Origin of the sequence: Pseudoalteromonas sp. OANN1, assembly GCF_024124685.1 — a bacterium.
In the GTDB taxonomy this organism is placed as follows: Bacteria; Pseudomonadota; Gammaproteobacteria; order Enterobacterales; family Alteromonadaceae; genus Pseudoalteromonas; species Pseudoalteromonas piscicida.
The window spans coordinates 1-51,652 of record NZ_JAMXSE010000036.1; the positions used below are offsets into that span (position 1 = coordinate 1).

Genomic DNA, 51,652 nt, shown 5'->3' on the forward strand with positions numbered 1-51,652 from the left:
CTTTATTTAGCTGTTTATTCTCTTGCTAACCGAGTTACCTACCAAAGTAAGTGGCGTCCCCTAGGGGATTCGAACCCCTGTTACCGCCGTGAAAGGGCGGTGTCCTAGGCCTCTAGACGAAGGGGACACAATAACAAACAACTTCGCACTCGAGGCGTTGCCATTTGAATTATGTACTAGGACATATGCACTAACGATAAATTGGTGGAGCTAGACGGGATCGAACCGTCGACCTCTTGCATGCCATGCAAGCGCTCTCCCAGCTGAGCTATAGCCCCATAATAGTCAGACCTGAACTGCTAGCCTGTATCGCTGAGTGCGGGGCGCATTCTATGCAGGAGCAAAAATAAAGTCAACAACTTTTATGAAAGTTTTTTCTAACTGATTCATTTTAAATCAAGAAGCGTAGAATATAACCAAATGACTCCCCTTTGCAAGCCTAACACCTTGAATTGGATTATTTATTACACAATTTAAAACGCATAGTTACCGCATCTCTGCCTTTTTGTTTTAAATCCAATTAGGCCAGAGTGATTTACGGCTCTTTTCTTTTTCCGAATGGTATCCAACCCTGCTTAATTTCGCGCTATAACATGCAAAGCACAGCAACTTATTTCCCCCAAAATAAGATGGTTCTAGGACAAAAATATAAGCCCCCTCACCTCTTCTATAATGAAGAGCTTAAAGCATTGAGCATAAAAACATCACACAGCATAGTTTTTTAAAGTTAAGTGTTGACTCTTTTCAAACTAAACCTATAATACCGCCCCACAACGGCAGACGTTGTAATACAATTTGGGTTGTTAGCTCAGTTGGGAGAGCATCGCCCTTACAAGGCGAGGGTCACTGGTTCAAGTCCAGTACAACCCACCACTTCTACTCTTAGATTAGAATTGGACATTAAACTCTATTCGAGAGTATAAATTGAAACACAATTTGGGTTGTTAGCTCAGTTGGGAGAGCATCGCCCTTACAAGGCGAGGGTCACTGGTTCAAGTCCAGTACAACCCACCACTTCTACTCTTAGATTAGAATTGGACATTAAACTCTATTCGAGAGTATAAATTGAAACACAATTTGGGTTGTTAGCTCAGTTGGGAGAGCATCGCCCTTACAAGGCGAGGGTCACTGGTTCAAGTCCAGTACAACCCACCACTTTATTCTTTATTAGATAGAGTGGTCGATGCAAAGCATCGCACTAAGCCTGATCAAGGCAAGGGTCACTGGTTAAGTCCAGTACAACCCACCATAACTCCATTCAAGAGTATAAATTGAAACACAATTTGGGTTGTTAGCTCAGTTGGGAGAGCATCGCCCTTACAAGGCGAGGGTCACTGGTTCAAGTCCAGTACAACCCACCATAACTCTATTCAAGAGTATAAATTGAAACACAATTTGGGTTGTTAGCTCAGTTGGGAGAGCATCGCCCTTACAAGGCGAGGGTCACTGGTTCAAGTCCAGTACAACCCACCACTTTATTCTTTATTAGATAGAGTGGTCGATGCAAAGCATCGCACTAAGCCTGATCAAGGCAAGGGTCACTGGTTAAGTCCAGTACAACCCACCATAACTCCATTCAAGAGTATAAATTGAAACACAATTTGGGTTGTTAGCTCAGTTGGGAGAGCATCGCCCTTACAAGGCGAGGGTCACTGGTTCAAGTCCAGTACAACCCACCACTTTATTTTCTAGATATAGTGGTCGATTCAAAACATCGCACTAAGCCTAAGCAAGGCTAAAACCACAACTTTAAATTCAGTATACCACTTCACTTTCCGTACTGTCGTTGTTACTTATCACATACTCAAACAGCACATCAAAATGAATAAGTTTAAACCTGCCATTAAGTCCATAGAAACAACCCGTTTTTCTCATTGATTAACTAATTAATTACTCTACTAAGCCTCCCAAATTTTTGTTATACCCTTAACTATTTTGCCGCTAACCTCAGTAAATAGTTGGGATAAGCTAAATAGACTAACCTACTAAAAATGAGTTAATTTTTGTTTTCAAAACTACACCTAAGTACTAGACTAGAAGCAAAGCCATTGTCTAAAAATTGTTTCTATGTCAGCTCCATCTATTCAAAATGCCAAAATGTTAATCGTTGAAGATCAACCATTAGCATTGAGCTATATGAAACAATCTTTAGAACAGTTAGATTTCAGAAATTTAAAATTTGCAGAAAGTGCAGACAGTGCAAAAGAGCTTTGTACCATCAATAAGTTTGATCTCATCGTATGCTCTTTTGGTTTAGCAAAAAAGCAAAATGGCTATCAATTTTATGAAGAGTTGCGCTCCAAACAGTTAATTCGCTCAAGTACCGCTTTTATTTTTATTTCTTCTGAAACTAGCCCCGAGTTAGTCCATAGTATTATTGAACTCCAACCTGATGACTTTTTAGTTAAGCCCTTTTCAATAAAAGAACTACAAAACCGTATAGAACGAGTTTTAAAGCGTAAACAGGCTTTAAGGCATATAAACTTGCTTGTAGACGATAAGAACTACTCAAAGGCCTTGAAAGCGCTAGATCTAGAACTAGATAACAAAGATCATAACTACACTTCCCTACTCCTAAAGCTAAAAGGAGAACTTCTACTCAGGCTCAATCAATTAGAAGAAGCTAAGTCTTTTTACAAGTCGGTTTTGGCTCTACAAAAGTTTACATGGGCAAAGCTAGGCTTGGTCGAGGCGCTCATTACCAACAATGAAGATGTTATCGCTCAAAAGATGTTGAAAACCTTAATAGAGCGACCAGAAACTCGTCTTCCTGCGCTCGATTTATTGAGCAAACTCGAAATAAAGCTAAATCAATATGAGAATGCCCAACAATTGTTAGAGCAAGCAATTGAGATGGCACCAAGAAATATAAATAGGCAACAGTCACTTGGTCGAGTTGCGCAAATTAATCACGACTATGAAGCCAGCTATAAAGCACATAAAGATATAGCAAGTTTCGCGCGCTACTCTATCCATGACAAACCAGAAGTGTATTTGAACGCCGCACGAGCAGGAATAGATTTTGCTCTGAGTACCGATCAATCAGACCAAGTCACTCGTCTCACAAGACAAACGCAACAATACCTGAGTGATTTAAAACAACAATTTCCAAACGCACAAACCCAAGCGCAAATCGATGTCCTCAACGCCCGCGTCCATTATCTAAAAGATGAGCATAAAAAAGCGAAACAACTGCTAGAACAGTTAGAAGATGAACCCGTTATTCGCTCGGTAGATTCCACTTTAGACAAAGCAAAAGCACTACATGAGGTGGGATTAAACCACAAAGCTCAGGAGCTATTTAGTCAAGTTATTGCCCACTGTGAGCGCCACAACTCAAGCGCAGATCCCATCACAATGCACTATCTATATCAGCAGCAGCAAGAGAAAAAAGAGATCACCATGGGTCCTAGAGAGCTGAATAACCATGCGGTCACACAGTTTAACAAAGGACAATATGAAACCGCTTTGGAGGCATTCACTCAAGCCTTTAGAATTATGCCTAAAAACTCAGGAATAGCGCTAAATTTACTGCAATGTATGAGTGATAGTTGTGCTAAGTCAGGAAGTACTTTTAATTCCAATTTAGCAAAGCGTTGTACTACCTTGCTAAATCAGTCTGAGTTGGATAGTGAACAGCAGATCCGCTACGGTAAACTCAAAGCTAAACTAAATGAAATGAAACTCGACTTTGAGTAATCACTTGTTTTATCGCAATTGAGTTATTTCTTTTCCATTGCAAGGGCATTAACACAATAACGCAGTCCACTTGGTTCAGGGCCATCAGGGAATACGTGACCTAAGTGGCTATCACACACATTACAAGTGATTTCGACGCGCATCATTCCATGGCTCTTATCGCCATGATATGCCACCGCTTCCACTGCTGCAGGCTGTGTAAACGAGGGCCAACCAGAGCCACTATCAAACTTTTCTTCGGCATCGAATAACAGCTCGCCACAGCATACACAGTAGTATTTACCAGGTTCAAAAAGCTGACAACTTTGTGAGCTAAACGGGCGTTCAGTCCCCTTTTTCCTGGTGATCATGTAAGTTTCTGGAGCAAGCTCTGATTGCCATTGCTGGTCCGATTTATCAACTCTGCGAGGAGCAACAGGATTACCATTTCTGGCAAAGTTTAGTATATCTAACCACTTTAACATCTCAATTCTCTCTCTTGTTTACTTCTGTTTTTTGCTCTTCAACAGGAAGTGGCCAATCGCCAAAAAAGCAGCTTAGATAGCGACTTTTAATTAAATATAAAAGTACCCAACTCACCAATACAATTTGTACGGCAATATAAGGAGAAAAACTATAATGGGTTTTCCCAGCTTGCAGGGTTAACCACGCCAAATCGAGTACCGCTGTTAATATAAGTGGCAAACGCATATAACGCCAGACGACTGCGAGCTTTGGAGAGCTTGTTGGCCGCCTAAGAGAAAACACAACGGTTGGTATGAGCGCGATACAAGCGATCCCTGTCGCGACAAAAAAGTGAAACTTAGACTCAAAGAATAGCGACATCAAATCCAAGTCTGGGCGTCTCGCTAGTGCAGAAAACACCCAAATAAGCAACGGGCGGAGCAACACGACCAGCGCTAAATTAAAAGCGATTGGCGTACGATAAACGCCATATTTATCCCAGTATTCAGGGCCGTATCGTGTTACTGATTTCATTTTACTACTCGTATTTGTTTAACAGTGCGATCAGCGCCTCTTCATCGAACACCTCAACACCTAGCTCTTGTGCCTTAGTGAGCTTAGAGCCTGCTTTTTCGCCGGCATAAACTGCATCCGTATTTTTCGACACACTACCCGCGACCTTAGCGCCAAGCGCTTGCAATCTCGCTTTAGCATCGTTGCGGTTCAGTTGGCTCAAGGTTCCAGTCAACACATAAGTTAGCCCTGCTAAAGGCTGTGCATCCTCTGACGGTGCTGCCACATCTTGCCAAGTTACACCCACTTCAATCAATGCAGTTACCACTTCTTGATTGTGCTGCTCGGCAAAAAAGCTATGAATGTGCTGCGCAACAACAACACCAACATCACTTACTTGCTGTAGAGTATCAATGGAGGCGACCATCACTTTTTCAAGCGTCAGGAAGTGATTTGCCAAGTTTTGTGCTGTCGCTTCACCAACTTCTCTGATCCCAAGGGAATACAAAAATTTGGCTAACGTTGTTTGCTTTGCTTCCTCAAGCGCCGCAACCAAGTTTTTAGCAGACTTTGGTCCCATACGTTCAAGAGACTCAAAATGCCCTTGTCTTAAGATAAACAGATCGGCAGGGGTTTTGATTAGCTCGCGCTCAACTAACTGCTCAACTATTTTGTCGCCAAGGCCATCTATGTCGAGGGCCTTTCTCGATGCAAAGTGCTTAATTGCTTCTTTACGTTGTGCACGGCACACTAAACCGCCAGTACAACGCGCAACCGCTTCTCCTTCAACACGTTCAACATGAGAATCACACACCGGACAAGTATCTGGAAACTCAATCTCTTTGGCATCATCAGGACGCCTATCTAACACGACCTGAGTTACCTGAGGGATCACATCCCCAGCTCGGCGTACAATAACGGTATCACCAATCTTTACACCTAAACGCGCAATTTCATCACCATTATGAAGCGTGGCATTCGATACCGTAACACCACCAACAAAAACAGGCTCTAAGCGTGCAACGGGCGTGATCGCACCAGTACGACCGACCTGAAACTCAACATCAAGCAGCTGAGTGATCTCTTCTTGTGCTGGAAACTTAAATGCAATCGCCCAGCGCGGCGCGCGAGCAACAAAGCCAAGCTGCTCTTGCTGCGCTTTATCATTCACTTTGATCACTACGCCGTCGATTTCATAGGGAAGCTCAGCACGGCGCGTCATGATATCTTGATAATAAGCCAAAGCTTGCTGTGCATTATCGACAAGCTTTGTCTCAGGGCTCATTGGCAAGCCCCAACCTTGTAATTGCTGTAGTTGCGCATAATGCTCGTTGGCCAGCTCACCGCCTTCAACCAAGCCCATAGAATAAGCATAAAACATCAACGGACGCTTAGCGGTGATTTTTGAGTCTAATTGGCGCAGACTTCCCGCAGCCGCATTTCTTGGGTTTGCAAAGGTCTTATCACCTTTTGCTTGCGCCGTTTCATTTAGCTTAATGAAACCCGCAGTATCCATAAAGACTTCACCACGCACTTCTACTTCATGCGGAATATGTTCTCCACGCAGTTTCAGCGGAATATTGCGAATGGTTTTGACGTTCTCCGTAATGTTTTCCCCAACTTGACCGTCTCCCCTTGTCGCCGCTTGAACGAGCACACCATCACGATACAAAATAGACACCGCCAAGCCATCGAGCTTTGGTTCACAGCAAAAAGTAACATCTTTACTTGTCAGTAGGCGCTCTTTTAGACGGCGATTAAATGCCGTAAATTCACTCTCGTCGAAGGCATTATCAAGCGACAACATAGGTACTCTGTGTGTTACTTGCTCAAACTTGCTAAGCGCTTCACCACCCACTTTCTGCGATGGGGAATCAGGACTTTGTAACTCAGGATGCTGCTGCTCAAGCGCCATCAACTGGCGCATTACACGATCATATTCCGCATCAGGCACACTTGGGTTATCTAGAACATAATATTGGTAATTGTAATCTTCGAGTTGCTGCCTAAGAGCTGCAACTTGGCTTTCAATGTTGTCTGACATTTAAACCTCTAAACGTAAAAAGCCACCAGCAGATGCCAGTGGCTTAAAAATGATTCTAAGTAGCGATTAAGCGGCGAATTCACGCACTTTTTCAACATAACCGCGCACGGCTTCAACCGTTAACGGTTCGCGGTCTTTATCAAGTACCGTTGCGCCAAACTCTTCAGCTAGTTTTTTCGATGCACTGTGAAGCATATTAAATGCAGCCAAGTTATCGCCTTCACAAGGTAAGGTCATAAATAGGCTAATGCCAGCTGTGCTAAATTGTTCCATGTTATCGATGTCAAACGTACCTGGGTTGTACATGTTTACCAATCTAAATAACACAGGACCGTTTCCGGACGGCTCTAAATGGCGATTGAAGAAGCCCTCATCAGAATATTTAAATCCAAGGCTTAACACGGTTGGTAACAACCTTGAACCTGCCATTTTCAGGCCTTCAGGCATATCAACGTGAAGAATAATAAAGTCTTGTGGCTCTATTGCACTCTCTTCAAGCTCAGCCTCTTCAGATCCACTGTTCTCGGTTTGCACCTCAGTTTCAGGCTCTTCCGTCGCTAAAATGCCCTCAGTCGCAGGCTCGTCATCCACCGCACTAAAGGTCATCTCTCCAATTTCAGGTTCGTCAGGCTCTTTATCGTGACTCGGCGTTTGCTCTTTGAGTTCATTGGGCTCCTTTTTTGAAGCTTTATCGCTGTTCTTCTTACGAACAGACCAAAGTCCATGTATGAGTAACCCGCCTATGACCAACGCACTGATCACGATTAATGCCCATCTTAACTCTGTGGCCATTGCTCACCTTTTTTGTTGTTATGCCTGTGCCATTTGCACCGCTTGTTCTATATCTACGGCAACCATACGCGACACCCCGGGTTCTGCCATGGTTACCCCCGTCAGTCTACCCGCCATTTCCATAGCGACCTTATTATGACTGATATAAATAAATTGCACTGTTTGCGACATCTCTTCAACCAAACGACAAAATCGCCCTACGTTTGCGTCATCAAGCGGTGCATCTACTTCATCCAGCATACAGAATGGGGCTGGATTAAGCCTGAATATTGAAAACACCAATGATAATGCGGTCAGCGCTTTTTCTCCACCACTTAACAGATGAATTGTAGAGTTTTTCTTACCAGGCGGTCTTGCCATGATAGAAACACCACTTTCTAGCAGGTCATCGCTAGTTAATTCTAGATATGCATTCCCCCCACCAAACACTTTAGGAAACAGCTCAGCTAAGTCTTCATTCACTTGATTAAAGGTGGCGCTGAAGCGGGTTTTGGTCTCTTTATCAATTTTTCTGATCACCGCTTCTAACGTTTCTAACGCATTAGTGAGATCATCCAGCTGTGTATCTAAATAGGTTTTACGTGCCTTCGCTTCTTCAAACTCTTCAATTGCAGCTAAGTTCACAGCCCCTAACTTGCCAAGATCATTACTGACTCGACTCAAATTAGCTTGATACTGCCCCAAATTTGCATTCTCAGGTAATTGCGCCAGCTCCGCTTTTAGCGTCCGGCCAAGCTCCTGCAAAGGTTCAAGTGCCGCTTGCGCCTTTATCATCAAGCTTTGCTCTTCAAGTTTCACTTGTTGCAAAGACTCATTGAGTTTACCCACTTCGCCTTGCGCATCTTTTAATGCCGCTTGTTTTTGGGAAAGGTTTTCCTTGGCTTGGTTGAGCGTATCCAACATCGTTTGCTTTTGCGCCTTGGCTTCTAGATGTTGGGCGAGCAATAATTCAATGTCTTCATGCGCCTCCGCGAGCGGCTCTTCACAAAGCAAAATATCTGCTTGTGTTTGCTCGATGCGCTGGTTTATTTCATCGCGACGATGTTGCAAGTGTTCCAATTTAGAATTGCTGAGCTGTAGTTCACTTTCAGCCTGCTGTGATGCAAGTTTAGTGGTATGAACTAATTGCTGTGCTTCTTGTAATGCGGCGCGTCGAGATTGACTATGTTGTTTAAACTCGGCCAACTTAGCCTCGGCCAGTTGTTGTGTTTGTTGTGCTTGCGCTAGCAACTCATCACGTTGTAATTGCTGTTCAGTATAAAGTTCAAGTTGTTCGATGACCTCAGCTCGTTCTTGAGCAATGGCATCAAGTTGTTCTTGAATTTTCTGTCCTTGCTCACGCCAAATGCTCAGATTCTCATCCAGCATTTCAATTTTGGTTTTATGGCTGGCGATTGCTTGGGCCTTTTCGTGAACGCATTGCTGTGTTTCCAATAAGCCAGCTTGCGTGTCTTCAAGGGCAATACGTTTTTGTGCTACAGCCTGCTCGGCCTCTTCGGTGAGTTGTTGTAAATGAGGAAGCTGAGATTGGCATGACTGCAATTGGGCATAGCGTTTTAACGCGCCACTCTCTTCATTGCTTTTCGCCTTGGCCTTGAAGTTATCTCCCACAATAACGCCACCGACCGTCACGCCGAGAAGAAATTGTTCACACGATTTAAAGTCTGTAGGTTCAGCGCATAATTTTATTTTCGTTAAAAAGCTGGGGAATAGTCCTGAGCTTATTTTTGTCGCGACGGAATCAACGGGAACTTCGAGTTCGATGGGCCATAGCGTATTCATTTCGCTTTGCTCAACGACCAAATGCGTCAACCCAAGCAGTGCCGCTTCCACGCATTCTTCATACCCGGACTCGACAACAAGTTGCGATAACATAGTCGCAGATGAAGCCTCCGATGTTTCCTCTGCCCAGCGTGATAACGCTTTTATTTCAGATTGCACTTCTTGTAACACCTGGATCGATTTTTGAGCATGAGCCTGTGCCAGTAAGATTTCCTCTTTATTGGCTTGCTCTTGGTCTTGCAACTTACCAGCTTGGCTTTGTAATTTAGCCATCGCTTGAACCAGCTGATGATGTGCATCCTGAGCTTCAGCCAAGTCATTTTCCAACATAGATGCGTGATGCGCGTCTGCCTGTTCCAGCAGTTCAGCCTGACGCTTGTCTATGTGCAGTTTAGCTTGCTGTTGTTGCGCTAATTGGCTTGCCCCTTGCTGTACCTGAGCATGTATTTGTTGGTACTGCTTCTGTGCGCCACTAAACTGCGCTTCTAACTGAGCCTGCTCTGTGTCACTTTGCTCATTTGTGAGTTGAATTTCTTCCAGTTGCAATAGCGCAATTTCAAGTCGTTCAGAAACTTCAGCGACTTTTTCAGCGCTGCTCGCCACATACTCGGCTTGCTCGTCTTGCGCCTCAATCACTTCTTGCTGTTGTGATTTCAGTATTTGAGACTGCTCAATAAGCTGACGCTTTTTGTCAGTTAGATTGACTTTCTGTTGCTCAAGCGTTGCCAACTGGGTTTCAATTCGGTGCACGCTATGTTGTGCTTGCTCATAGCCATCGTTGCAATGCTTAATTTCATGTTCTAACGTCGCTAAAATGCTGTCATGACCAGTGTGAGCTTCATTAAAAAATGCTAATTTTTCATTGAGTTTGGCAATTTCTTTGGCTTTGATTGCCTGCTTTTGCTCAAGGCTTTGCCACTTTAAAATCGCTATCCAAGACTTTAAGTCACGCTCTTGCGACTTTAAAGACTTATATTCGCTCGCCTGTTGTGCTTGAAGTGCCAGTTTATCTAGCTGACTCTGTAGCTCTTGCCTAACATCGAGCAAACGCTCCATGTTTTCGCGGGTACTCTTGATCCGAGTTTGGGTTTCTCGTCTACGCTCTTTATATTTTGAAATCCCGGCGGCTTCTTCTAAAAAAACTCTTAACTCTTGCGGCTTACTCTCAATCAAGCGAGAGATCATCCCTTGCTCTATGATTGCGTAACTGCGAGGACCTAGGCCAGTACCCAAAAAGATATCCGTGATATCGCGCTTACGGCACTTACTCCCATTTAAAAAATAAAGAGATTGGCCATCTCGCGTTACTAAGCGCTTAATGGCAATTTGATTACGATCTGCAAACGTGCCGGGCAACCGGCCTTGAGTATTATCAAAAATCAGTTCTACAGAAGCTTGCGAGATAGGTTTACGTTTGGTCGAACCGTTAAAAATAACGTCCGTCATGGCATCGCCACGGAGATTTTTCGCAGAGCTTTCACCCAGTACCCAGCGAACCGCATCAATAACATTAGACTTACCACAGCCGTTTGGCCCAACCACACATGTCATCTGGTCAGGAAACGGGATCTTGGTTGGCTCTACGAAAGATTTAAAGCCGGCCAGTTTGATGCTACTCAGTCGCATAGCTTATTATTGTTGTTCGCGGTTACTTTTGAGAATAAGGCAATTCATTAGTAAGATCTATGAGTTAGCAATGACAGCGTTTAATATTATCCAAAATGATCCCAGTAGCCATCGCCACATTCAATGACTCAGCACCGCCAAACGCAGGAATAGTCACCTTTTTATTGATGTGAGCCGCTATGGTATCGCTAATACCATGGGACTCGCTGCCCATGACCAACACGGCATTACGACTAAATTGGCACTGATGCACACTTTCACCACCAAGAAATGCTCCATAGCATTCGCCTTGATATTGCTTTAAAAAGGCCTCGAGATCGGTTCTCACCACATTAACTCGCACAAATGAGCCCATGGTGGCGCTGATCACTTTAGGGTTAAATTGATCCGCGCAGTTTTCGCTTACCACAAGCTGCGTTAATCCATACCAATCGGCAAGACGAATAATGGTACCGAGATTACCCGGGTCTGAGACTCCATCTAATGCTAACACCAACCCAGCTGTATTGATTTCTTCTGCCGGCGGCATTGCAACGACCGCTATCGCCGCATTATTTGATACCAAAGTACTCACCTTGCTCAGCATTTCCTCTTCTGCTTCTACACAGGTAATATTAACGAGTTTGGATTTATACTTTGTCATGAACTCATTGGTCGCGAACAACTGTTCAACAGCCAACCCAGCATCAACTAACTCAATCACATTCTTCTCGCCTTGTACTAAATACAGGCCATGTTGTTTGCGATATTTTTTTTGCCCTAAAGCACGAAGTAGTTTTTGTTGATTCTTGGAGATCATGTGCACCTCAAAAGTTGGATTTACCATTATACCTGTTCAGTATCAGATAAAAAGCGTTTCAATGAGGCATTAAGCTAAGAAATTATGTTATCTTGTGCCGAATGATACACAAGGCATAGAGGTAATCATGTCACCTGAGCTAACGCTTATTTTACTCAACTTTATTCTACTTTTTGTGGCCTATGTATTCGTTTACCCAAAGTTAAAAGAGAAAAGCCTCGCCAGTATCAGCAAACAAGATTTATTGGTTACTGCGGTTTCTTTAGTTGTGTCTGGAAGTTTGTACTATGGCAAGGATATCGAATTTTCGTTAGTGTTTTTTAAGAGTAATTGGGTGGTGTTTACGATTGTCGCATTTAGCGTGATTGAAATCCCATTTTTACTGTGGTTTAAACGTCGCTATAACATTAAGTTTGGAGAGTAAGTATCACACTCCCCAAATTTACTTAATTTGAAGTTTAAGCTAACGGATTTTTATTTATTCACAGTCCAATTTAGCTTGAGCTTCACAACGCATTTGCGCGTCAGCTAAATCGGCACCGCCCAGGCAAAAATCAATTCTCATCAACTTTTCTTCTCGCCCAAGGTGCTGCGTATCAACAGGAGACCATTGCCAACTTTTAATAAGTTGTTTAGCGTGCTTAGCCAATTTTGTGGATGGAATGCTAGCAATTTGTACTATATCATCAGTTTTGCCATCAGCACCAATCATCACCTTGAATACGGTACATCCAGCAAGCTTGCGCTTTGCTAATGCTAGTGGATATTTAGGTGTGCTATTACCTTTCTTTTGCCAAATGGAAGTTTCTATAGATGGACTTAACTGGGTTGACTTTATATCAGCATATACTGTCTTTGCTGCAGCTCCCCAACAGCTGCCTAAAATCAGCAAACCAATCAATAATTGAATTTTCATAAATACTCCTTTTTATACTTATCAAATAGAGGTTCCACTCTACTTCTTATTCATTGAAAAACCAAAGCAATAGTTGCTTTGGCTTCCATAGGCAACTCACTCAGCTCGCTTTTCGCGACCAAGCAATGCCATCGCGGCTTCTTTCACATCTTTTTGCTCATAAAGCACTAGATAGATCTGCTCGGTGATCGGCATTTCAATACCTGTGCGTTTGGCAAGTAGATAAACTTCTTTGGTATTGCGATAGCCTTCGACCACCTGACCTATACTCGACATCGCCTCATCGACCGACTTTCCCGAGCCAAGTGCAAGACCAAAGCGGCGATTACGCGACTGGTTATCCGTACAAGTGAGAATCAGGTCACCCAGTCCTGCCATACCCATAAAGGTTTCAGAACGCGCGCCTAAAGCACATCCTAAACGACAAAGTTCAGCAAGTCCTCGGGTAATAAGCGCCGTTCTGGCATTGGCACCAAAACCAAAGCCGTCAGACATGCCCGCGCCAATTGCGATAACGTTTTTGACCGCGCCACCGAGCTGAATACCAATAAAGTCTTCATTGCTATACACCCGAAACGAGCGACCGCAATGCAACAGCTCTGCAAGCTCTTCACGAAACTTTGCACAAATCGAAGACACTGAAATAGCAGTAGGTAACCCTGCTGCCATTTCTTTTGCAAAAGTAGGTCCACTTAGCACCGCCAGCGGCACATCGTCACCTAACACGTCCAGTGCAACCTCTTGCAATAATCGCCCAGTATTCGGTTCCAGCCCCTTGGTTGCCCAAGCTACTTTTGCATTCTCAAGTAGCATAGGTTTAATCTTCTTCAAGGTGTCTGCAAACGCATGACTTGGCACAACCACCAAAATACGCTCGCTAGACTTAACAGCCGTTTCTAAATCGGCCTCAAGTTCAAGCGTGTTTGGAAACTGGGTGTCAGGAAGATAACGTTGGTTTTTACGCTCAGCTGCTAGCGCCTCAACGTGTTCGCTATTGCGTCCCCACAGTGTCACTTGGTGACCATTTCGGGCGAAACAAATAGCAAGGGCGGTGCCATAAGACCCCGCCCCTAATACAGTTACAGCTGATTTTGCTGTACTCATCAATTATGCGTCAGCAGTTTGCTCAGGCTGCGCTTGAGCCGCACGTTGCTGCATATACTGAGCGAATAATGCGTCAAAGTTAACTGGCGCAAGGTTTAACTGTGGGAAAGTACCACGGTTAACTAGGCTAGCTACCGCTTCACGCGCATATGGGAATAGAATGTTAGGGCAGAATGCGCCTAGCATGTGTGCCATTTGCATTTCTTCAAGATCTGCAATTGCAAAGATACCAGCTTGTTGGATTTCACATAGGAATGCAGTTTCTTCACCAATAGTTGCCGTTACCGTTAGCGCTAGAACAACTTCAAAAACGTTGTCATCAAGCTTTGCTGAACGTGTGTCCATGTCTAGCTTAACTTCTGGTGTCCACTCTTTTTGGAAGATACCTGGTGAGTTTGGCGTTTCAAACGATACATCTTTAGTGTAGATGCGTTGAATGTTGAACTGAGCGCCTTCTTGTTGTTGTTCTGCTGCTTGGTTTTGTTCTGCCATGATAATTTCCTAAATTCTGTTGTGATCCTGCTAGTTCCTAGCAGTCATTATAAAAAGTAAGCTGAGCTAAAGCTCAATCAATCTTATGCTTCTAATAGCTTATCGAGTTCGCCTTGCGCTTCAAGCGCCATCATATCGTCGCAACCACCAATATGGCGCTCAGCGATAAAGATTTGTGGCACGGTATAGCCACCGTTGGCTTTTTCGATCATCTCGTCACGAAGCTCAGGCTGTGCGCCAATATCATACTCAGTGTATGTGACACCTTTTGCATCTAATAGTGCTTTTGCACGATGACAAAATGGACAATAGTCTTTGGTGTAAATTACGACTTGGCTCATCATAGACCTCAGTTATTTTCCGTTAGAGATTGGTAAACCCGCACTTTGCCATGCGCCAATACCACCTGATAATACGTACACTTGCTCGAATCCAGCTTTGTGCATATTATCAGCAACAGCAGATGCCGTCATACCTGTGTTACAGACCAATATAATGGGCTTAGATTTATGTTTTTCAAGACCAGCAAAATCTTTTTGCTTGAGTTTTTCCGCATTCACCTGCTCAGAACCTGCAATGTGGCCTTGGTTAAACTCTTTTGCTGCACGCATATCGAGTACCTGACCATCTTGGCGGTTAACAAGCATAGTCAACTGCTGAGGATTAATTTGTCTAATTTTAGAAAACTGACTTTTAAACCAACTACTCACTAACATCGCGGCTAACACAACCCAAATGATGCTAAGTACCGGATGGTTACCTAAAAACGCAACGTATTGTTCCATTAATTTATCAACCAAAAATTATTAAACGATAAAGTGGCAGCAAGTATACCTGCTTTATTCTCGACAAAACAGACTTGTTCAACATGAGCAAATATCAATCTCAAAGTAGATAATTCATCGCTGTGGGGCTGAATATTCATACAAAAACAGGTATTCTACTTGTCAGCAACCAGAGCAAGCTTATCGAAGCGCTGCAGGCCAAGTTAGTTAATCTAACCTTGTAGCGTTTGCTATAAGACATCAACATCGTGCCTAATTCAGGATTTCAGGAGCGCAAATGACAGCTAAGAAAAAGCCATTGGTATTAATGATTTTAGACGGTTGGGGCTATCGCGAAGAAAGCGAGAGCAATGCTATTTTAGCAGCCAATACCCCAGTATTAGATGAACTATGGCGCTCTGCTCCACACACCTTGATTTCAGGTTCAGGCCTTGATGTTGGTCTACCGGATGGACAAATGGGGAATTCCGAAGTTGGCCACGTTAACCTCGGTGCGGGACGTGTGGTTTATCAAGACTTCACGCGGATCACTAAAGCGATTGACGATGGTGAGTTTGAGCACAATCCAGCTCTGGTTGAGAATATCGACAAAGCAGTGGCAAAGGGCAAAGCCGTTCACCTAATGGGATTATTGAGCCCAGGTGGTGTTCACAGTCATGAAGATCACATTGTTGCAGCGATTAAATTAGCGGCTGAGCGCGGTGCAACCGTCTATTTGCACGCATTTTTGGATGGCCGCGATACACCACCTCGTAGCGCACAAGCGTCAATTGAGAAAATGGAAGCCTTGATGCAGTCACTCAATTGTGGCCGCCTAGCGTCTATTATTGGTCGCTACTATGCTATGGACCGTGACAATCGCTGGGACCGTGTCGAGTTTGCTTATAACCTGATGGTAAGTGGCGACGCTGATTTTACTTATCGTAATGGCGTTGAAGCGCTACAAGCTGCTTACGCGCGTGATGAAAATGATGAGTTTGTTAAAGCATCAGTGATCACCGAAGCTGGGCAACCTGCCGCAACTATCAATGATGGTGATACGGTTATCTTTATGAACTTCCGTGCAGACCGAGCGCGCCAGATGACCCGTGCTTTTGTCGATGCTGACTTTAATGGCTTCGAAAAACGCAAAGCACCGGACCTAAGTGCGTTTGTTATGATGACTGAGTACGCTGCCGACATTAAAGCCCCTATCGCTTTCGCGCCTGAAGCACTTGTAAATGTGCTAGGTGAATGGCTAGCTAAGCACAACAAAACTCAGCTGCGTATTTCAGAAACGGAAAAATATGCCCATGTCACTTTCTTCTTTAGCGGCGGTCGCGAAGATCTCTTTGAAGGTGAAAAACGTGAGCTTATTCCTTCTCCACAAGTCGCCACTTACGACTTGCAGCCAGAGATGAACTCAGAAATGCTAACGGATAAGTTAGTTGAAGCCATTCATAGCGGTGAGTTTGACGTCATTATCTGTAACTACCCGAATGGTGATATGGTTGGACACTCTGGTGTATTCGAAGCCGCAGTAAAAGCATGTGAAGCCGTTGATAAGTGTATCGGTCGTGTGGTTGCAGCGTTAAAAGAAACCGGTGGTGAAGCTCTGATCACAGCAGACCACGGCAATGCTGAGCAAATGCAAAACCCGAAAACGGGCCAAGCTCACACAGCACACACTAGTGAGCCTGTACCATTTATTTATGTAGGTCGTGATGCAGAGCCACAAGCAGGAAAAGCACTAAGCGATGTTGCACCAACAATGCTGCATTTACTTGGTATGGAGCAGCCTAGCGAGATGACAGGCACTCCAATTATGCGTTTAAAATAACGGCCTGCCTGTATGCCGTTAAAAACGACATTTCACTATGCCGCACTTCTCGGTGCGGCATTACTCATGCCAACAGCGCCCGCTGTTGCCAACGAATCTAGAACCAAACAAGACTTAAGCGAAGTTCAGCAACAGCTTAAAGCTAGCCAACAAGCGTTAGAAAAGCAGCGCGGTGAAATTAACAGTCACGAAGCCAAGCTCAAAGCCTTCGAACTTGATATCGCCAAAAGTGCCAAAGCTATCTCACTCACAGAAGTAGGGATCAAAGAAAACCAAACCGAACAGGCCGAACTTAAAAAGCAAGAAAGCACGCTGTTAAACGACAAGAAAAAATTTGAAAAGATCCTTGCGGCTCAGCTAAAAAGTGCCTACATGACGGGCTCTCATGATTATTCCAGAATGTTACTTAATCAAGAGCATGCAACAAAGCTCGAGCGCACCATTGCCTATTATGATTACCTAAATAAAGCACGCATTAAACAACTCGAACAACTCAAATCTATCGGCCAAGAATTGGCACAGACTCAAGCTGAGTTAGCACAGACGCAAGCACGCTTAGAAGCGCTACAAAACCATCAAAATGAACGCTTGGAAGCGCTCAAAAAGGCGCAGAAAGAACGCCAAAACCAGCTTGCAAACCTAAATAACAAACTCAGTGAAACACGCTCTGCTATCGCATATTTAAAAGAAAATGAGCAAACCTTAATCCAAACTTTAGAAGAGCTTGCCAAGGCACAAAGAGAAGCCGAAGTACGCTTAGATGGACTAGCCAAACTCAAAGGCAAAATGAGTTTACCGGCCAAAGGTCGAATTAAGCATAAATTCGGCCAAAGCAAGCATGCAGGCATGAATTGGAAGGGCGTCCTCATTGGCGCAAAAGAAGGGGCTGAAATTGCGAGTGTCGCTCCCGGTCAAGTTGTGTATGCAGATTGGTTAAATGGCTTTGGCTGGGTTATTGTGCTTGATCATGGGCATGGTTTTATGAGCCTATACGGCCACGCTCAAACACTACTTCGCGATGTTGGCGATCAAGTTCGCAGTGGTGAAGTGATCGCTTTGGTAGGACAAAGCGGCGGACAAAGAGATCCTGGTCTATACTTTGAAATACGGCATAAGGGAAGCGCTGTAGATCCGATAAAATGGTGCAGATCCAGTTAACTGAATAACCCGTGCTGCACCTTGATGAGGAGCAGCACATGAATAGACAAACCCGTTTTTACGCGCTTGCAGCGCGCTATGTTGCATTATTAAGCTTCCTGCTTTTGTTAAGTTTTAGCGCTTTTAGTCACGCGTCTACACAAAAGTTTTCGGCTCAAGAAATCGATGAAATCCTGTATCATATCCACACCTATTATGTTGAAGACTTACCTCTCAGTCGCTATAACGCAGGCAACTTGTCGAGTCTCTTTGACAATTTAGATCCCTACTCTAAATACCTCAACGAGGAAGACTTGGAATCCATCTTCAGTGCAGCAAATGGGCGCTACACAGGGCTTGGTATTGAAGTCGAAGAGCAAGATAATTACGTGATTATCTTGGATACCCTGCCCAACTCACCTGCAGCTCAAGCAGGAATAGAGAGCGGTGATAAACTCCACGCAATCAATGGCGCTAATGTCGCGGGCAAATCGATAGAAGAAGTGTCTGCCCTACTCAAAGCTGCAAATAAAAACCTCATCAATTTAGTGGTATTAAGACAAGACGAGTTAGTTGCACTTGAGCTTAAACGTCAAGAGATAGTCATTGAAAGTGTCGCCAGTAAACTCTTAAACGACGGTACCGGTTTTTTGAGTGTCAACAGTTTTAACCACCACACCTATCATGATGTTGCAAGACACATAAACCGACTACAAGTACAGTTAGGCAGTCCATTGAAAAAGCTGGTTATTGATTTACGTGACAACCCCGGCGGCACACTTAATAGTGCAGTGGCAATCTCAGATCTTTTTTTAGATAGTGGCACAATCGTCACGACCAAAGGCCGCTTCTATGACGCCAATCAGGCTTACATTGCAAAGCGGGGAGATATTTTAAATGGTGCGCCTATTTTGGTATTAATCAACAATAATTCCGCTTCAGCTGCCGAGATTTTAGCGGCCGCACTCAAGGATAATAAACGTGCCTTAGTCGTTGGCTTACGTTCCTATGGTAAAGGTTCAGTGCAATCCTTGATCCCGATTGGCAATGGTACTACAGCATTAAAGTTAACGACAGCGAGATACTACACACCTGCGGGTACATCAATTGAAGGTAAAGGCATAGAGCCCGATGTATATTTTACCAAACAAGCGCTTTCCCTGTTGGATAAAAGCGCTATAATCACTGGTGAAGAATCAATCAAAACAACAGGTATTGAACAGCTAGCCTCGCATTGGCCTAAGGCGCTAGCGTTAGTTCAATCACAGTAAATTAAAAAACGGTCCTGTAGGGCTGTAAACTATAATAATAATTTGTGTGCTAAAAAAAATAATCGGGATAATACTGACCTGCATGACTTTTGCAGTGCCAGCAAAACAGTTTGCCATTGTTATAGACGACATTGGCAATCACCAACGTGACTTAGAGTTGCTGTCTTTACCGGGTGGGATCACCTTTTCGATCCTGCCCCACACCCCTTTTTCTCAACAATTTGCCTTTGCAGCCAGCCGCCAACAACGCGAGCTTTTATTACATGTGCCAATGCAGGCACAAGACACGGAAAAGGCCCTTGGCCCGGGCGCATTAACTATCGATATGGAAAAGTGGCAGTTGCAAATGACACTTGGCAATGCGCTATCGACGCTACCTCAGGTTAAAGGCGTAAATAATCACATGGGCTCAGCATTAACCGAACAAATAGAGCCAATGAAATGGACAATGGAAATACTAAAAAAGCGCGGATTATACTTTTTGGATAGCCGTACCACTAGCCACAGTCAAGCCCAATATGCTGCCAACCTTTACGGCGTAAAAAACGTCGCTCGACAGGTCTTTCTAGACAATGATGTATCCACTGAGGCGCTCAACAAGCAGTGGCAACATATGCTTAAGCTACTTGATAATCACGAGCATGTTATTATCATTGCACACCCATATAAGGAAACCGCCGCCTTTCTTGCAGCCAAGTTAGCAGAGCTTGAAAGTATTGACGCCAAACTTGTTCCCGTGTCTCAACTGGTTGAACAAAAATACGTACGACTTGCAGAAATTGCTGAGCAGCATGCTATTTCCGGGCAATTAAGACTCCAAGAATAAAGATTAACAATGATTATCATCAGACAGTTTCAAAGCGGCGAAGAAGCCGAGTTACGCAAGCTTATGTTTGACACTATACGCTCGGTAAATATACAGCATTACTCCAATAGCCAAGTTAATGCATGGGCATATAGCGACGTTGCCGATAAAGGCTGGCAAGACCGATTACGGAGCAATCAGCCCCTTGTCGCCGTACTAAATGGTAAAATTGTTGGCTTTGCCGATATCCAAGCTGACGGTCTTATTGATCACTTTTTTTGCCATGCAGAACATCAGGGCCAAGGCATAGGTAAAGCACTTATGCTCGCACTCTTAGAACACAGCAAAATAACCAACACAACGCGCTTATTTTCCCATGTTAGTAAAACGGCTAAACCTTTCTTTGAACATTTTGGTTTCCAAGTGATAAAGGAACAACAAGTGAACGTTCGCGGCGAAGTGTTAACCAATTACCTGATGGAAAAGGATATGCCCGCCTACTACTATCTCCCCTAGTCAATGGGCGCAAACTGCGTTGGTAAGGCACTAAATTGCAAAGATGGGTTTTGCTTCATCCACTTTTTCTTATTCGGGATTTGGATCTTAAACTCATCATCCGTCACAAACTTTTGAGTTTTACCCTTCTCATCCACAAACTGAATTGATGCAGGTTCGGTAAATGTAAACTCTAGTTCATCAAAGCTTGGAGCAAGCCAAGACAAGCTACCTGCCATCAACTCAACAAAAGCGTCCATATCCTCTAAAAGGATAAACAAATCGCGATACATAACCTGCTGCATAGTCAACGGCGCTATATCCGTATTGACCATAATCGCAACAGCATCTTTTTCTTGATTGATCACTAAATTAACTTTATCAGCACGTGACTGCGGGAGAATAGGTAGGTCAATATTGCCGTCTTTATCTATGATACCATCAGCAATGATCTTGCCATCTTGCTCCAGCCATAGCTTAATATCCTCTAGCGCGATATCAGGCTGCTTCACTTCCACTGTAAATTTAGACAAGATATATTGCGATTGCGCTTTGTTGGCGATTAAATCTAGAATTTGATTAATCTCACCATATTCAACACGTCGCTCAGCGGCGAAAACAGAGTTGCAAAGTAAGCTCGCAACAGCACCGAACATCAGTAACTTTTTCATTGGGTTATCCTTTCTTATTGTTATCTTCATAAGAGGAGTACTTCGAGAAATAGTTCAAAACTTGATCTCAATTCCATACATGCCAAATAGATCAGGCTAAACTCAACATAAGCATATGGAGTGAAAAGGAGTAGCAGATGACCCAAACCGTAGCTGATTTAATGACCCCAGATCCGTTCGCAGTGATTGCTGAAAATACCTTGCAAGATGCGCACAATTTAATGAAAGAAAAAAATGTTCGTCACATTCCTGTGATTGACGAAGCAGGAGCCTTGGTTGGTATGCTCACGCAAAAGATTATGATCGCCAAGGTAATGGGAATAATGGCAACCTATGGCGCAAATGCGCTTGCAAGAAAAGAAAAGCAAACAAAAGTACAAGATATTATGGCGACCGATTTTGCGAGTGTGCGCCCAAGTCAATCACTACAAGATGTGGTGCGCTTTTTTGTCGATAATCGCCATGGCTGTATGCCTGTGGTAGACGAGCAAAACAAATTGGTTGGAATACTAACATCATCGGACTTTGTGCGACTCGCTGCTGCACTTTTGTCTTAAACGTGGTAACAAGCGAGTGTATTCCACTGTCTCGCGGAATACACTCAGCTAACGGCATGATTAGGCTTTTTCTTGAAGCGTTCTCGCTACGGTTCTCATACCTAACGTCGTTGCACCTGCAGCCCATTGACCACTAGCGCTATTTTGGAAAGAAGCCGCAAGATCAATATGCACCCAGCCTTGACCTTCATTTGGTACAAAGCGAGACAGGAAACCCGCTGCATTTGATGCACCACCAAAGCCGCCACCTTTTTGGGCTCGGCTGTTAGCTGTATCCGCATAAGGCGATGGACAGTTATTTTGATGCCACTTTTCTAGAGGCAGTGGCCACGCGGCTTCAAATTCGTCACTCGCGAACTGCTGTACATCACCGACAAGCGCTTTGTCTAAACCAAATAGCGCATTGTACTCTTGGCCTACAGCAACGAGCGCAGCGCCCGTTAATGTCGCGGCATCAATAATAAGCTCTGCGCCTGTTTCACCGGCAGCCATCAAGCCATCAGCAAGCACTAAGCGACCCTCTGCATCGGTATTTACGATTTCCACTGTGGTACCATTTTTGTAGGTAAGAATATCACCTAACTTATAGGCATGGCCTGAGATAAGGTTCTCAGCACAACATAGGAACAACTTAACACGACGGTCAAAACCACGTTGAATAGCCAGCGCTAAACCAGCCGTTACGGTTGCCGCACCACCCATATCACACTTCATCGTAAGCATGCCTTCACTTGGCTTAATTGAGTAACCACCTGAGTCAAACGTGATCCCTTTACCCACAAGTGCAGCGCTAACTGGAGCGTCATCATTACCCGTCGGATTGTAGTCAAGCTCAAGCAATACTGGTGGACGCTCACTGCCGCGTCCCACTTCGTGGATACCAATCCATTGCTGCTCTAACAGCGCGTCGCCTTTAATGATTTGATAGCTAACATGCTCAGGTGCCAATGACTGAATAAACTCAGCTGCTTTTCCAGCAAGGCTTTCAGGATAAATGTCTTCGGCCGTGCCGTTGATCATCTGACGCATCCATGTTGCCGACGCTTTTAATGCATCAAGCTCTTTTAGATCTGACTGGTCGTTGTCAACAAACACCACACCATCTAATGCCTTTGGTGACACAAAACCTTGATAAAAAGCCCATTGAGATTCAGTACACCACAAGTCACCTTCTAGATGAACTTGTTTAATCCCTTGTTGTGCGATGCTACGAGCCGCTTTTTGAATATTTTTCAGCGTTTCGTCTTGTTGTAAATGGATAAAAGCACCGTCCTTTTCAAACGACAATGCAGCACCAGCAGATAAATACTCTGGTTTTGCGTCTTCACTCAGTCGTACAATAAATTTCTCTGACATTCTCTTTTCACTCTTGTGCTTGTAAGTGTGGTTAAGTGTACACTAGCCACTAAATACACCCAACCTAAAGCGACCAATGAAGTTTTCTAGGCAATTACAACAAGCAACCTTGCTCAAACGATATAAACGCTTTCTTGTCGACTTACGCGCCCCAAGTGGTGACGAATTCACCGTTCACTGCGCCAATACTGGTAGAATGACCAATTGTGCAGACCCAGGATTTACAGCCTATTATTCCACCAGCGATAACCCTAAACGAAAGTACATTCATTCGTTGGAGCTGACGCAAGATAATGATGGTCATTTTATTTGTGTAAATACAGCGGTGGCTAATAAAGTGTCTGTTGAGGCCATAGAGCAAGGAAGAATAACGCAACTGCAAGGCTACAAAACACTTCAAACTGAGGTGAAATACGGGGCTGAAAATAGCCGAATTGATATTTTGTTGAGCAGCCTCGAAAATGGACAATCCTCGCAATTCTGCTACGTTGAAGTAAAGTCGGTGACTTTGCTCGAGCAACAGCAAGGTTTTTTCCCTGATGCAGAAACCTTAAGAGGTCAAAAACATCTTAGAGAATTAATCCACATTAAACAGCAAGGTCATCGTGCGGTGTTACTGTTTGCCGCGCTCCATACAGGGATCAATTGTGTCAAACCAGCCAGTCATATCGATCAAAAATATGCAGCGTTAGTAAAAGAAGCAATTTCTCATGGAGTAGAAATCATTGCTTACCGAGCACATATTGACGACAACCAAGTACAATTAATTGAAGAAATTCCTTTTGATTACGCTTGACTTTTTTCATGCTGCCCACATATAGCCGTGATAGTTTTCTCCCCCAAATAGTTAAACATTGAAAAAAGTGGCTGACATTTGCAGTAAAAAAGTGTTTGCTAAGGGGTAAAGATTTTGCTATTTATACCCGCCGGCGAAAGCTGGGGTTATGTATTAAGGATTTAGGAGAATGGTATGCCAGACCAGAAAAAACTAGGGTTATTGGCTCAAGCCGGTGTAGAGCCTTATCAAGAAAAGCCAGGCGAAGAATACATGAATGAAGCACAACGTGCTCATTTCAAAGCGATATTAGAAGCATGGCGTGCCGATCTACGTAATGAAGTAGATCGTACTAAGACACACATGCAAGACGAAGCGGCAAACTTTCCTGATCCTGTGGACCGTGCAGCGCAAGAAGAAGAGTTTTCTCTTGAACTGCGTACTCGCGACCGCGAGCGTAAGCTAATCAAGAAAATTGAGAAAACACTTCAACTTATCGAAGATGATGACTTCGGCTTTTGTGAGTCGTGCGGTATTGAAATCGGCATTCGCCGTTTAGAAGCGCGTCCAACAGCTGATCTTTGTGTTGATTGTAAATCTCTCGCAGAAATCAAAGAAAAACAACAAGGCAGAGGATAATCTCAGCCCTGTGTCCCCAAGCTTAAAGCAAACTGGGAGCTATCGCGGTCGATTTGCTCCCTCGCCTTCTGGACCGCTTCATTTCGGCTCTCTAGTGGCCGCCCTGAGTAGCTATTTAGATGCAAAAGTCAATCAAGGTAAATGGCTCGTTCGTATCGAAGACATAGATACACCGCGCGTAGTTGCGGGTGCTGCCGACAATATATTAACCACTCTTGAAGCATATGGCCTTTATTGGGATGAAGACGTTGTCTATCAATCACAGCGCCATGCTCTATACCAAGCCTATTTGACGACACTGAAATCAGACTCCCTTGTGTATGCATGTCAATGTACAAGAAAGCAAATTAAAGCAATGGGTGGGTTTTACAACAATCATTGCCGAGCTTTAGCGCTAAGTTGGCAAGATAATGCTTTGCGCCTACAGCAGCGCTGTCCAGTTACTGAGTTTAATGATGCAATACAGGGCACGGTTGTCATTCCCCCTGCAATTGCGCATGAAGATTACATCGTTAAACGCCGCGACGGCTTATTTGCTTATCAATTGGTGGTGGTCGTTGACGACATAGAGCAAAAGATTAGTCATATCGTGCGTGGTGCCGACCTGCTAGAACCCACAGCAAGACAAATTAGTTTATTTCGACAACTCAATCGGCCATCACCTCAGTACGCTCACGTACCACTGGCTGTCGCAGAGCCCGGATATAAGTTATCTAAGCAGAATCATGCTCCAGCTATTGATAACCGCAACCCGTTACCAACCCTTTATGCCGCGCTGCGTTATTTGTATGTGCCAATTGATTCTCTCCATAATTATCAAGATATTGAGGCATTACTGGCTCACGCTATTGACATTTTTAGTCTAGATCGCGTTCCTAAAGTACAAGAAATTCAACTAGACTCTCTAGAAAATGGCGATTTTGCTTTTCGCCCACTGTTTTCAAGTACTTCAATTTAGTCTCATTTGAGTATATGATAGCGAGCCTTAAATGCGACCTGTTTTAAGACAAAAGCAGTGGTTCACAACGACTAGAATAGAAAACTTGATTGCTCAGGAGACGAGTTATTATTTCCAAGCTTGTAAACTTTTGCCGCCAGTTTGTAACTGGAAAAGGCGATGAGACGGTGAAAATGGCCAGCCCGACACCTGCGATAATTCCTCGCAGCGAGCATGGTATATCTCGTAAACAATTTAGCCCTAACGCTATCAAAGTGCTCTATCGCTTAAAAGACGGTGGCTATGATGCCTACCTAGTTGGTGGTTGTATCCGCGATATCATGCTAGGAATAGAGCCTAAAGACTTTGATGTCGTTACCAATGCGACACCTGAACAAATCAAAAAGCTCTTCCGTAACTGTCGCTTAATAGGTCGTCGCTTCCGTCTTGCGCACATTGTTTTTGGACGGGAAATTATTGAAGTTGCCACCATGCGTGGCCATCATCAAAGTGATGACTCTTGTGCCACGACAAGTCAAGCAAGCGAACACGGGCAGCTATTACGCGACAATGTCTACGGCAGTATTGAAGAAGACGCCGAGCGCCGCGACTTTACTATCAATGCGCTATATTATTCGATCAATGACTTTACTTTACGCGACTTTGCCGGTGGTGTTGCTGACATTAAAGCGCGTAAAATTGAGCTGATTGGCGATCCTGAAACTCGCTATCGCGAAGATCCGGTACGTATGCTGAGAGCTATCCGCTTTGCAACCAAACTGGATATGGAGATTGCTACGCCGACCCGCACTCCAATTAAAGCATTAGCGCCGTTACTTGGGCACATCCCAGCTGCACGCTTGTTCGAAGAAACGCTAAAGCTATTTTTAAATGGTAAAGCGGAAGAAAATTTTCTTCAAATGCGTGAATACGGCTTATTTGCACAATTATTCCCCGCGCTCGATAAAATCCTAGCACAGCCTGATAATGACTTTGAACGTCGCTTTATTCAGCAAATGTTTGCCAATACGGATAGCCGTATCAACGCGGATAAAAAAGTAACCCCTGCATTTATCTATGCAGCACTTTTATGGTTCCCTATTTTAGCTAAAAGCGAAGCGCTCGCGGCCGAAGGTATGAATGAATATGATGCCTTTATGCAAGCCATTAATCACGTCCTTGCTGAAAATGCTAAACACGTTGCAGTGCCTAAACGCTTTACTTTAGGTGCCCGAGATATCTGGCATATTCAACAACGCCTAGATAAACGTTCAGGCCAGCGTGCATATCGCCTAAGCTTGCAGCCGAGATTCAAAGCCGCATATGATTTCCTATTATTGCGTGTTGAAAGTGGTGAGCAAGAGCAAGAAGAACTTGCAGCTTGGTGGACTGATTACCTAAAGAATGACGTCACCGGCCAAAAAGACATGGTGCGCAACTTAGGTAACCAAAGCAAACCTAAGCGTCGTTATAATAGACGTAAGCCAAAAAGAAAACCAAAAGAAGATTAAATGAATATTGCGTACATTGGATTGGGTGCAAACCTATCCGAACCGATGGCACAAATACAGCGAGCACTCGATGTGCTCGCCGCCCATCCAGACCTCTCGCTTGTCCAGCACTCTAGCCTGTATGGCTCAAAACCTATGGGCCCTCAAGATCAACCTGATTATGTGAATGCCGTAGCAAAACTGGCGACATCATTAACAGCAGAGTCTTTACTCGATGTGTTGCAACAAATAGAGCTTGAACATGGTCGTGTACGCAAAGCTGAGCGCTGGGGACCGCGCACGCTCGATTTAGATATTCTGCTTTTTAATACCGATACCATTAACAGTGATAGACTTACGGTGCCACATTACGGCTTGAAAGAAAGAGAATTTGTCGTCTATCCACTATTAGAGATAACGCCAGAACTCAAATTACCTGATGGCACTGAGCTTGACTCTTTAACACAAAAGTTACCACTTAACGGATTAGCAATCCTCAAATAAACCAATCCAAGGGGTTTACCATGGCAAAAATTTCCGTCTCAACACTTGCCAAAATGAAGCGTGAAGGAACAAAAATAACAGCCCTCACCGCATACGATGCAAGTTTTGCAAAGTTATTTCACGACAATGGCGTAGATGTCATCTTAGTGGGTGATTCTCTGGGTATGGTTTTACAAGGTGGTGAAGACACTTTAGCCGTTACCACGGATAACATTGCCTATCACACCCGTTGTGTCAGAGCTGGTAGTAAAGAGCTATTCGTTATCGCCGATATGCCTTTTATGAGCTATTCAGATCCGCAGTCAGCCTGTCAGAATGCAGCTACCTTGATGCGCTCTGGTGCTAATATGGTTAAGCTTGAAGGTGGTGAATGGCTTTACGACAGCATTGCACTGCTTACTCAGCAAGGGATCCCTGTTTGTGGTCATTTAGGTTTAACCCCACAATCAGTGCACGTGTTTGGCGGCTTTAAAATTCAAGGTCGTGAAGAAGCACAGGCGCAAAAAATGATAGCCGATGCACAAGCGTTAGAACGTGCTGGTGCACAAATGATTGTGATTGAATGTGTGCCTTCAGCATTGGCTAAATGTATTACCGATGCCGTGGCAATTCCGGTCATTGGTATTGGCGCTGGTAAAGAGACCGATGGCCAAATTTTGGTTATGCACGACTTAGTTGGTATTTCCGCAGGCTATATTCCTAAGTTTTCGAAGAACTTCCTGCTCGAAACCGGCAACATGCCAGATGCGGTGAAAAAGTTTTGTGCAGACGTGCAATCAGGTGACTTCCCGGGGCCTGATCACGAATTTAATTAAATTTGCGATGAGCAATACTTATCGCTAAGTCCGATTCAAGCGTTTTGTTTGAGTTGGTATTGTTATTATTGAGTTAGAGTACAACATGCAATCAGTTACTGAGATTAAATCGTTACGAAGCCAGATTAAAGCTTGGCGCCAACAAGGATTAAGCATTGCCTTCGTACCAACGATGGGCAACCTTCACCGCGGTCATTTTTCCTTAGTAGAAAAAGCAAAAACCCTAGCGGATAAAGTCGTTGTCAGTATCTTTGTAAACCCAATGCAATTTGGTGCGAACGAAGACCTCGACAGCTACCCACGTACGCTTGAGCAAGACAAGCAAGGCCTTGCAGAACTAGAAACCGATATTGTGTTTACGCCTACCGTTGAAACCATATATCCAAACGGACTAAATGCGCAAAGTTTTGTTGATGTACCGGGAGTATCCGAAGGACACTGCGGTGGCACACGCCCTGGGCACTTTCGTGGCGTTGCAACGGTTGTCACAAAACTGTTTAACTTAGTACAACCTGATTTTGCCTGCTTTGGTGAGAAAGACTTTCAACAGTTACAGGTCATCAAAACAATGGTGAAAGACCTGTCTATTCCCGTTGAAGTGATTGGTGTTGCGACTCAAAGAGAAGTTTCTGGACTGGCGATGAGTTCACGTAATGGTTACCTCTCTGAATCTGAAAAAGATACTGCTAAAGTACTCTTTCAAGCGCTAAAAGCAGCAGCTGGCGCTTTAGAAAATGGCGAAAAAGATTTTTCGAAGGTAACAAAAAATGCAACAGAAATGCTGCATAATGCCGGTTTAAAGTTGGATTATTTTAACATTTGTCAAAAAGATAGCTTGAAACCTGCTACACTCGAAGATAATCAACTCGTCATTCTTGCCGCAGCTTTTCTCGGTAAAGTCAGACTGATTGATAATATTCAAGTCACAGTCTAAGGAATAATAATGAAAAATGCGTTCGCCTTGTTAGTACTTTCTACCACCCTATTGGGGTGCAGTAACTCTATCTCACCTGAGTTGAATCAGTGCGCACAACAGAATTATCAATGCGAACGCAGCTGTGAGATGCAAAACACACCAGAGACAATGTCTTTACAGATATGCACTGATAAATGTATTGAGCAGTATAATGCCTGCAAAGTACAGGCTGAAAAAATTACCGAGAGCAAACGATAGTTTGCTCTTTTTTTAGCAACTTGACCCCTTAATATTCTTTTAAATACAAACACTTTCTAACTCCCGCTGTTATTTTTTATTCACCTTTTTAGAATATTTTGCGATACAATAAACTGGTCTGATGAGATAGACGTACAGCACCAGCTTAACTTGGCTCAATACTTGGTTTACTAAATAATGTAAGCAGTGAGCACTAACTTTTCTTAATAACTTGTTATTTCTGGTTTTTATTCTAATCTCTAAGACAAAAGTAACGCTATTTTTGTGCTCATATCAGCGCTTTGAATTAGCGTTACCGACACGACTCTTTGCAAAGAAAATGGGGATCAATATGAAAAAGTCAGCAATTGCATTAGCGATAGCGCTTGGGACAGTGAGTTTTCACAGCGCCGCTGAAATCAGAATTAATGGTTTTGCTTCCATTATTGGTGGTCAAACGCTAGATAGTGACGACACACTATATGGCTATGACAATGATTTTGATATGGAAAACCGTAGCTTATTCGCCCTACAACTTTCCGCCGATCTACAAGAAAGTCTAACTGCCACAGCACAGATCGTGGGCCGTGGTCAGAATGACTTTGATGCCGAGTTTGAATGGGCATACTTAACCTATGCGATTTCAGATTCTTCACAGATAAGCGCAGGTAAAATGCGTATACCATTCTATCGCTATTCTGACTTTTTAGATGTGGGTTATGCATACCGTTGGGTTAAACCACCTCAATCTGTATATAACCTAAGCTTTAGCACCTATAATGGATTGAGCTATATCCACAACTCAACATTAGGCGAATGGGAAAGCACAGTACAGCTGGCTTTAGGTAGCGTAGATGACGACATTGTTGCTATCACCTACTCAGATGAAGCAGAGTTAAACAACACAGTCGGTATTAACTGGACACTGAGCAGAGATTGGTTTAGTGCACGTGCGGCCTACTTTGCTACCGAAGCGAGCATTAGCGCAGCTAATAGTCCTGAACTATCTGGATTGTTAGCGGGGTTGACTGGTTATGGACTAACTCAACAAGCGGATGACATCGCAGTCGACAAAGATGATGCTTACTTTGCCGCAATTGGTATTTCTATCGACTATAATGATATCTTGTTCGATGCAGAATACACTCAGTTCGACGTAGACAACAGCATACTTGCTAAACAGCAACAGTACTATGCATCTATCGGTTATCGGATTGATACGTGGACACTCCACCTAACCTACGAACACAATGAAGATAAGAATGAGAACGACGAGTTTAACTCTGTCCCACTCACCATCACCGCTCCAAATGGTGTAACCATTCCTGTCACGACCGATCCAACCAATCCAAATGCACCTTATTTAAGAACACTTGTTAATGGTGCGCTTGCAGGCGCTCGTGCAGAATCAGAAACGTGGAGTATTGGTGCTCGTTATGACTTCCATCCATCAGCTGCGTTCAAAATTGAACTAAACCAATTCGATAACACGCTAACAGATCAAAAAGTTGAGCTGTTGAGCTTCGGTATCGATTTAGTATTCTAACGGAGGCTAATATGATCAAAAAAATAATGACCTTAGGGCTACTGTTAGCCAGCCAGGCAACTTTAGCAGATGTTGCTGTTATCGTGAACTCAGCAAATGCATCGACTGTGGATGACGGTACTATCAAAAAGTTATTCCTTGGCAAAAGCAAATCATTTGCCGATGGTAGTAGTGCGACCCCTGTGAATCAGGATGGCAATGCTGTATTTGACGAATTTAACGACAAAGTGATTGGTAAATCGAGCTCTCAGCTAAATGCTCATTGGTCTAAATTAGTATTCACCGGAAAGGGAACACCTCCGAAGAAGCTAGATAGCGACCAAGCGGTAATCGATTTTGTTTCGAGCAATGCAGACGCAATTGGTTATATTGATGCAAGTAAAGTAACCAGTGCCGTCAAAGTGATAGGTAAATACTAATATTCCTTATCAAATAAAAACAGCCACTTAATGTGGCTGTTTTTATTTATCGTTTATGATTTCTCTTTGATAAAGTCCTAGACTCTAAATTTTGAGGTTGCATCTTTCAAGTTGTCGGACAATACATGGAGATTCTCTGCAACGTCTTGTACTTCATTCAACGCTTGCATTGTGTCTTGGAAAGACTGGTGCATAGATGTCACATTATTTACTACCATAGCCGCCACGGAAGTCTGCTCTTCCGTTGCCGCAGCAATTTGACCATTCATGCTATTAATTGACAGGATTTGTGCTGCTATCTGCTCAATCGACTGCCCGGTTTGTGCTGCAGCTTCAGCGTTATTAATTGCCATACTGCTTGCGCTTGTCATTGCTTTCACCGCTTGATTTGCCGCTTCTGTTAGCACATTTAAAAGCTCTCTTATCTCGTTGGTCGACTTTGCTGTTCTTGAGGCTAATTCGCGGACTTCATCGGCAACCACCGCAAAACCTCGACCTTGCTCACCAGCACGAGCCGCCTCAATCGCAGCATTCAAGGCAAGTAAATTGGTTTGCTCAGCAATTGATGTGATCACATTTAAGATTTGCGTCACGTTCTGCGTATCATCAGCTAACTTATTGATCGTCTCTGCTGCATGATTAATTTCTTCACTTAATGCTTGTGACTCGTTAACTGACACCTGAATTTGGCGCTTACTCTGCTCAACTTCCTGTTCGGCCAGCTGCGCAGCATCAGACGCCTGTGACGCCGAGTGAGAGATATCACCCACACTTAACCGCATTTCTTCCATAGATTGACGTACCACTTCCGCGTCGTGCGTTTGTTGATTCGTTGCCCCTTCAGCTTTTTCCATCCCCTGAACAAGACGACTTGAGTCTTTCATCAAAGGCTCGACGACACTCATCACCTCGACAACCGCCCCTTTTAGTAACGCAACAAATTCATTGAAGTTTATGGATACTTGGCCAATTTCATCGTGAGAGCGTACATTGAGCGTGGTGGACAAGGAGCCTTGCCCTTGCGCTAATAGTTTCAGATTTTGCGCCGCATCCTTAGCTGAGTTACCAATACCTCTTGCAATCACAACCGCTAAGAAAACCAGCACAAGTAAAGAAATAACGGCCACAATCAACATTATCGTGAGCGCGTTTGCTGAGCGCTCTTCGGTATTTTGAAGTAATTCAACAAAACGATCATTCGCGTTCGTTTTAGCCTTGGTAAAATCTGCGACTAAGCCTTCGTAGATTTCAGTTTTCTTTTTGGCATCTTCTTGGATACGGGAAAAATCAGCTGTACCATCTATCATTCCTCCAGCAATTTGTTGCGCAATTTTGCCGTATTGTGCAAGTTCGTCGCTATTATCTGAGGGCATAAAGCCACTTTGTACCGACTCAATTTTTTGCAAGTTAGCCTGGATTTGCTGTTGATATTCTTTTGCTTTATCTAATAATTCAGCATCCCCGAAGGTTACAGCTTGAGTGAATAGTTCATCTAAATTCTGCAGCTTATTTGCGTTTTCTGTGGCGAGGTTAAGAATTTTATATGTCTGCTCCTCTAATTCATTTAAGGCCCTTTGGTTAGAACTAATAGCGTTGTAATTAACAAACACGATAACCACAAAAGCGACAACCGCAACGAGCGTAATTGCGTGGATCTTTTTGGTGATACTAAGATCAGCAAAAGCAGTACCTAGACTCATATATACACCTTTTGAAGTAAGACGAGTTCATTATCGACTGATTTATTATAAATTTTAACTAAATATAGAATATTTCCAGCTTTTTTGCCGCTTGAGGATGAAGATTTAAACAAATTATTCAATCTGGGAACATAGAAGTGTGAAAATAAAAAAATGCCGCTCAATGAGCGGCATCAATAACAACAAGTAATTAGTGGGTTGAGTAATTGATTAAAGTAAACCTAACTTTTTCAATTCGCGTGTCGCCATTTCGCTAGAAAGAGGAACATAACCGTCTTTCTCAACAATCTTTTGACCTTCTTTAGACAACACCATCTTCAAGAATTCAGCCTCGATAGGTGCTAATTCTTTATTAGGGTGCTTGTTCACATATAGGTATAGGAATCGAGACAGTGGGTATTTACCCTGTGCCACATTTTCTAATGTTGCATCAACGTAGTTCGTGCCTTTTTTCGCTAGTGGTACGGTACGTACGCCTGACGTTTTATAACCAATACCAGAATAACCAATCGCATTCACTGAAGACGAGATAGACTGTACTACAGACGCAGAACCTGGCTGCTCATTAACATTATTGCGGAAGTCGCCTTTACACAGTGCTTTTTTCTTGAAGTAACCATAAGTACCAGATACTGAGTTACGACCATAAAGCTGAATATCTTTTGCAGCCCAATCACCCGTTAGACCAACATCACTCCAGCGATTTGCCTGTGCTGCCGAACCACATTTGCGTGTTGAAGAGAAGATTGAATCAACCTGTTCAATTGTTAAGCCTTCAATTGGGTTATCTTTGTGTACAAATACCGCCAGCGCATCAATTGCTACGCGGATTTCTGTTGGCTTATAACCATAACGCTTTTCAAAAGCTTCAATTTCTTTTGACTTCATCTTACGGCTCATTGGGCCGAAGTTTGCCGTTGCTTCCGTTAGTGCTGGTGGCGCAGTAGAAGAACCAGCAGCTTGGATTTGGATATTTACGTTAGGGTAAATTCTTTTATATTCTTCTGCCCAAAACGTCATCATGTTGGCAAGCGTATCAGAACCTACAGAAGAGAAGTTTCCTGAGATACCGCTGGTTTTATTATACTCTGGTAACTTTTCGTCTAAAGCAGATACTTGAGTAGAAACTAATGTAGTAATAGCCACACCCATTGCGGCAACTAAGCTTTTAAATTTCATTGGGGTCACTCCAGTTGTTGGTCCCAGTTATTTTACGCAGCTCATTGTGCAGCGATAAAATGACAATAAAATTACTCTTAAATTACACTTTTATGACTTTCATCATTTGTCATAAAAATTCGCTTTTGTTTGGGGAAAGCAAACCAAAAACGAGAGCCTTCACCCACTTTGCTTTCAATATGTAAAGCTGAGTCATGGCGAGACAACACATGTTTAGTAATTGCTAAACCAAGACCCGAGCCACCTGTTTTTCGACTTCGTGCTTTATCCACACGGTAAAAGCGTTCAGTTAGTCGGTTAATGTGTTCAGGCGCGATACCATCGCCATTATCGACAACACTAAACGTCGGCAAGTCGTTTTCTAAATACCAACGTACATGAATGTGCCCACCGGGTTTGGTGTAATGAATAGCATTAAAAATTAAATTTGAGTAAGCACTACGTAACTCATCCCCAGCCCCTTTGATATCCAAAGTCGGATCAATATCAAAAATGAGCTCATGGCCCTTCTCCTGATTAAGTGACTTCGCTTCGGTATGAATGAGATCAAGCATGGCGGGGATATTTACGGCTTTGTCATTGTCTTGCTTTCTCGCCCCTTCGATTCGAGACAAGGAAAGAAGTTGATTTACCAGACTATCCATCCGTTTACACTGATCTATCATAGTGCCATGTGCTTTAGCCCACATCGCAGGGGGTGGCATATTATCGCTATCCATCATCTCTAGGTAGCCAGCCATGACGGTTAGGGGCGTCCTTAGTTCATGAGATACGTTTGCGACAAAGTCTTTGCGCATCTGCTCTAATTGCTTTAGTCGGCTAACATCACGCGCCACTAGCATAAGCTGTTCGGCATAAGGCATTACTCGTATTTCCAACACTTGCTCATGTGCAAGCCCAGTCTCAAGCTCTAATGCTTCATCAAAGCGATGTTCATGCATGTACTTTACAAATTTAGGGTCTCGGATAAGGTTATCCAATCTTTGACCATGATCTGTAGGCCATTGCAAACCTAACACTTTCAAGGCTAATTGGTTACACCACACAATACTGAGATCTTGTTGCAGTACAACGACAGCGTCAGGGATAGCTTCAGCCCCCTCACGAAAGCGTCGGATCAGTTCAGCGAGTTCATTACGCTTTTTGCGATTACGTTGCTGAAGTTGATAGATCCCTTCAAACACTTGTTCCCAAGCGCCCTTACCTTCAGGTGGATTAAAACTACGTTGGTTGAGCAGCCAGTCGCTCAAACGATAGAGTTGTTTGTAATGCCAAACTAATAAGACGAAAGCACCGATGAAAAGAAACAGAAAAGGTGCACTGACTAAATAGCCAATTAAGGCTAGTGGTAGGAAATACAAAAACAGGCGTCTTGTTAACGCCTGTTTATCAATCACTCGATACATAGACTAAATCCATTTAGGAACCAAATAATTCAGTTCCTCTTGGAATACTAATTACAGTTTACTCGAAAAGCGGTAACCTGCACCACGTACGGTTTGCACTAAGCGATCGTGACCAAGCGGTGCGATAGCTTTACGTAAGCGACGAATATGAACGTCTACAGTGCGATCTTCAACGTACACGTTAGTACCCCATACGTGATCTAACAGCTGTTCACGGCTATAAACACGTTCAGGGTGTGTCATGAAGAAATGTAATAAACGAAACTCTGTTGGCCCCATATCTAACTCAGTGCCCGCAGATGTCACTCGGTGAGAAATAGGGTCTAAACGTAATCCGTGAACTTCTATCGCTTCTTCTAGCGACGTCGGCGAAACTCGGCGCATTACCGCTTTGATACGAGCCATTAGCTCTTTGGGAGAGAAAGGCTTTGTCACATAATCATCCGCACCAACCTCTAATCCTTTAACTTTGTCTTCCTCTTCACCTCTTGCCGTTAGCATGATGATTGGGATCTGACGGGTATATTCACTTTGCTTAAACTTTTTAGCAATTTGAATACCACTGCCTCCTGGCAGCATCCAGTCTAGTAGCACCATATCTGGATAAGGCTCTACCATAGCAGCAACTGCTGAATCATAGTCTTCCGCTTCAATTGCTTGAAAACCATTTTGCTCTAGTACGAACACCAACATTTCTCTGATAGGTGCTTCATCATCAACTACAAGTACTTTACGTGACATTCCCAATGTTCTCTCGTTACCGACGTTGTTGATGTCATTATTATGACTAACTGTGACATTTTTATGAAAGTGTAACGTGTAAACGCAAAACAAGCCAAAAAAATCTCTTTTTTGGCTACAAAGGGAATACCTTATTTATTTATAATCAACTGATTTTAATAGTACTTTATACTAAAACGTTGGTTTCAAAATAGTGTTTTCGAAATATGGACTAAGACCTCCAAGCTATACTTCAAAAGCGACGCTGCAATTCACAACCAGCACGCCTTTTGTAAGTAGCCTTACGCCTTGTAAATTAGAAGTCATATCTCAATGTGACTGCCATCGTGTTGTGATCTTCGTTGTTATCCAAAGAAAATTTAGAATACCAAAGATACATACGAGCTTGTTTACTTAAACTTTTTTCCACACCTACTGAGGCTGCATTGCCAGAGTCTTTCAGCTTACCTGCAGCCCCATCCGAATCTTGATACTGGGCAAGTAAGGTATATGACTCAATCTGGTAAGCAGCGCTCACCATAAAACTGTCTATTTCCTCATCGCTATCTATCGCTTCATTCTGTTGATACATACCACCGAGTTTAAAGTCCCCCAGCTTTCCTTGTACCGTCACGCGATTAATGTCTTGTCCCGCCACTTTATTATCATGGGCAACAGCAACATATACATTGGTTTTCTTGAGTTTGCTATCACCGTAACTTGCCGACAAAGATAAGCCATCTTCACCGTTTTGTTTGCTGTTGTCGTCGGCAATATAACTCACTGTAAACTGCAAATGATTAATAGCCGGAGTTGTATATTGCACGGTGTCACCAAGGCGATTTTCACCAACAAAGAACGAATTAATATCACCCGAAAAGTCATTCATTAAGTCCACTTTGCCTTGCGACTTTTTCATCGGTGTATCATCACGGCCGATCAGGAGCTGACCATAGCTACCTTTAACCCCAAGATACTGAGAGCGTGCTGTAAGATTATCACCTGACTTACCATCTTTGTCTTGATCCGTGATCTCAACTTGGAATTCATATTTATAAAAAATCTCAAGTCCTTCTTGCAGCTTTGCAGCTCCCTTTAATCCCATGCGAGAGTTATAACTTTCAATTGAAGTATCGCTGTCACCATCCTTATCAGAATTCTGTACACCGACATGAGCTCTACCGTATAGAGATACAGCTTCGTTTGCATAACTACAAACACTCATAGAGCAAAGGCTTAGAGCAACAAATGGTAGGTATTTCATTTTCATCTTTGATCACCTTGGATAGTATTTGGGCGCAGTACAACAAGGTTTGAGATTCTGAAGCCAGACAGAGAGGAGGTAGCGAACAGATCTCGTATTTTTAAAGTTAGACACTTTTAGCTGGAGATCAAGAAACTGACTCCGGGATCAGTATTTTATTAACTGCTGGGGATCATCCACGGTCAGGATCAGATTTTTACTAACAAGATCGTCCCCAAGATCATTTTCTTACTAACCTCTTACTACTTCACGCTCGATCAAGTTGGTATAAAAATGATCTAAGCGAAGCTAACTTATTGATCTGAGGTTTTGAAATATATCCACTTAGTCAAACAATGATCTTTGTTAGTAAAGATCTGATCCCTATTTACTTCGCTAGTAAAATGGCGATCCAAGTGTATTTTCACCTTGCAAGCCCTATTGAACATTGGCTTCCAATCAAGGATCAGATACAAAAAAAGCCTCTATTTCAGAGGCTTTTTGAAGTATCAAAGTGCGATGCACAATTTTACTTAGTCAAATTTTGATCCGGTAAGTTATTTCACTTTAGGATCTAACTCACCTGTTAGATATCTCAAGTGCATATCATCAAGTGAAATTGGCTTGATCTTAGCCGCTTGACCAGCTGTACCGAACGCTTCGTAGCGCGCAACACAGATCTCAGTCATCGCCTTCGTCGCTTCCGCTAAGAATTTGCGTGGATCGAAATTACTTGGGTTTTGCGCAAGGTGGCGACGAATAGCACCTGTTGATGCTAAACGTAGATCGGTATCGATATTAACTTTACGAACACCGAATTTAATACCTTCAACAATCTGCTCAACCGGTACACCGTAAGTCTCAGGAATTTCACCACCAAACTCATTAATAATTGCTAACCAGTCCTGCGGTACCGAAGACGAACCATGCATTACTAAGTGAGTATCAGGAATACGAGCGTGGATTTCTTTGATACGGTTAATTGCTAAAATATCGCCCGTTGGTGGACGAGTAAATTTATAAGCACCGTGTGATGTTCCACATGCAATAGCAAGCGCATCTACATTGGTTTTCTTGACGAAGTCTGCAGCTTCTTCCGGATCTGTCAGTAGCTGATCTTCTGTTAATTTACCTTCAGCGCCAATACCGTCTTCTTCACCAGCTTCACCAGTTTCAAGAGAACCAAGTACACCTAGTTCACCCTCAACAGACACGCCACACGCGTGCGCCATTTCAACGGTACGGCGAGTAACGTCCACATTATACTCGTAGCTTGAAGGCGTTTTACCGTCTTCCATTAGAGAGCCGTCCATCATGACTGATGAGAAACCAAGTTGAATAGAACGCTGACATACAGCAGGTGAAGTACCATGATCTTGGTGCATTACAACTGGAATATGAGGCCATTCTTCTACAGCCGCTAAAATCATGTGGCGGATAAATGGTGCACCAGCATATTTGCGTGCACCAGCAGAACCTTGCACGATAACCGGACTATTTGTCTTGTCCGCAGCTTCCATGATCGCACGCATTTGCTCTTGGTTATTCACGTTAAATGCCGGAACGCCATAACCATGCTCAGCTGCATGATCGAGAAGTTGACGCATACTGATTAAAGCCATATTGCTTTTCTCCAATTGTTGATAGCCACCGCTATCGGTTTGAACGGATAATATGTTTACACCAGCCAACGCTGATGAAGTTAACCACTTTATTTGTTGGCTAACCAGACGCTACGCGTCGTCAAGCAAACATCAAGTATGTGAGAGAGCGATGTTTACCTGATATTAAGAGGCAGCCTAGCGCTACCTCAATCAATTTTAGCCTCTAGCTCGCTGCTCAAGCATAGCGACCGCAGGAAGCGTTTTACCTTCTAAGAATTCAAGGAAAGCACCACCACCTGTAGAAATATAAGAGATATCTTGCTCAACGCCATACTTATCGATAGCAGCTAACGTATCGCCACCACCAGCAATTGAGAATGCTGACGACTTAGCGATGGCATTGGCAATCGCCTCAGTACCATTACCAAATTGATCAAATTCGAATACGCCCACAGGGCCATTCCAAACCACAGTGCCAGCACTCGCAATGATCTCAGCAAGCTGAGTTGCAGTATCAGGACCGATGTCGAAGATCATGTCTTCGTCTGAAACTTCGCTTACATCTTTAATAGTAGCAACTGCAGATTCTGAAAACTCATTACCTACAACCACATCAGTCGGAACAGGAATATCGCCGTCATTCGCTCTGGCGGCAGCCACTAGCTTGTTCGCTTCAGGGATCAAATCCGCTTCATACAACGACTTACCAACAGGGTTACCCGCTGCAGCTATGAAAGTATTCGCGATACCGCCACCAGTCACGAGTTGATCAACAACCTTAGACAATGAATCAAGCACGGTTAGTTTGGTTGATACTTTAGAGCCGCCAACGATGGCCACCAAAGGACGAGCTGGATTATCTAGTGCTTTGCCAAGCGCGTCGAGTTCAGCTGCAAGCAATGGACCTGCACAAGCTACCTCAGCGTACAAGCCAACACCATGTGTTGAAGCCTGTGCGCGGTGCGCAGTACCAAAGGCATCCATCACGTAGACATCACAAAGCGCTGCTAGTTTTTTCGCAAGTACTTCATCATCTTTCTTCTCGCCAACGTTAAAACGCACGTTTTCGAATACGATAACTTCATTGTCTTGTACATCCACGCCGTCAAGATAGTCAGTCACTAAACGTACATCTTGAGATAACGCATCATTAAGATAATCCACAACCGGCTGCATAGAGTATTGTGCATCATACTCACCCTCGGTTGGACGACCAAGGTGAGACATCACCATCACTTTAGCGCCTTTTTCTAGTGCTAATTTGATACTAGGTAGTGCAGCACGGATCCGCGCGTCCGACGCGACTTTGCCATCTTTAATTGGCACATTTAGGTCTTCGCGGATCAACACACGCTTGCCGTTTAAATCTAAATCCGCCATCTTAATGACTGACATTGGACATCTCCTTAAAGAACGATACATTTTGTTATCTACAAGGCAGCAATCGTTTGCCACCTCGGTTTAAATTATTGTTTTAATTTTGTGCAGACAATTTGATTATAACAGCGTCTGAAACAAATGATTAGCCACGCATCATCACGCAAGCGGTATCAAGCATACGATTAGCAAAACCCCACTCGTTATCACACCAAACTAGCAGCTTAACTAAGCGCTTGTGACTCACTCGAGTTTGCGTACCATCGATAATACAAGAATGTGGATCGTGATTAAAATCAACCGACACTAACGGCTCTTCAGTATAGCTCAGCACCCCTTCTAAACGACCACCAGCGGCCTGTTTTAGAACCGAGTTTACCGCATCAATTGTGACATTTTCATTGAGCGTAACGCTCAGATCCATCGCCGTAACATTGATTGTTGGCACTCGTACCGCAATCGCCTCAAAACGGCCTTGGAACTTAGGTAAAATACGTTCAATACCGCGAGCAAGCTTAGTATCAACAGGAATGATCGATTGGCTTGCCGCACGTGTACGCCGTAAATCACTGTGATAAGCATCAATCACTTGTTGATCATGCATAGAGGCATGAATAGTCGTAATAGCGCCGGACTCGACACCAAACTTATCGTCTAGCACTTTAATTACCGGAACAATACAGTTTGTCGTACATGAGCCGTTAGACACAATGGTGTGCTCAGGTAACAGTATCTCTTCGTTGATACCGAAGATCACTGTTGCATCAACATCTGCATCCGCGGGATGTGAAAATAATACTTTCTTTGCCCCAGCCTGAATATGCGCAAGTGCGTGCTGACGAGAATGATAGACGCCTGTGCAATCGAGCACCACATCAACATCCAGCGCACGCCAAGGTAAATGACTTGGATCTGGCTCTGAAAATAACTGGATCTTATCCTCAGCTACTTCCAAAAAAGATTCTGTTAACGAAACTGGAAAAGCAAAACGCCCATGTGAGGTATCGTATTTTAAAAGATGCGCGATCCCTTTAGGATCTGCCAACTCATTGATGGCTACAATTTGTATTTCGTGGTGACGACCCGACTCATAGAGTGCTCTTACGATATTACGCCCTATTCGACCAAAGCCATTAATTGCAAGCTTGATTGTCATTAAATTGAAAATCCATGAAGTCGCAAGTACGAAAGTTCCCCTTCGTTTTGATGGCGCTATTGTAATCGACCTGAGTGAAATGTGTAAGGGGCTAGGGCAATTTTTTAACTCAAGTTAAATCCGCAATTTTACATTTACCACCAGCACAAATGGCCTGAGATTGCGCCAACAGTAGCTCCGCTGTCGCTAAAGCATCGCTAAGCGCATCATGCAATTGATGAGGAGGTAAACCATAACGCATTCTACAAGCGTTTAGTGTTAATGCATCCTGCGCCAACGGATAGCCTTGCTTTAACACGCGACGCTTATCTATCTGCATGGTATCTAACAGCAAGGCAGGTCTTACGTTTAGCTCAAAGCGCTGAAATGCCGCCTTAAGAAACGCCCAATCCATCTGTACGTTGTGACATACTAACACTTTACCGTGGAGCGCGCGCTGAAGCGCCAGCAACAAAGTTTGTAAGGACTCACCTTCAGCCAATCGACTACTATCAATACCGTGGAAAACTGGACTTTGTGCAAGCGTTCGCACTTCACTGTTCAAGTGATACTGCGCATCTTTCACTTGGATCCGCATATGTTTAATCGGCAACCAACCAGCCGACACTATTTCATGGCACTTAGGGTCAAGCCCGGTGAGTTCAAGGTCTAGCACCACTAACTCGGCTTGCGCAAACGGCAGATGTTTATAGCGCCACTTAGCAATAGAGTGAGAAAACCAGTTCATTGCTTATAAACTCCCTCGAGCAAACTTAAACGCACTCGCCTGCTGTGCTTGTTTTACTAAATAAAATGCTTCTTTGAGTTGATGCCGTTCAAGAGAAGAGAGGTTTTCTGGGTTAATACAATTTCCTGGTAATCCTTCACGGTTGATTTGAGTCTTTAACCGCAATTGTGTTAAGAACCGCCAACAGTCTTTTAAATTGTCGATATCCGACTTGGCCAGTAATGGGCTTTTAGTCAGTGCCTCTAGGCGCTCTAATGTGTTAGCTCTTGCAACCCCAACCTTTAGCGCATACAACCTAACCACATCGTTGATAATAGCAACCCCACGTTTTTTAAGATCTAAATACTTATGTTTGCTCTTGTCTTTTTCCAGCTTAAATTGTTGAAAGATCCCGATCGGTACCGAATTTGCGTTGATGTCTGTCGCCATTGCCGCATAAAACAACTCGTTTCGACTGATCTGATCCAAAGATTGGCGCAGGGTCGCATAGAGATCGCTGGCGCCATCAATAAAACGCATATCAAAGTAGATCTTGCAATTAAGCATCGCTTTTGGCGTAGGAGACAAGATCCAATTGCTAAATTTGGCGGTCCACTGGGCAACTGTGCCACGGCAATCTATATTACTAGCCATGATATTTCCCGGGCAAGATTGAATACCGCACTCGTTGAGTTGCTCACAGACAAACGCGCCTAAAGCAGCAAAATAACGACTATCGTTTTCGCTGATATTGTCTGGTAGCAATAAACCATTGTCCTGATCTGAATGTAAGGTCTGCTCTTCCCGTGCCTGAGAGCCAAAACAGATCCACGCAAAGCGGCAAGGCGCGGCGCCATGTTGCTGTTGATATAAATAGATTAATCTTGATGTTAGTGCATCAGTGAGGCCGCTTAGTAGTTTGCCAATCAATGAAATATCTTCGATATGATAGGAAAATTGACGTAATAGATCCGGGATCTCCTGAGCACAGCTTTTGATAGCCAAAAGGTTTTGTGCTTTATAGATCCTGCCGATAAGCTGCACTGGATCACTTTTTTGCTGTCTCAGCAGATCGGTGCTGGTCAGCATGCCCAGTGGTTTATATGCTTCATTTAACACTGGCAAATGATGAATATTGTGCTTAAGCATTAAATGCAGGGCCGAAAACACACGATTGTTTTCAAAGATATGCTTTGGCTTTTCCGTCATGATCTCAGCAAGTGGAGCGCTAGGATCTTTGTCTTGCGCTAGAACTCTATTACGCAGATCTCTATCCGTCACAACGCCAACCAAGCGCGCTTGCTCCGTGACCATAATTGATGAAACACGGTGCTGGCTCATCAATTTGGCAGCGTCACGAATACTCGCTGTTGGCGCGATAGTAACCGCATCTTTAGTCATTAGTTCAGATATTTTCCGCTCTGACCAAGTTTCGCTCTGCTGTTTATAACGAGAAGAAAGTAGTCGGTTAGCATGTGCTCTAACAAAGTATTGTTCAAACGATTTGTATTCTCGACGTAAAAAGTCAAAGTTCTGCTCATTGAGAATATAGACCAAACCATCTTTTTGAACTTCGATGCGATTTTGAATGGCATCACCAGTTAATAAAGAAGGATAACCAAAGTAGTCTCCCTCACTCATACGACCAATGACTTCGTCTTTAGCTGAGATCAGGTCAACCACACCAGAGCGCAGCAGATATAGATTTGGCTTGCCATCTTGAAGCCAATCTTGTTGATTCGCCTGGCTAAGATAAATAATTTCGATGTGTTTAGAAAAGTAGTTGGCAGCCGCTTCGGGCAATTCAGAAAACGGGGCTTGTTTATAAACAAACTGAAAGACATCTTGAATTTCTGGCGTCATACCTAACTGTCCTTTTAATCGTCTACAATTTTGCACTATCAAAAACAAATTTGCCCAGCACGCTGGCTGGGCAAATTCGATTAGCATTGCTTAGTGTGCGTGAGCAGCGCTAGATCCTTTCGGATTACGGATCCCATCAACCATCACTTTGACTTCTTCAGGTGTATCCGCAGTCACCTTCATAACCAGTGCAGCTACAACGAAGTTCACTAGCATACCTACAATACCGATCCCCTCAGGAGAAATCCCAAACAACCAGTTTGCAGGCGCATTTAGCTCAGGGCTGACAAACTTAAAGTAAATAATATAAGCCGCAGTGAAGCCTATACCCGTTACCATGCCGGCAATCGCACCTTCTTTATTCATGCGCTTAGAAAATATCCCCATGATAATTGCAGGGAAGAAACTCGCCGCAGCCAATCCGAAGGCAAATGCAACTACCGATGCAACAAACCCTGGCGGGTTTATACCAAAATATGCTGAGATCCCAATCGCTACCATCGCAGCTAAACGCGCAGCCAGCAATTCTTGTTTATCGTTGATATCCGGCTTAATGGTACGCTTCAGCAAGTCATGTGATACCGATGTTGAAATAACCAATAGCAAGCCAGCGGTTGTCGATAGCGCCGCAGCAATACCACCTGCAGCGACCAATGCAATCACCCATGCAGGTAGATTCGCAATTTCTGGATTTGCTAATACCATAATATCGCGGTCGATCTTCACCTCGTTTGCACTGGCAGGATCGTCAATCTTGCCCGCAGAGTACTGCATTTTGCCATCACCATTCTTATCGTTGAACACGATTAGGCCTGTTCTTTCCCAGTTTTTCACCCACTGCGGTGCTTCTTCATAAACCGTACCACTACCATCTTTACCGTTAATCGTGTCGATCATATTCACACGAGCGAACGATGCAACAGCCGGTGCTGTTGTATACACGATTGCGATAAATACTAAAGTCCAAGCGGCTGAAATACGAGTGTCTTTTACTCTAGGAACGGTAAAGAAGCGAACGATTACATGTGGTAGACCAGCAGTACCAACCATAAGTGCAGCGGTAATCGCAAACACATCAACCATACTCTTAGAGCCTTCGGTGTACTGCGCAAAACCGAGCTCGGTACTAAGTCCATCTAGCTTGTCGAGTAGATAGGTGCCCGAACCATCAGCCAACGTTGCGCCAAAACCGGTTTGTGGTAGCAAATGGCCTGTCATCATCAGTGAAATGAAAATAGCAGGAACTAAATAAGCAAAGACAAGTACACAATATTGAGCGACCTGCGTATAAGTGATCCCCTTCATACCGCCAAGTACCGCGTAGAAGAATACAATCACCATTCCGATGTAAACGCCCGTTTCGATATCAACTTCGAGGAAACGAGAAAACACCACACCAACACCACGCATTTGACCAGCAATATAGGTAAAACAGATGAAGATAGCACACAAAATCGCAACCACACGTGCAACCTGAGAATAGTAACGATCACCGATAAAATCAGGTACCGTGAACTTACCAAATTTACGCAAATAAGGTGCTAAACACAGAGCAAGTAATACATAACCGCCGGTCCACCCCATAAGGTAAACACCGCCGTCGTAACCAGCGAAGGAAATAATCCCCGCCATTGAAATAAAGGACGCTGCACTCATCCAATCTGCTGCAGTTGCCATACCGTTAGCAACAGGAGGTACGCCGCCGCCAGCAACATAGAATTCATTCGTGGACCCAGCTCTCGCCCAGATAGCGATACCGATATAGAGCGCAAAACTAAGGCCGACGATAATAAAAGTTAAAATTTGAACATCCATCGATTAGCCCCTCACTCGTCCACGCCGTATTTTTTGTCTAATGCATTCATTTTTGAAACGTAGACAAAAATTAACGCAACAAAAGTATAAATTGCGCCTTGCTGAGAAAACCAAAATCCGAGTTTAAATCCAAAAAAACGAACTTCGTTGAGCACATCAACTAACAGGATGCCGAATCCAAATGAGACGACAAACCAAATAGCGAGTAGCTTAAACATCAAGGCGAGATTTTCTGACCAATATGCTTTCGCTTGTTCTTCACTTTTAAAAGCCATTTTAAATCTCCTATCACCCGCTCCAACATGGAGCAAGTTGTGTTAATAGACCTTAATGAGAGTAGCAACGGCTTGATAAGTTGAAATTGAGACCTTAGTCGTAACGGCAGATTAACGTTTACGTAAACTGCAGATGCATAGTATTCATAAGAATTAAAAAGTCTTTATAAACAAAAAGATAAGTCAAAGCAGGTTGAATGAAGATGTATTTTCAATGAGTAGATACGACAGTAAGACATTAGTCTAACTTGAATGGTGAATGAACGCCCCTACTTACCAAATAAAAACCTAACACTTTGATTGTTAATAAGATTAAAATCTCAAATAAAATTATACAGTAAACTAGACTTTGGGTACCATTTGTTTGCTAAAGTATGACGGTATAAACAACAAAAACTATAACAAACACTATGACTGCCATTTTACTCCTTGTTGCCGCTGCTTATATTGGTGTACTTTTTTGGCTCGCCAACTGGGGAGATAAAACCACCCCCCGCGCACTCAAAATTAGTCATCATCCGTTTGTTTATGCCTTTTCCTTAGGAATTTATTGTACCTCGTGGACTTACTACGGCTCGGTAGGTACTGCGGCCACCAGTAGCTGGCATTACTTCCCTATTCTCTTAGGGCCCATTTTACTGTTTTTGTTCGGTCAGGGTTTTTTACGCAAACTCATATTGGTTAGTAAAAAACAGAATATCACCACCATTGCCGACTTCATTTCAGCACGATACGGTAAACGCCAAACTACGGCCGTCATGGTAACTATGATAGCCCTATTGGCAACCATTCCGTATATTGCACTCCAGCTCAAAGCCTTGAGTAGTAGCTTTTTGTTATTACAGCAGGATGAGCAAGTGTCTGGCACTGCACTCGCATTAGCTGGTACCTTGATCATGGCATTATTTGCGATTTTCTTTGGCACTAGAAAGGTAGATGTGACTGAGTATCGCTCAGGGTTGATGTTGGCCGTTGCTTTTGAATCTATCGTTAAACTACTCGCACTCGGTATTGTTGCCGTGCTTGCATGGCAATCTTTAGCTCAAGTTCCAGACTCATTTGAAGCATTGAGCGAACATTGGCAATCTTTTGACTTCTTTAACTTCAACTTCGTTGGACAAACGCTTATGGCAGCGGCTGCCATCGTCTGTTTGCCCCGACAATTTCATGTTGTAGTGGTAGATAACCATAATACTTCACACTTAAAAACCGCACGCTGGGCATTTACACTTTATCTGTTATTGATAGCAGCCATGATCATCCCAATCGCTACCGCCGCTATCCACCCCGATATTGGCTATGGTGCCGCACCGGATAGTTTCGTACTTGCTTTACCTATCATGATGGAGCATCCGATCCTCGCTACATTTGTATTTATCGGCGGTTTATCAGCGGCAACCGCTATGATAGTGGTTGCGACTCTCACACTTAGCACCATGTTATCGAACGATGTGGTATTGCCTTTGTTGTTCAAGCGTAAATTTAAGAAGAACATTCTTAACAGCAGTTTTAAGAGTCAAATACTCTTAGTTCGACGCTTTGTTATCGCCGCAATCTTATTACTTTCATATATGTACCAGCAATGGTTTGGTCATGGTGAAGCTCTCGCGAATATGGGGTTAGTTGCCTTCTCATTGGTAACTCAGCTATTGCCTGCGATTGTCGGTGGACTTTATTGGCGTAAAGGCCATGCGTATGGCGTGTATGCGGGGCTCATCGCAGGTTTTATCTGCTGGATGCTATTTCTTATGTTTCCAATTCTGGAAGCTGGTGGATTACTTGATTATGAAATGCGCCAGACCCTTATCACCCGAGGAACTTTACTCGCACTGCTCGCCAACATTAGCTGCTATATTAGCTTTTCTATCGGTGCACAAGAGAGCCTAATCGACCGTATTCAGGCCGCGGCATTCGTAAACCCTAAAGATCAGGCTGCACTCTCCAAACGCTTGAATAAACAAGTTCGCGCTACCGTGTATGACTTTAAAGTACTGCTACAAACCTTCTTGGGCGTTCAGCGCAGTCAGCAACTGCTCGGGCACTATGCTCAAAATAATATTTTAGAAGATAATGACGCATACCCAGTCCCTGAATTTATCTCATTCTGCGAGCGCGCACTCACGGGGGTGCTCGGTGCTTCATCTGCCCAAGCTCTGATCCGTACCGTGTCATCGGGTCGCCAAATGGCATTTGAAGAGGTGGTTAACTTTTTTGATGAAACCACACAAGCACTACAGTTCAACCAAAACCTACTTTATACCTCATTAGAAAATCTAAGCCATGGGATTTCGGTTGTTGATAAAGATCTAAAACTGGTTGCATGGAACAGGCGTTATCACGAGATGTTCGCCTACCCAGACGGCTTCTTAGAAGTAGGACAACCGATAGAGGAAGTGATCCGCTTTAACGCTGAGCGCGGTGAGTGCGGTCCTGGAGAAATTGATAAACACGTCGATAAACGAGTTCAACATCTAAAAAATGGCACCCCTCACCACTTTATTCGCCACCGTCGTAATGGCCAAGTATTTGAGATGACGGGAAACCCGCTGCCTGAAGGCGGGTTTGTGACGAGTTTTTCAGATATCACCACGCATATTGCGACGCAAAACGCACTGGAAGAAATCAATATGGATCTAGAGAACCGTATTGAAGCCAGAACCCAAGAGATCCGCACCATTAATATGGATCTTAAAGCGGAAATAGCCAATCGTCACGAAACAGAGCAGGCACTAATGGCCGCTAAAAAAGAAGCAGAACAAGCAAATGAGAGTAAAACTCGCTTCTTAGCACTTGCCAGTCATGATATTTTGCAGCCACTCAATGCCGCACGCCTATACTTAGCAGCGATTGATACCCACAATTTAATAAGTAAAGATCAGGGTAACTTTGAAAAACTCACCGATAGCCTAGACTCTACCGTACATCTGATGAGTGCGCTTTTAGATATTGCAAAACTAGAGCAAGGTGCAATGAAGCCCACCCCTAGGCACTTCAACATTGACGATATCTTACTACCACTGGCAAATGAGTATGCCATCATTTCAAAAGAGAAAGGTCTCGAACTTAAGGTGAGAAGCTCCCACAGTATTGTGCACAGCGACACCACTTACCTACGCCGGATCATTCAAAATCTGGTTTCCAATGCCGTTAAATATACCGACAGTGGCAAAGTGCTCATCGCCTGTCGACGCCGTAAACATAGTTTGAGGCTTGAAGTATGGGATACCGGTCCTGGTATTTCAAACCATGAGCAAAATAAGATATTTAACGATTTTTATCGTATTCAAGCGGGTGATAATAAAGGTATTGGGCTTGGGCTTGGTGTTGTAAAACGTCTATGCGATCTTTTATCCATCACAATTTCAGTGAATTCAGTTGTCAATCAAGGTAGCCGCTTTGCCATAGACATACCCTATGGCAATGTGGATTTACTCCAGGTAAAAGAAGATATTAGCCAGAAACCGCAAAGTAAAACTCAACTTAATGTCATCGCGGTTGATGATGACCCGAAAAATCTAGAAGCCATGGCGAGCTTGCTAGATAAATGGCATTGCCACTATCAGCTGTTTTACAAAGTAGAAGACGCGCTTGCTTACGCAAAACACAATCCCGCACCTGATGTTATTTTAATGGATTACCAACTTAACGATAACTGTGATGGGATCTCTTTGATCAAATCGCTGCGCACCGTGTGGCAAGATACGGTTCCAGCTATTTTAATCACCGCCGTGAGGGATGAAGAAGTAAAAGTCGCCGCTAAGAGTGAGCAGATCCATTACCTGTCTAAGCCAGTAAAACCGGCAAAACTCAAAGCTCTGCTCAACCATAGGCGATGAGCACACAGACAGCTGTTGAATACGATAGCAATCGCAAAGTTTTTTGTCGGTAAGCATTTATCTCACTGCCAATTCGCAGTATTCTGAAAGTTCGCTTAGACGAATTGGAATGAGGAAATGAGTTACATACTAACAACAGAGTGTAAAGATGACATAGGACTGATCGCGAAGATCACTAGCCTTTGTCATGAGCACGACCTAAACATCACGCGCAATAATGAGTTTGTAGATAAAGAAGGACAGCGCTTCTTTATGCGTACAGAGCTCACAGGCACACCCAGTGATAACTTTCTGGCACAACTTCGTCAGTCATTACCAACTGGCGCCAAGTTAAACCTATACGGGCAAGAACGAACAAAAGTAGTGCTACTTGCGACGAAAGAAGCGCACTGCTTAGGCGGTGTGTTGCTTAAACAATACGAACAAGCATTCAATATTGAAGTACAAGCAGTTATCGCAAACTATGATACGTTGGAACCCCTTGTTAAAGGCTTTGGTATTCCTTTTCATCTAGTATCACATGAAGGGCTGAGTAGAGCAGAACACGACAGTGCAATGGCCGATTTAATCGAACAATATGATCCTGATATTGTTGGCTTGGCAAAGTATATGCGGATCTTAACACCGGAATTTGTCTCACGCTTTGACGGGAAAATTATCAATATTCACCACTCATTCTTACCTGCCTTTATCGGTGCAAAACCTTACCATCAGGCATTTGAGCGTGGTGTAAAAATTATCGGAGCAACAGCTCACTTTGTTAATGATGAATTAGATGAAGGGCCTATTATTGCCCAAAATGTCACGCAAGTTAGCCATGCTCAAAATGCTGAAGAAATGGCAAAAATCGGTAGAGACATTGAAAAAACAGTATTTTGTAACGCGTTACAATTAGCCTGCGAGCATAAGCTTTTCATTAACGGCAATAAAACTGTCGTCTTTTCATAATCAAGTTCAGAACCGCAGTTTAGCAACTTAGGAAATGAACAGCATGGATGCGTGAAGAAGAGAGACTCCCACAGTACTATGTATCTGATGGTGGGAGCGATTTCACCTCGTGAGGTTTCTATATCCCAAACAACATAAAACCCGCCGCATTGCTGCAACGGGTTTTATTATACATGGGTGTTCCATACTATTTTTGGGTCGAAATTTTCATTGCAAACCATCGGCGGGTGAACCACCTCCCACCATGTTGCACTTTGCAGATACTGTGGTAGGAGCGAGTTCACCTCGCGATGTGTTGATTAGCTTGCGAGATTTTTTATATCTCAAATTTCTATACCCCAAACAGCAAAAAACCCGTCGCATTGCTGCAACGGGTTTCTCTTATTTGGCCCTGGCGATGTTCTACTTTCACATGGGTAATCCACACTATCATCGACGC

46 protein-coding genes and 8 tRNA genes are annotated in these 51,652 nt (G+C 43.6%); 27 read left to right on the forward strand and 27 right to left on the reverse strand.

Translation table 11 applies throughout. The annotated features are described in order from the left end of the window. Window positions 1-51: 51 nt before the first annotated feature. Both NH462_RS21850 and NH462_RS21855 read right to left on the reverse strand, forming a co-directional pair. Window positions 52-127: transfer RNA gene (locus NH462_RS21850), tRNA-Glu, on the reverse strand. Window positions 128-202: 75 nt separating this feature from the next. After that, a tRNA-Ala gene (locus tag NH462_RS21855) sits at window positions 203-278 on the reverse strand. 519 nt (window positions 279-797) lie between these two features. Here NH462_RS21855 and NH462_RS21860 point away from each other — a divergent pair. From NH462_RS21860 to NH462_RS21890, 7 genes are all read left to right on the forward strand, one after another. Next, window positions 798-873 (forward strand) — tRNA-Val (locus tag NH462_RS21860). Window positions 874-938: 65 nt separating this feature from the next. Further along, a tRNA-Val gene (locus NH462_RS21865) sits at window positions 939-1,014 on the forward strand. A 65-nt stretch (window positions 1,015-1,079) separates the two neighbouring features. Continuing rightward, window positions 1,080-1,155: transfer RNA gene (locus NH462_RS21870), tRNA-Val, on the forward strand. 130 nt (window positions 1,156-1,285) lie between these two features. Next, window positions 1,286-1,361: transfer RNA gene (locus NH462_RS21875), tRNA-Val, on the forward strand. 36 nt (window positions 1,362-1,397) lie between these two features. After that, window positions 1,398-1,473: transfer RNA gene (locus tag NH462_RS21880), tRNA-Val, on the forward strand. A gap of 130 nt (window positions 1,474-1,603) precedes the next feature. Further along, window positions 1,604-1,679 (forward strand) — tRNA-Val (locus NH462_RS21885). A gap of 388 nt (window positions 1,680-2,067) precedes the next feature. After that, window positions 2,068-3,699: a response regulator gene (locus NH462_RS21890; protein ID WP_010378834.1), complete on the forward strand. Its 1,632-nt coding sequence runs from the start codon at window positions 2,068-2,070 to the stop codon at window positions 3,697-3,699. 23 nt (window positions 3,700-3,722) lie between these two features. Here NH462_RS21890 and msrB read toward each other — a convergent pair whose 3' ends face one another. The 6 genes from msrB to NH462_RS21920 all read right to left on the reverse strand — a co-directional run bounded on the left by msrB (window position 3,723) and on the right by NH462_RS21920 (window position 11,699). Next, window positions 3,723-4,163 carry a peptide-methionine (R)-S-oxide reductase MsrB gene (msrB, locus tag NH462_RS21895; protein WP_253107748.1) on the reverse strand — a complete coding sequence of 147 codons (441 nt, stop codon included), beginning with the start codon at window positions 4,161-4,163 and terminating at the stop codon, window positions 3,723-3,725. Between the two features lies 1 nt (window position 4,164). After that, window positions 4,165-4,677 carry a DUF2919 domain-containing protein gene (locus NH462_RS21900; RefSeq protein WP_010378830.1) on the reverse strand — a complete coding sequence of 171 codons (513 nt, stop codon included), beginning with the start codon at window positions 4,675-4,677 and terminating at the stop codon, window positions 4,165-4,167. 4 nt (window positions 4,678-4,681) lie between these two features. Continuing rightward, the gene (gene ligA, locus NH462_RS21905) at window positions 4,682-6,700 is read right to left on the reverse strand and encodes an NAD-dependent DNA ligase LigA (protein WP_045965889.1); all 2,019 of its coding nucleotides are present in this window, start codon (window positions 6,698-6,700) and stop codon (window positions 4,682-4,684) included. Between the two features lie 66 nt (window positions 6,701-6,766). After that, window positions 6,767-7,492: a cell division protein ZipA gene (zipA, locus tag NH462_RS21910; protein WP_010378826.1), complete on the reverse strand. Its 726-nt coding sequence runs from the start codon at window positions 7,490-7,492 to the stop codon at window positions 6,767-6,769. A gap of 18 nt (window positions 7,493-7,510) precedes the next feature. Beyond that, entirely contained in the window at window positions 7,511-10,900 is a 3,390-nt protein-coding gene (locus NH462_RS21915; RefSeq protein ID WP_253107749.1) for an AAA family ATPase, read from the reverse strand. Window positions 10,901-10,964: 64 nt separating this feature from the next. Continuing rightward, the gene (locus tag NH462_RS21920) at window positions 10,965-11,699 is read right to left on the reverse strand and encodes an RNA methyltransferase (protein WP_253107750.1); all 735 of its coding nucleotides are present in this window, start codon (window positions 11,697-11,699) and stop codon (window positions 10,965-10,967) included. Between the two features lie 127 nt (window positions 11,700-11,826). Here NH462_RS21920 and NH462_RS21925 point away from each other — a divergent pair, with 127 nt between their 5' ends. Beyond that, window positions 11,827-12,123, forward strand: a complete 297-nt coding sequence (locus NH462_RS21925) for a hypothetical protein (RefSeq protein ID WP_010378819.1) — start codon at window positions 11,827-11,829, stop codon at window positions 12,121-12,123. A 54-nt stretch (window positions 12,124-12,177) separates the two neighbouring features. Here NH462_RS21925 and NH462_RS21930 read toward each other — a convergent pair whose 3' ends face one another. From NH462_RS21930 to NH462_RS21950, 5 genes are all read right to left on the reverse strand, one after another. Further along, window positions 12,178-12,615, reverse strand: a complete 438-nt coding sequence (locus NH462_RS21930; protein WP_010378815.1) for an energy transducer TonB — start codon at window positions 12,613-12,615, stop codon at window positions 12,178-12,180. A gap of 96 nt (window positions 12,616-12,711) precedes the next feature. Beyond that, complete coding sequence (gene gpsA, locus NH462_RS21935) at window positions 12,712-13,719, reverse strand: NAD(P)H-dependent glycerol-3-phosphate dehydrogenase (protein WP_010378813.1); 1,008 nt, start codon at window positions 13,717-13,719, stop codon at window positions 12,712-12,714. Between the two features lie 3 nt (window positions 13,720-13,722). Beyond that, window positions 13,723-14,211 (reverse strand): protein-export chaperone SecB, encoded by a 489-nt coding sequence (gene secB, locus NH462_RS21940; RefSeq protein WP_010607582.1) that lies wholly within the window; start codon window positions 14,209-14,211, stop codon window positions 13,723-13,725. Window positions 14,212-14,294: 83 nt separating this feature from the next. Next, entirely contained in the window at window positions 14,295-14,552 is a 258-nt protein-coding gene (gene grxC, locus NH462_RS21945) for a glutaredoxin 3 (RefSeq protein WP_253107751.1), read from the reverse strand. A gap of 12 nt (window positions 14,553-14,564) precedes the next feature. Next, window positions 14,565-14,996, reverse strand: a complete 432-nt coding sequence (locus tag NH462_RS21950) for a rhodanese-like domain-containing protein (RefSeq protein ID WP_010378806.1) — start codon at window positions 14,994-14,996, stop codon at window positions 14,565-14,567. Between the two features lie 277 nt (window positions 14,997-15,273). On the opposite strand from NH462_RS21950, the gene gpmM reads away from it, so the two are divergent. The 5 genes from gpmM (at window position 15,274) to NH462_RS21975 (ending at window position 20,544) form a co-directional block, all read left to right on the forward strand. Beyond that, window positions 15,274-16,815 (forward strand): 2,3-bisphosphoglycerate-independent phosphoglycerate mutase, encoded by a 1,542-nt coding sequence (gene gpmM, locus NH462_RS21955; RefSeq protein ID WP_010378803.1) that lies wholly within the window; start codon window positions 15,274-15,276, stop codon window positions 16,813-16,815. 12 nt (window positions 16,816-16,827) lie between these two features. Beyond that, on the forward strand, window positions 16,828-17,973 hold the full coding sequence (locus NH462_RS21960; protein WP_253107752.1) for a peptidoglycan DD-metalloendopeptidase family protein: 1,146 nt from the start codon (window positions 16,828-16,830) through the stop codon (window positions 17,971-17,973). A 38-nt stretch (window positions 17,974-18,011) separates the two neighbouring features. Then, on the forward strand, window positions 18,012-19,223 hold the full coding sequence (locus NH462_RS21965; RefSeq protein WP_010378798.1) for a S41 family peptidase: 1,212 nt from the start codon (window positions 18,012-18,014) through the stop codon (window positions 19,221-19,223). An 82-nt stretch (window positions 19,224-19,305) separates the two neighbouring features. Then, window positions 19,306-20,049 (forward strand): divergent polysaccharide deacetylase family protein, encoded by a 744-nt coding sequence (locus NH462_RS21970; protein WP_069022174.1) that lies wholly within the window; start codon window positions 19,306-19,308, stop codon window positions 20,047-20,049. Between the two features lie 9 nt (window positions 20,050-20,058). After that, a complete protein-coding gene (locus tag NH462_RS21975; protein WP_253107753.1) occupies window positions 20,059-20,544 on the forward strand; it encodes a GNAT family N-acetyltransferase in 486 nt (161 codons plus the stop codon). Here NH462_RS21975 and NH462_RS21980 read toward each other — a convergent pair. Further along, a complete protein-coding gene (locus NH462_RS21980; protein WP_253107754.1) occupies window positions 20,541-21,194 on the reverse strand; it encodes a DUF2987 domain-containing protein in 654 nt (217 codons plus the stop codon). The two genes, NH462_RS21975 and NH462_RS21980, sit on opposite strands and share 4 nt — an antisense overlap. Before the next feature lie 137 nt (window positions 21,195-21,331). Between NH462_RS21980 and NH462_RS21985 the strand changes: the two genes are divergently transcribed. Further along, window positions 21,332-21,751, forward strand: coding sequence for a CBS domain-containing protein (locus tag NH462_RS21985; protein ID WP_010378791.1), 420 nt, complete (start codon window positions 21,332-21,334; stop codon window positions 21,749-21,751). A gap of 60 nt (window positions 21,752-21,811) precedes the next feature. Here the strand turns inward: NH462_RS21985 and pepB are convergent, their stop codons facing one another. Further along, window positions 21,812-23,107, reverse strand: a complete 1,296-nt coding sequence (pepB, locus tag NH462_RS21990) for an aminopeptidase PepB (RefSeq protein ID WP_017216562.1) — start codon at window positions 23,105-23,107, stop codon at window positions 21,812-21,814. A gap of 76 nt (window positions 23,108-23,183) precedes the next feature. On the opposite strand from pepB, the gene sfsA reads away from it, so the two are divergent. The 10 genes from sfsA to NH462_RS22040 all read left to right on the forward strand — a co-directional run bounded on the left by sfsA (window position 23,184) and on the right by NH462_RS22040 (window position 31,385). Further along, a complete protein-coding gene (sfsA, locus tag NH462_RS21995) occupies window positions 23,184-23,903 on the forward strand; it encodes a DNA/RNA nuclease SfsA (RefSeq protein ID WP_017216563.1) in 720 nt (239 codons plus the stop codon). A 174-nt stretch (window positions 23,904-24,077) separates the two neighbouring features. After that, on the forward strand, window positions 24,078-24,521 hold the full coding sequence (gene dksA / locus NH462_RS22000) for an RNA polymerase-binding protein DksA (RefSeq protein ID WP_017216564.1): 444 nt from the start codon (window positions 24,078-24,080) through the stop codon (window positions 24,519-24,521). 10 nt (window positions 24,522-24,531) lie between these two features. Then, window positions 24,532-25,479, forward strand: a complete 948-nt coding sequence (gene gluQRS / locus NH462_RS22005) for a tRNA glutamyl-Q(34) synthetase GluQRS (RefSeq protein ID WP_253107755.1) — start codon at window positions 24,532-24,534, stop codon at window positions 25,477-25,479. Window positions 25,480-25,652: 173 nt separating this feature from the next. Beyond that, on the forward strand, window positions 25,653-26,969 hold the full coding sequence (gene pcnB, locus NH462_RS22010) for a polynucleotide adenylyltransferase PcnB (RefSeq protein ID WP_029215927.1): 1,317 nt from the start codon (window positions 25,653-25,655) through the stop codon (window positions 26,967-26,969). Beyond that, window positions 26,970-27,452, forward strand: a complete 483-nt coding sequence (gene folK / locus NH462_RS22015) for a 2-amino-4-hydroxy-6-hydroxymethyldihydropteridine diphosphokinase (protein WP_045965070.1) — start codon at window positions 26,970-26,972, stop codon at window positions 27,450-27,452. A gap of 20 nt (window positions 27,453-27,472) precedes the next feature. Further along, on the forward strand, window positions 27,473-28,267 hold the full coding sequence (gene panB, locus NH462_RS22020) for a 3-methyl-2-oxobutanoate hydroxymethyltransferase (protein WP_253107756.1): 795 nt from the start codon (window positions 27,473-27,475) through the stop codon (window positions 28,265-28,267). Between the two features lie 85 nt (window positions 28,268-28,352). Then, a complete protein-coding gene (gene panC, locus NH462_RS22025; protein WP_010378775.1) occupies window positions 28,353-29,201 on the forward strand; it encodes a pantoate--beta-alanine ligase in 849 nt (282 codons plus the stop codon). Window positions 29,202-29,210: 9 nt separating this feature from the next. Next, entirely contained in the window at window positions 29,211-29,441 is a 231-nt protein-coding gene (locus NH462_RS22030; RefSeq protein WP_017216570.1) for a hypothetical protein, read from the forward strand. Window positions 29,442-29,772: 331 nt separating this feature from the next. Continuing rightward, on the forward strand, window positions 29,773-30,966 hold the full coding sequence (locus NH462_RS22035; RefSeq protein WP_253107757.1) for a porin: 1,194 nt from the start codon (window positions 29,773-29,775) through the stop codon (window positions 30,964-30,966). An 11-nt stretch (window positions 30,967-30,977) separates the two neighbouring features. Then, entirely contained in the window at window positions 30,978-31,385 is a 408-nt protein-coding gene (locus tag NH462_RS22040) for a phosphate ABC transporter substrate-binding protein (RefSeq protein ID WP_010378767.1), read from the forward strand. Window positions 31,386-31,462: 77 nt separating this feature from the next. Here NH462_RS22040 and NH462_RS22045 read toward each other — a convergent pair whose 3' ends face one another. From NH462_RS22045 to NH462_RS22100, 12 genes are all read right to left on the reverse strand, one after another. Beyond that, on the reverse strand, window positions 31,463-33,085 hold the full coding sequence (locus tag NH462_RS22045; protein WP_010378764.1) for a HAMP domain-containing methyl-accepting chemotaxis protein: 1,623 nt from the start codon (window positions 33,083-33,085) through the stop codon (window positions 31,463-31,465). A 210-nt stretch (window positions 33,086-33,295) separates the two neighbouring features. Beyond that, the gene (locus NH462_RS22050; RefSeq protein WP_017216573.1) at window positions 33,296-34,264 is read right to left on the reverse strand and encodes a phosphate ABC transporter substrate-binding protein; all 969 of its coding nucleotides are present in this window, start codon (window positions 34,262-34,264) and stop codon (window positions 33,296-33,298) included. A 77-nt stretch (window positions 34,265-34,341) separates the two neighbouring features. Beyond that, the gene (gene phoR / locus NH462_RS22055; RefSeq protein ID WP_010378759.1) at window positions 34,342-35,670 is read right to left on the reverse strand and encodes a phosphate regulon sensor histidine kinase PhoR; all 1,329 of its coding nucleotides are present in this window, start codon (window positions 35,668-35,670) and stop codon (window positions 34,342-34,344) included. A gap of 51 nt (window positions 35,671-35,721) precedes the next feature. After that, window positions 35,722-36,411: a phosphate regulon transcriptional regulator PhoB gene (gene phoB / locus NH462_RS22060; protein ID WP_010378755.1), complete on the reverse strand. Its 690-nt coding sequence runs from the start codon at window positions 36,409-36,411 to the stop codon at window positions 35,722-35,724. Between the two features lie 295 nt (window positions 36,412-36,706). Then, window positions 36,707-37,660, reverse strand: a complete 954-nt coding sequence (locus tag NH462_RS22065) for a porin (protein ID WP_253107758.1) — start codon at window positions 37,658-37,660, stop codon at window positions 36,707-36,709. 530 nt (window positions 37,661-38,190) lie between these two features. Continuing rightward, window positions 38,191-39,255, reverse strand: coding sequence for a class II fructose-bisphosphate aldolase (fba, locus tag NH462_RS22070; RefSeq protein ID WP_010607559.1), 1,065 nt, complete (start codon window positions 39,253-39,255; stop codon window positions 38,191-38,193). A 198-nt stretch (window positions 39,256-39,453) separates the two neighbouring features. Then, window positions 39,454-40,632: a phosphoglycerate kinase gene (locus NH462_RS22075; protein ID WP_253107759.1), complete on the reverse strand. Its 1,179-nt coding sequence runs from the start codon at window positions 40,630-40,632 to the stop codon at window positions 39,454-39,456. 127 nt (window positions 40,633-40,759) lie between these two features. Continuing rightward, window positions 40,760-41,770 carry an erythrose-4-phosphate dehydrogenase gene (gene epd / locus NH462_RS22080; protein WP_010607557.1) on the reverse strand — a complete coding sequence of 337 codons (1,011 nt, stop codon included), beginning with the start codon at window positions 41,768-41,770 and terminating at the stop codon, window positions 40,760-40,762. Window positions 41,771-41,879: 109 nt separating this feature from the next. Then, window positions 41,880-42,497, reverse strand: a complete 618-nt coding sequence (locus NH462_RS22085; protein WP_253107760.1) for a 3'-5' exonuclease — start codon at window positions 42,495-42,497, stop codon at window positions 41,880-41,882. A gap of 3 nt (window positions 42,498-42,500) precedes the next feature. Continuing rightward, a complete protein-coding gene (locus NH462_RS22090) occupies window positions 42,501-44,339 on the reverse strand; it encodes a DUF294 nucleotidyltransferase-like domain-containing protein (RefSeq protein ID WP_253107761.1) in 1,839 nt (612 codons plus the stop codon). Between the two features lie 90 nt (window positions 44,340-44,429). After that, window positions 44,430-46,154 (reverse strand): sodium:solute symporter family protein, encoded by a 1,725-nt coding sequence (locus NH462_RS22095; RefSeq protein WP_010607554.1) that lies wholly within the window; start codon window positions 46,152-46,154, stop codon window positions 44,430-44,432. Window positions 46,155-46,165: 11 nt separating this feature from the next. Further along, entirely contained in the window at window positions 46,166-46,429 is a 264-nt protein-coding gene (locus NH462_RS22100; RefSeq protein ID WP_010607553.1) for a DUF4212 domain-containing protein, read from the reverse strand. Between the two features lie 410 nt (window positions 46,430-46,839). Here NH462_RS22100 and NH462_RS22105 point away from each other — a divergent pair, with 410 nt between their 5' ends. The 3 genes from NH462_RS22105 to NH462_RS22115 all read left to right on the forward strand — a co-directional run. Further along, window positions 46,840-50,265, forward strand: a complete 3,426-nt coding sequence (locus tag NH462_RS22105) for a PAS-domain containing protein (protein ID WP_253107762.1) — start codon at window positions 46,840-46,842, stop codon at window positions 50,263-50,265. Window positions 50,266-50,382: 117 nt separating this feature from the next. Continuing rightward, window positions 50,383-51,213, forward strand: a complete 831-nt coding sequence (purU, locus tag NH462_RS22110) for a formyltetrahydrofolate deformylase (RefSeq protein WP_010378732.1) — start codon at window positions 50,383-50,385, stop codon at window positions 51,211-51,213. 244 nt (window positions 51,214-51,457) lie between these two features. After that, a partial coding sequence (locus NH462_RS22115; protein ID WP_253107763.1) for a hypothetical protein occupies window positions 51,458-51,652 on the forward strand: 195 nt, incomplete at its 3' end.

Excerpts from the sequence above, each read along its gene's own strand:
- NH462_RS21890 (WP_010378834.1), top strand. The coding sequence starts at position 2,068 with ATGTCAGCTCCATCTATTCAAAATGCCAAAATGTTAATCGTTGAAGAT.
- msrB (WP_253107748.1), bottom strand. The coding sequence starts at position 4,163 with ATGTTAAAGTGGTTAGATATACTAAACTTTGCCAGAAATGGTAATCCT.
- NH462_RS21900 (WP_010378830.1), bottom strand. The coding sequence starts at position 4,677 with ATGAAATCAGTAACACGATACGGCCCTGAATACTGGGATAAATATGGC.
- ligA (WP_045965889.1), bottom strand. The coding sequence starts at position 6,700 with ATGTCAGACAACATTGAAAGCCAAGTTGCAGCTCTTAGGCAGCAACTC.
- zipA (WP_010378826.1), bottom strand. The coding sequence starts at position 7,492 with ATGGCCACAGAGTTAAGATGGGCATTAATCGTGATCAGTGCGTTGGTC.
- NH462_RS21915 (WP_253107749.1), bottom strand. The coding sequence starts at position 10,900 with ATGCGACTGAGTAGCATCAAACTGGCCGGCTTTAAATCTTTCGTAGAG.
- NH462_RS21920 (WP_253107750.1), bottom strand. The coding sequence starts at position 11,699 with ATGATCTCCAAGAATCAACAAAAACTACTTCGTGCTTTAGGGCAAAAA.
- NH462_RS21925 (WP_010378819.1), top strand. The coding sequence starts at position 11,827 with ATGTCACCTGAGCTAACGCTTATTTTACTCAACTTTATTCTACTTTTT.
- NH462_RS21930 (WP_010378815.1), bottom strand. The coding sequence starts at position 12,615 with ATGAAAATTCAATTATTGATTGGTTTGCTGATTTTAGGCAGCTGTTGG.
- gpsA (WP_010378813.1), bottom strand. The coding sequence starts at position 13,719 with ATGAGTACAGCAAAATCAGCTGTAACTGTATTAGGGGCGGGGTCTTAT.
- secB (WP_010607582.1), bottom strand. The coding sequence starts at position 14,211 with ATGGCAGAACAAAACCAAGCAGCAGAACAACAACAAGAAGGCGCTCAG.
- grxC (WP_253107751.1), bottom strand. The coding sequence starts at position 14,552 with ATGAGCCAAGTCGTAATTTACACCAAAGACTATTGTCCATTTTGTCAT.
- NH462_RS21950 (WP_010378806.1), bottom strand. The coding sequence starts at position 14,996 with ATGGAACAATACGTTGCGTTTTTAGGTAACCATCCGGTACTTAGCATC.
- gpmM (WP_010378803.1), top strand. The coding sequence starts at position 15,274 with ATGACAGCTAAGAAAAAGCCATTGGTATTAATGATTTTAGACGGTTGG.
- NH462_RS21960 (WP_253107752.1), top strand. The coding sequence starts at position 16,828 with ATGCCGTTAAAAACGACATTTCACTATGCCGCACTTCTCGGTGCGGCA.
- NH462_RS21965 (WP_010378798.1), top strand. The coding sequence starts at position 18,012 with ATGAATAGACAAACCCGTTTTTACGCGCTTGCAGCGCGCTATGTTGCA.
- NH462_RS21970 (WP_069022174.1), top strand. The coding sequence starts at position 19,306 with ATGACTTTTGCAGTGCCAGCAAAACAGTTTGCCATTGTTATAGACGAC.
- NH462_RS21975 (WP_253107753.1), top strand. The coding sequence starts at position 20,059 with ATGATTATCATCAGACAGTTTCAAAGCGGCGAAGAAGCCGAGTTACGC.
- NH462_RS21980 (WP_253107754.1), bottom strand. The coding sequence starts at position 21,194 with ATGAAAAAGTTACTGATGTTCGGTGCTGTTGCGAGCTTACTTTGCAAC.
- NH462_RS21985 (WP_010378791.1), top strand. The coding sequence starts at position 21,332 with ATGACCCAAACCGTAGCTGATTTAATGACCCCAGATCCGTTCGCAGTG.
- pepB (WP_017216562.1), bottom strand. The coding sequence starts at position 23,107 with ATGTCAGAGAAATTTATTGTACGACTGAGTGAAGACGCAAAACCAGAG.
- sfsA (WP_017216563.1), top strand. The coding sequence starts at position 23,184 with ATGAAGTTTTCTAGGCAATTACAACAAGCAACCTTGCTCAAACGATAT.
- dksA (WP_017216564.1), top strand. The coding sequence starts at position 24,078 with ATGCCAGACCAGAAAAAACTAGGGTTATTGGCTCAAGCCGGTGTAGAG.
- pcnB (WP_029215927.1), top strand. The coding sequence starts at position 25,653 with ATGGCCAGCCCGACACCTGCGATAATTCCTCGCAGCGAGCATGGTATA.
- folK (WP_045965070.1), top strand. The coding sequence starts at position 26,970 with ATGAATATTGCGTACATTGGATTGGGTGCAAACCTATCCGAACCGATG.
- panB (WP_253107756.1), top strand. The coding sequence starts at position 27,473 with ATGGCAAAAATTTCCGTCTCAACACTTGCCAAAATGAAGCGTGAAGGA.
- panC (WP_010378775.1), top strand. The coding sequence starts at position 28,353 with ATGCAATCAGTTACTGAGATTAAATCGTTACGAAGCCAGATTAAAGCT.
- NH462_RS22030 (WP_017216570.1), top strand. The coding sequence starts at position 29,211 with ATGAAAAATGCGTTCGCCTTGTTAGTACTTTCTACCACCCTATTGGGG.
- NH462_RS22035 (WP_253107757.1), top strand. The coding sequence starts at position 29,773 with ATGAAAAAGTCAGCAATTGCATTAGCGATAGCGCTTGGGACAGTGAGT.
- NH462_RS22040 (WP_010378767.1), top strand. The coding sequence starts at position 30,978 with ATGATCAAAAAAATAATGACCTTAGGGCTACTGTTAGCCAGCCAGGCA.
- NH462_RS22045 (WP_010378764.1), bottom strand. The coding sequence starts at position 33,085 with ATGAGTCTAGGTACTGCTTTTGCTGATCTTAGTATCACCAAAAAGATC.
- NH462_RS22050 (WP_017216573.1), bottom strand. The coding sequence starts at position 34,264 with ATGAAATTTAAAAGCTTAGTTGCCGCAATGGGTGTGGCTATTACTACA.
- phoR (WP_010378759.1), bottom strand. The coding sequence starts at position 35,670 with ATGTATCGAGTGATTGATAAACAGGCGTTAACAAGACGCCTGTTTTTG.
- phoB (WP_010378755.1), bottom strand. The coding sequence starts at position 36,411 with ATGTCACGTAAAGTACTTGTAGTTGATGATGAAGCACCTATCAGAGAA.
- NH462_RS22065 (WP_253107758.1), bottom strand. The coding sequence starts at position 37,660 with ATGAAAATGAAATACCTACCATTTGTTGCTCTAAGCCTTTGCTCTATG.
- fba (WP_010607559.1), bottom strand. The coding sequence starts at position 39,255 with ATGGCTTTAATCAGTATGCGTCAACTTCTCGATCATGCAGCTGAGCAT.
- NH462_RS22075 (WP_253107759.1), bottom strand. The coding sequence starts at position 40,632 with ATGTCAGTCATTAAGATGGCGGATTTAGATTTAAACGGCAAGCGTGTG.
- epd (WP_010607557.1), bottom strand. The coding sequence starts at position 41,770 with ATGACAATCAAGCTTGCAATTAATGGCTTTGGTCGAATAGGGCGTAAT.
- NH462_RS22085 (WP_253107760.1), bottom strand. The coding sequence starts at position 42,497 with ATGAACTGGTTTTCTCACTCTATTGCTAAGTGGCGCTATAAACATCTG.
- NH462_RS22090 (WP_253107761.1), bottom strand. The coding sequence starts at position 44,339 with ATGACGCCAGAAATTCAAGATGTCTTTCAGTTTGTTTATAAACAAGCC.
- NH462_RS22095 (WP_010607554.1), bottom strand. The coding sequence starts at position 46,154 with ATGGATGTTCAAATTTTAACTTTTATTATCGTCGGCCTTAGTTTTGCG.
- NH462_RS22100 (WP_010607553.1), bottom strand. The coding sequence starts at position 46,429 with ATGGCTTTTAAAAGTGAAGAACAAGCGAAAGCATATTGGTCAGAAAAT.
- NH462_RS22105 (WP_253107762.1), top strand. The coding sequence starts at position 46,840 with ATGACTGCCATTTTACTCCTTGTTGCCGCTGCTTATATTGGTGTACTT.
- purU (WP_010378732.1), top strand. The coding sequence starts at position 50,383 with ATGAGTTACATACTAACAACAGAGTGTAAAGATGACATAGGACTGATC.